General features: G+C 72.1%; 54 protein-coding genes and 1 riboswitch (2 of these 55 running past the window's edge). Of the genes, 44 read left to right on the plus strand and 10 right to left on the minus strand.

Translation table 11 applies throughout. From position 1 onward, the window contains the following. The 7 genes from ACIPPS_RS26180 to nusB all read left to right on the plus strand — a co-directional run. Nucleotides 1-194, plus strand: the 3' end of a protein-coding gene (locus ACIPPS_RS26180) for a shikimate kinase (RefSeq protein WP_401436854.1). The gene continues 292 nt to the left of window position 1, outside the view; only the last 194 of its 486 coding nucleotides appear in the window; its start codon lies off the left edge, out of view; its stop codon occupies nt 192-194. Continuing rightward, nucleotides 191-1,285, plus strand: a complete 1,095-nt coding sequence (gene aroB, locus ACIPPS_RS26185; protein ID WP_401436595.1) for a 3-dehydroquinate synthase — start codon at nt 191-193, stop codon at nt 1,283-1,285. The genes ACIPPS_RS26180 and aroB overlap by 4 nt, the downstream gene beginning before the upstream one ends. Nucleotides 1,286-1,290: 5 nt before the next feature. Further along, on the plus strand, nt 1,291-1,728 hold the full coding sequence (aroQ, locus tag ACIPPS_RS26190; protein ID WP_393500242.1) for a type II 3-dehydroquinate dehydratase: 438 nt from the start codon (nt 1,291-1,293) through the stop codon (nt 1,726-1,728). A 220-nt stretch (nt 1,729-1,948) separates the two neighbouring features. Then, on the plus strand, nt 1,949-2,866 hold the full coding sequence (locus ACIPPS_RS26195; RefSeq protein ID WP_401436597.1) for an AAA family ATPase: 918 nt from the start codon (nt 1,949-1,951) through the stop codon (nt 2,864-2,866). A gap of 109 nt (nt 2,867-2,975) precedes the next feature. Then, entirely contained in the window at nt 2,976-4,082 is a 1,107-nt protein-coding gene (locus tag ACIPPS_RS26200) for an aminopeptidase P family protein (RefSeq protein ID WP_401436599.1), read from the plus strand. 49 nt (nt 4,083-4,131) lie between these two features. Continuing rightward, entirely contained in the window at nt 4,132-4,698 is a 567-nt protein-coding gene (gene efp, locus ACIPPS_RS26205; RefSeq protein ID WP_401436602.1) for an elongation factor P, read from the plus strand. Between the two features lie 2 nt (nt 4,699-4,700). Beyond that, nucleotides 4,701-5,132 (plus strand): transcription antitermination factor NusB, encoded by a 432-nt coding sequence (gene nusB / locus ACIPPS_RS26210; RefSeq protein WP_401436605.1) that lies wholly within the window; start codon nt 4,701-4,703, stop codon nt 5,130-5,132. Between the two features lie 155 nt (nt 5,133-5,287). Here nusB and bldD read toward each other — a convergent pair whose 3' ends face one another. Then, nucleotides 5,288-5,788 carry a transcriptional regulator BldD gene (gene bldD, locus ACIPPS_RS26215; RefSeq protein ID WP_030214967.1) on the minus strand — a complete coding sequence of 167 codons (501 nt, stop codon included), beginning with the start codon at nt 5,786-5,788 and terminating at the stop codon, nt 5,288-5,290. A 254-nt stretch (nt 5,789-6,042) separates the two neighbouring features. Between bldD and pyrR the strand changes: the two genes are divergently transcribed. The 14 genes from pyrR to ACIPPS_RS26285 all read left to right on the plus strand — a co-directional run bounded on the left by pyrR (nt 6,043) and on the right by ACIPPS_RS26285 (nt 22,674). Beyond that, the gene (pyrR, locus tag ACIPPS_RS26220; protein ID WP_401436607.1) at nt 6,043-6,606 is read left to right on the plus strand and encodes a bifunctional pyr operon transcriptional regulator/uracil phosphoribosyltransferase PyrR; all 564 of its coding nucleotides are present in this window, start codon (nt 6,043-6,045) and stop codon (nt 6,604-6,606) included. 111 nt (nt 6,607-6,717) lie between these two features. Continuing rightward, nucleotides 6,718-7,743: an aspartate carbamoyltransferase catalytic subunit gene (locus ACIPPS_RS26225; protein ID WP_401436610.1), complete on the plus strand. Its 1,026-nt coding sequence runs from the start codon at nt 6,718-6,720 to the stop codon at nt 7,741-7,743. A gap of 2 nt (nt 7,744-7,745) precedes the next feature. After that, nucleotides 7,746-9,032, plus strand: a complete 1,287-nt coding sequence (locus ACIPPS_RS26230; protein ID WP_401436612.1) for a dihydroorotase — start codon at nt 7,746-7,748, stop codon at nt 9,030-9,032. Further along, nucleotides 9,029-9,589 carry a hypothetical protein gene (locus ACIPPS_RS26235; protein ID WP_401436615.1) on the plus strand — a complete coding sequence of 187 codons (561 nt, stop codon included), beginning with the start codon at nt 9,029-9,031 and terminating at the stop codon, nt 9,587-9,589. Before ACIPPS_RS26230 ends, ACIPPS_RS26235 begins: the two co-directional genes overlap by 4 nt. Further along, complete coding sequence (gene carA / locus ACIPPS_RS26240; protein ID WP_401436618.1) at nt 9,586-10,728, plus strand: glutamine-hydrolyzing carbamoyl-phosphate synthase small subunit; 1,143 nt, start codon at nt 9,586-9,588, stop codon at nt 10,726-10,728. The genes ACIPPS_RS26235 and carA overlap by 4 nt, the downstream gene beginning before the upstream one ends. Then, nucleotides 10,721-14,029, plus strand: a complete 3,309-nt coding sequence (gene carB / locus ACIPPS_RS26245) for a carbamoyl-phosphate synthase large subunit (protein ID WP_401436620.1) — start codon at nt 10,721-10,723, stop codon at nt 14,027-14,029. Before carA ends, carB begins: the two co-directional genes overlap by 8 nt. A gap of 55 nt (nt 14,030-14,084) precedes the next feature. Continuing rightward, on the plus strand, nt 14,085-15,212 hold the full coding sequence (locus ACIPPS_RS26250; RefSeq protein ID WP_401436623.1) for a quinone-dependent dihydroorotate dehydrogenase: 1,128 nt from the start codon (nt 14,085-14,087) through the stop codon (nt 15,210-15,212). Continuing rightward, the gene (gene pyrF, locus ACIPPS_RS26255) at nt 15,209-16,045 is read left to right on the plus strand and encodes an orotidine-5'-phosphate decarboxylase (protein WP_401436625.1); all 837 of its coding nucleotides are present in this window, start codon (nt 15,209-15,211) and stop codon (nt 16,043-16,045) included. The genes ACIPPS_RS26250 and pyrF overlap by 4 nt, the downstream gene beginning before the upstream one ends. A gap of 287 nt (nt 16,046-16,332) precedes the next feature. Beyond that, nucleotides 16,333-16,656 carry an integration host factor gene (locus ACIPPS_RS26260; RefSeq protein WP_026246651.1) on the plus strand — a complete coding sequence of 108 codons (324 nt, stop codon included), beginning with the start codon at nt 16,333-16,335 and terminating at the stop codon, nt 16,654-16,656. A 49-nt stretch (nt 16,657-16,705) separates the two neighbouring features. Further along, nucleotides 16,706-17,269, plus strand: a complete 564-nt coding sequence (gene gmk, locus ACIPPS_RS26265; protein WP_401436628.1) for a guanylate kinase — start codon at nt 16,706-16,708, stop codon at nt 17,267-17,269. A gap of 70 nt (nt 17,270-17,339) precedes the next feature. Continuing rightward, the gene (gene rpoZ / locus ACIPPS_RS26270) at nt 17,340-17,612 is read left to right on the plus strand and encodes a DNA-directed RNA polymerase subunit omega (RefSeq protein WP_005319902.1); all 273 of its coding nucleotides are present in this window, start codon (nt 17,340-17,342) and stop codon (nt 17,610-17,612) included. 62 nt (nt 17,613-17,674) lie between these two features. After that, nucleotides 17,675-18,985, plus strand: coding sequence for a bifunctional phosphopantothenoylcysteine decarboxylase/phosphopantothenate--cysteine ligase CoaBC (gene coaBC / locus ACIPPS_RS26275; RefSeq protein ID WP_401436631.1), 1,311 nt, complete (start codon nt 17,675-17,677; stop codon nt 18,983-18,985). A 212-nt stretch (nt 18,986-19,197) separates the two neighbouring features. Continuing rightward, on the plus strand, nt 19,198-20,406 hold the full coding sequence (gene metK, locus ACIPPS_RS26280; RefSeq protein ID WP_401436633.1) for a methionine adenosyltransferase: 1,209 nt from the start codon (nt 19,198-19,200) through the stop codon (nt 20,404-20,406). 123 nt (nt 20,407-20,529) lie between these two features. After that, on the plus strand, nt 20,530-22,674 hold the full coding sequence (locus ACIPPS_RS26285; protein WP_401436636.1) for a primosomal protein N': 2,145 nt from the start codon (nt 20,530-20,532) through the stop codon (nt 22,672-22,674). Nucleotides 22,675-22,983: 309 nt separating this feature from the next. On the opposite strand, the gene ACIPPS_RS26290 is transcribed toward ACIPPS_RS26285, so the two are convergent. After that, nucleotides 22,984-23,502, minus strand: coding sequence for a hypothetical protein (locus ACIPPS_RS26290; RefSeq protein ID WP_401436638.1), 519 nt, complete (start codon nt 23,500-23,502; stop codon nt 22,984-22,986). Nucleotides 23,503-23,761: 259 nt separating this feature from the next. Between ACIPPS_RS26290 and fmt the strand changes: the two genes are divergently transcribed. From fmt to ACIPPS_RS26330, 8 genes are all read left to right on the plus strand, one after another. Further along, nucleotides 23,762-24,694 (plus strand): methionyl-tRNA formyltransferase, encoded by a 933-nt coding sequence (fmt, locus tag ACIPPS_RS26295; RefSeq protein ID WP_401436641.1) that lies wholly within the window; start codon nt 23,762-23,764, stop codon nt 24,692-24,694. Between the two features lie 94 nt (nt 24,695-24,788). After that, nucleotides 24,789-25,226, plus strand: a complete 438-nt coding sequence (locus ACIPPS_RS26300; protein WP_401436644.1) for a hypothetical protein — start codon at nt 24,789-24,791, stop codon at nt 25,224-25,226. A gap of 138 nt (nt 25,227-25,364) precedes the next feature. Beyond that, entirely contained in the window at nt 25,365-26,786 is a 1,422-nt protein-coding gene (locus ACIPPS_RS26305; RefSeq protein WP_401436646.1) for an RsmB/NOP family class I SAM-dependent RNA methyltransferase, read from the plus strand. A gap of 119 nt (nt 26,787-26,905) precedes the next feature. After that, nucleotides 26,906-27,589: a ribulose-phosphate 3-epimerase gene (gene rpe, locus ACIPPS_RS26310; RefSeq protein WP_401436649.1), complete on the plus strand. Its 684-nt coding sequence runs from the start codon at nt 26,906-26,908 to the stop codon at nt 27,587-27,589. Nucleotides 27,590-27,744: 155 nt separating this feature from the next. Further along, the gene (locus tag ACIPPS_RS26315) at nt 27,745-28,794 is read left to right on the plus strand and encodes a sugar-binding transcriptional regulator (protein ID WP_401436652.1); all 1,050 of its coding nucleotides are present in this window, start codon (nt 27,745-27,747) and stop codon (nt 28,792-28,794) included. Nucleotides 28,795-28,871: 77 nt separating this feature from the next. Further along, nucleotides 28,872-29,303 carry a ribonuclease domain-containing protein gene (locus ACIPPS_RS26320; RefSeq protein ID WP_401436655.1) on the plus strand — a complete coding sequence of 144 codons (432 nt, stop codon included), beginning with the start codon at nt 28,872-28,874 and terminating at the stop codon, nt 29,301-29,303. Then, nucleotides 29,290-29,646, plus strand: coding sequence for a barstar family protein (locus tag ACIPPS_RS26325; RefSeq protein ID WP_401436658.1), 357 nt, complete (start codon nt 29,290-29,292; stop codon nt 29,644-29,646). The genes ACIPPS_RS26320 and ACIPPS_RS26325 overlap by 14 nt, the downstream gene beginning before the upstream one ends. A gap of 105 nt (nt 29,647-29,751) precedes the next feature. Continuing rightward, entirely contained in the window at nt 29,752-31,194 is a 1,443-nt protein-coding gene (locus ACIPPS_RS26330) for a GuaB1 family IMP dehydrogenase-related protein (RefSeq protein ID WP_401436661.1), read from the plus strand. A gap of 79 nt (nt 31,195-31,273) precedes the next feature. On the opposite strand, the gene ACIPPS_RS26335 is transcribed toward ACIPPS_RS26330, so the two are convergent. Next, nucleotides 31,274-32,287 (minus strand): GDSL-type esterase/lipase family protein, encoded by a 1,014-nt coding sequence (locus ACIPPS_RS26335; RefSeq protein ID WP_401436664.1) that lies wholly within the window; start codon nt 32,285-32,287, stop codon nt 31,274-31,276. Nucleotides 32,288-32,642: 355 nt separating this feature from the next. Here ACIPPS_RS26335 and ACIPPS_RS26340 point away from each other — a divergent pair, with 355 nt between their 5' ends. Together ACIPPS_RS26340 and ACIPPS_RS26345 are read left to right on the plus strand one after the other, a co-directional pair. Continuing rightward, complete coding sequence (locus ACIPPS_RS26340; protein WP_401436666.1) at nt 32,643-34,127, plus strand: amino acid permease; 1,485 nt, start codon at nt 32,643-32,645, stop codon at nt 34,125-34,127. A gap of 10 nt (nt 34,128-34,137) precedes the next feature. Further along, nucleotides 34,138-34,593: an Lrp/AsnC family transcriptional regulator gene (locus ACIPPS_RS26345; RefSeq protein ID WP_030204433.1), complete on the plus strand. Its 456-nt coding sequence runs from the start codon at nt 34,138-34,140 to the stop codon at nt 34,591-34,593. 54 nt (nt 34,594-34,647) lie between these two features. On the opposite strand, the gene ACIPPS_RS26350 is transcribed toward ACIPPS_RS26345, so the two are convergent. Next, on the minus strand, nt 34,648-35,193 hold the full coding sequence (locus ACIPPS_RS26350) for a Repetin (protein WP_401436669.1): 546 nt from the start codon (nt 35,191-35,193) through the stop codon (nt 34,648-34,650). A 285-nt stretch (nt 35,194-35,478) separates the two neighbouring features. Between ACIPPS_RS26350 and ACIPPS_RS26355 the strand changes: the two genes are divergently transcribed. Beyond that, nucleotides 35,479-36,285 carry a carbon-nitrogen hydrolase family protein gene (locus ACIPPS_RS26355; RefSeq protein WP_401436672.1) on the plus strand — a complete coding sequence of 269 codons (807 nt, stop codon included), beginning with the start codon at nt 35,479-35,481 and terminating at the stop codon, nt 36,283-36,285. Between the two features lie 58 nt (nt 36,286-36,343). Next, nucleotides 36,344-38,041: a flavin monoamine oxidase family protein gene (locus ACIPPS_RS26360; protein ID WP_401436674.1), complete on the plus strand. Its 1,698-nt coding sequence runs from the start codon at nt 36,344-36,346 to the stop codon at nt 38,039-38,041. 101 nt (nt 38,042-38,142) lie between these two features. Here ACIPPS_RS26360 and ACIPPS_RS26365 read toward each other — a convergent pair whose 3' ends face one another. From ACIPPS_RS26365 to ACIPPS_RS26375, 3 genes are all read right to left on the minus strand, one after another. Continuing rightward, nucleotides 38,143-38,841, minus strand: coding sequence for a DUF5995 family protein (locus ACIPPS_RS26365; RefSeq protein ID WP_401436677.1), 699 nt, complete (start codon nt 38,839-38,841; stop codon nt 38,143-38,145). A gap of 75 nt (nt 38,842-38,916) precedes the next feature. Further along, nucleotides 38,917-40,416, minus strand: coding sequence for a uracil-xanthine permease family protein (locus ACIPPS_RS26370; RefSeq protein WP_401436679.1), 1,500 nt, complete (start codon nt 40,414-40,416; stop codon nt 38,917-38,919). Nucleotides 40,417-40,598: 182 nt separating this feature from the next. Then, nucleotides 40,599-41,828, minus strand: coding sequence for an MFS transporter (locus tag ACIPPS_RS26375; protein ID WP_401436682.1), 1,230 nt, complete (start codon nt 41,826-41,828; stop codon nt 40,599-40,601). A gap of 100 nt (nt 41,829-41,928) precedes the next feature. On the opposite strand from ACIPPS_RS26375, the gene ACIPPS_RS26380 reads away from it, so the two are divergent. Then, nucleotides 41,929-43,053 carry an ROK family transcriptional regulator gene (locus ACIPPS_RS26380; RefSeq protein WP_401436684.1) on the plus strand — a complete coding sequence of 375 codons (1,125 nt, stop codon included), beginning with the start codon at nt 41,929-41,931 and terminating at the stop codon, nt 43,051-43,053. A gap of 105 nt (nt 43,054-43,158) precedes the next feature. Here the strand turns inward: ACIPPS_RS26380 and ACIPPS_RS26385 are convergent, their stop codons facing one another. Then, the gene (locus ACIPPS_RS26385; protein ID WP_401436687.1) at nt 43,159-43,911 is read right to left on the minus strand and encodes an SDR family oxidoreductase; all 753 of its coding nucleotides are present in this window, start codon (nt 43,909-43,911) and stop codon (nt 43,159-43,161) included. Between the two features lie 150 nt (nt 43,912-44,061). Next, on the minus strand, nt 44,062-46,443 hold the full coding sequence (locus ACIPPS_RS26390) for a chitinase C-terminal domain-containing protein (protein ID WP_401436689.1): 2,382 nt from the start codon (nt 46,441-46,443) through the stop codon (nt 44,062-44,064). 242 nt (nt 46,444-46,685) lie between these two features. Beyond that, nucleotides 46,686-46,815: riboswitch (FMN riboswitch) on the plus strand. A gap of 161 nt (nt 46,816-46,976) precedes the next feature. On the opposite strand from ACIPPS_RS26390, the gene ribD reads away from it, so the two are divergent. From ribD to ACIPPS_RS26440, 10 genes are all read left to right on the plus strand, one after another. Beyond that, on the plus strand, nt 46,977-48,065 hold the full coding sequence (gene ribD, locus ACIPPS_RS26395) for a bifunctional diaminohydroxyphosphoribosylaminopyrimidine deaminase/5-amino-6-(5-phosphoribosylamino)uracil reductase RibD (RefSeq protein WP_401436691.1): 1,089 nt from the start codon (nt 46,977-46,979) through the stop codon (nt 48,063-48,065). Between the two features lie 2 nt (nt 48,066-48,067). After that, nucleotides 48,068-48,676, plus strand: coding sequence for a riboflavin synthase (locus ACIPPS_RS26400; protein WP_401436693.1), 609 nt, complete (start codon nt 48,068-48,070; stop codon nt 48,674-48,676). A 56-nt stretch (nt 48,677-48,732) separates the two neighbouring features. Further along, nucleotides 48,733-49,314 (plus strand): nicotinamide riboside transporter PnuC, encoded by a 582-nt coding sequence (locus ACIPPS_RS26405; RefSeq protein WP_401436856.1) that lies wholly within the window; start codon nt 48,733-48,735, stop codon nt 49,312-49,314. Continuing rightward, nucleotides 49,311-50,600 (plus strand): bifunctional 3,4-dihydroxy-2-butanone-4-phosphate synthase/GTP cyclohydrolase II, encoded by a 1,290-nt coding sequence (locus tag ACIPPS_RS26410; RefSeq protein WP_401436696.1) that lies wholly within the window; start codon nt 49,311-49,313, stop codon nt 50,598-50,600. The genes ACIPPS_RS26405 and ACIPPS_RS26410 overlap by 4 nt, the downstream gene beginning before the upstream one ends. A gap of 71 nt (nt 50,601-50,671) precedes the next feature. Next, complete coding sequence (gene ribH / locus ACIPPS_RS26415) at nt 50,672-51,157, plus strand: 6,7-dimethyl-8-ribityllumazine synthase (protein ID WP_401436698.1); 486 nt, start codon at nt 50,672-50,674, stop codon at nt 51,155-51,157. A 35-nt stretch (nt 51,158-51,192) separates the two neighbouring features. Beyond that, complete coding sequence (locus ACIPPS_RS26420; protein WP_053643769.1) at nt 51,193-51,465, plus strand: phosphoribosyl-ATP diphosphatase; 273 nt, start codon at nt 51,193-51,195, stop codon at nt 51,463-51,465. Between the two features lie 121 nt (nt 51,466-51,586). Further along, entirely contained in the window at nt 51,587-52,435 is an 849-nt protein-coding gene (gene hisG, locus ACIPPS_RS26425) for an ATP phosphoribosyltransferase (protein ID WP_401436701.1), read from the plus strand. Nucleotides 52,436-52,468: 33 nt separating this feature from the next. Beyond that, complete coding sequence (locus ACIPPS_RS26430; RefSeq protein ID WP_401436703.1) at nt 52,469-52,921, plus strand: PH domain-containing protein; 453 nt, start codon at nt 52,469-52,471, stop codon at nt 52,919-52,921. A 216-nt stretch (nt 52,922-53,137) separates the two neighbouring features. Then, the gene (locus ACIPPS_RS26435; protein ID WP_401436705.1) at nt 53,138-54,478 is read left to right on the plus strand and encodes a hemolysin family protein; all 1,341 of its coding nucleotides are present in this window, start codon (nt 53,138-53,140) and stop codon (nt 54,476-54,478) included. Then, nucleotides 54,475-55,521, plus strand: coding sequence for a hemolysin family protein (locus ACIPPS_RS26440; RefSeq protein WP_401436707.1), 1,047 nt, complete (start codon nt 54,475-54,477; stop codon nt 55,519-55,521). The genes ACIPPS_RS26435 and ACIPPS_RS26440 overlap by 4 nt, the downstream gene beginning before the upstream one ends. An 84-nt stretch (nt 55,522-55,605) precedes the next feature. Here the strand turns inward: ACIPPS_RS26440 and ACIPPS_RS26445 are convergent, their stop codons facing one another. After that, a protein-coding gene (locus tag ACIPPS_RS26445; RefSeq protein WP_401436708.1) for an AAA family ATPase crosses the window boundary here: on the minus strand, nt 55,606-56,608 show its 3' portion. It continues 890 nt past the right edge of the window; only the last 1,003 of its 1,893 coding nucleotides appear in the window; the start codon falls outside the window, past its right edge; the stop codon is at nt 55,606-55,608.

Genomic DNA, 56,608 nt, shown 5'->3' on the forward strand with positions numbered 1-56,608 from the left:
TGCGACGCGTCGGCCTAAACACCGCGCGGCCGCTGCTCGCCGTCAACCCGCGCCGCCAGTGGCGCGAGATGATGGAAGCGCGCCGCCACCTCTACACCGAAGTCGCACGGGTGGTCGTGGCCACCGAGGGGCGCACGCCCGAAGAGGTCGCCGACGCGGTCCTCGACGCTCTGGAGTTGAAGAAGGACGTATGACGGACCAGGAAGTGACCCGAATCCAGGTCGGCGGTTCGGCGGGCACGGATCCGTACGAGGTACTGGTCGGGCGGCAGCTGCTGGGTGAGCTGCCGACCCTGATCGGGACCAGGGCCAAGCGCGTCGCCGTGATCCACCCCGAGGCGCTCGCGGAGACCGGGGAGGCGCTGCGGGCCGACCTCGCCGAGCAGGGCTTCGAGGCCGTCGCCATCCAGGTGCCGAACGCCGAGGAGGCCAAGACCGTCGAGGTCGCCGCGTACTGCTGGAAGGCGCTCGGCCAGACCGGCTTCACCCGCACCGACGTCATCGTCGGCGTGGGCGGGGGCGCGACCACCGACCTGGCCGGGTTCGTGGCCGCGACCTGGCTGCGCGGCGTCCGCTGGATCGCCGTACCGACCACGGTCCTCGCCATGGTCGACGCGGCCGTCGGTGGGAAGACCGGGATCAACACCGCCGAGGGCAAGAACCTCGTCGGCGCCTTCCATCCGCCCGCCGGGGTGCTGTGCGACCTCGCGGCGCTGGACTCGCTGCCGGTCCACGACTACGTCAGCGGTCTCGCCGAGATCATCAAGGCCGGCTTCATCGTCGACCCGGTGATCCTGGACCTGATCGAGGCCGACCCGCAGGCCGCCCGTACGCCGGCCGGTCCGCACACCGCGGAGCTGCTGGTGCGCTCGATCCGGGTCAAGGCCGAGGTCGTCTCCGGTGACCTGAAGGAGTCGGGCCGCCGGGAGATCCTGAACTACGGCCACACCCTGGCGCACGCCATCGAGAAGAACGAGCGGTACAAGTGGCGGCACGGCGCCGCCGTCTCCGTCGGCATGGTCTTCGCCGCCGAACTGGGCCGGCTGGCCGGCCGCCTCGACGACGCGACCGCCGACCGGCACCGCACGGTTCTGGAGTCGGTCGGTCTGCCGCTGACCTACCGGGGCGACCAGTGGCCCAAGCTGCTGGAGACCATGAAGGTCGACAAGAAGTCGCGGGGCGACCTGCTCCGCTTCATCGTCCTGGACGGTCTCGGCAAGCCCACCGTCCTCGAAGGCCCCGACCCCGCCGTCCTCGTCGCCGCCTACGGCGAGGTGTCCGCGTGAGCGATCTGCGCCACGTCCTCGTCCTGAACGGCCCGAACCTCGGCCGCCTCGGCTCCCGCGAGCCCGACATCTACGGCGCCACGTCGTACAAGGGCCTGGTGGAGTCCTGCCGGAGCCTCGGCGAGGAGCTCGGCTTCGACGTCGAGGTCAGGGAGACCAACGACGAGGGCGAGATGATCCGCTGGCTGCACGAGGCGGCCGACGGATCGGTGCCGGTCGTCATGAACCCCGGCGCGTTCACCCACTACTCCTACGGGATGCGCGACGCGGCCGCCCAGCGGACCGCCCCGCTGATCGAGGTGCACATCTCGAACCCGTACACCCGGGAGGAGTTCCGGCACACCTCCGTCGTCGCCGCCGTGGCGACCGGGACCGTGGCGGGCTTCGGCATCGGCTCCTACCGGCTCGCCCTGCGGGCGCTCGCCGAGGAACTCGCCGACTGACGACGCCCGGAGCCCACGAACGACGCCCGGAGCCCTCGAACGACGCCCGGAGCCCTCGGACGACGTCCGGAGCCGACTGCCGACGTCCGAGCCCACGGACGACATCCGGACACCGTGCCCCGCAGGGGCACTCCCGACCGCCCCCGGCCGTTCCCCCTGCGGGGGCCGGGGGCGGTAACGTACCCGGAAGTATCGGCCGTACGAGACGGAGTGGCACCGGATGCAGCACGCGATGGGGGCTCCGTTGCCGCCGCCCGACCCCTCGGGCTGGACGCCCGCCGCCGGCCGACCTCCCGTACCCCCCGCGCCACCCATGGCGCAGGGCGGCCACCAGGCGCCGCACCCGCACCCGCACCCTCATTCCCCCTCGCACCCCGGCCCGCCGGGCGCGCCCCCGGTCGCCCCGCCGGACCCCGGCGCGGCCGCTCCGTACTCCTCGCCGCCCGCCCCCGGCTGGGGCGGTCCGGGGATACCCGGGCACCCCGGCCCGTCCGTGCCCGCGCCGCAGGACACCACCGGACACGTGCCGCTGCCGCCCGTCGCGATCCCCACGCCACCGCAGGCCGAGCCCGGCACCGGCGCGGCGACACTGGCCGTGCTGCTGATCGGCCCCGCGGGCGCGGGCAAGACGACCGTCGCACGCCACTGGGCCGCGCGCCGCCGCGTGCCCACGGCGCACATCAGCCTGGACGACGTCCGCGAATGGGTCTGCTCCGGCTTCGCCGACCCCCAGTCGGGATGGAACGAGCACTCCGAGGCGCAGTATCGCCTCGCCCGCCGCACCTGCGGCTTCGCGGCCCGCAACTTCCTGGCCAACGGCATCTCCTGCATCCTCGACGACGCCGTCTTCCCCGACCGTCCCGTCGTCGGCCTCGGCGGCTGGAAGCGTCATGTGGGCCCGGGGCTGCTTCCGGTCGTTCTGCTGCCGGGTCTGGAGATCGTCCTGGAGCGGAACGCCGAACGCAGCGGGAACCGGCGGCTCTCGGACGAGGAGGTCGCCTCCATCCACGGCCGGATGGCCGGCTGGTACGGCTCCGGGCTGCCGATCATCGACAACTCGACGTACGACGTCGAGACCACCGCCCGCGTCCTCGACGAGGTGCTGGCCCGTTCGCTGGCGAGCCCGCCCGCGTGGTGAGGACGTGAGCGGCGGCGACCCGAGGCCGTCGTGGCCGGAAGGGGCCGCCGGTGGCCCGGTCGGCCGTGCTGAGCAGGCCAGGACGCCCGGCCCCTCGTAGGCTCGGAACATGTCAGAGGTGTTTGCGGACCGCCGAGCGAGGCTGCGTGACCGGTGCGCGGCGGCCGGCAGTACGGCGGCCCTGGTCTCCCGCCCCGCCAACGTCCGCTATCTCGCGGGCGGTTCGCCCGCCGGCGCGGTCCTCCTGATCGGGCCGGCCGAGGACGTGCTGCTCTGTCCCACCGCGCCCGGCGCGGACCCGGCCGACGGGCGGCTCGACGAACTGCTCCGGCAGGCGGTGCTGCCCGCGGCCGGCGGGGATCCCGCGGTCGCCGCCGTCGGCTTCGCCCGCAAGGCGGGTGCGGAGGCCCTCGCCGTCGAGGAGCACCATCTGACCGTGGCCCGGCACCGCGCGATGGGCTCGGTCGCGCCGCAGCTCCACCTCGCCGACCTCGGCGGCGCCGTCGAGCAGCTGAGGATCGTCAAGGACGAGGACGAGATCGCCTGCCTGCGGATCGCCGCCGAGATCGCCGACCAGGCCCTGGGGGAGCTCCTGGAGTCCATCCTGGTGGGCCGGACCGAGCGGCACCTCGCCCTGGAGCTGGAGCGCCGGCTCGTCGACCACGGCGCGGACGGCGCCGCGTTCCCCACCTCCGTCGGCACCGGCCCGAACTCCGGCCGCGTCGGCCACAAGCCCTCGGACCGCCGGGTCGAGGAGGGAGATTTCCTCTCCGTCTGTCTGGGCGCCAGCTACCGCGGCTACCGGTGCGAGATCGGCCGTACGTTCGTCATCGGGACCACCCCGGCGGACTGGCAGATCGAGCTGTACGACGTCGTCTTCGCCGCTCAGCGGGCCGGCCGGGAGGCGCTCGTGCCCGGCGCCGAGTACCGCGACGTGGACCGCGCCGCCCGCCAGATCCTCGACGCGGCGGGCCACGGCGAGGCCGTTCCGCCGGCCACCGGGCACGGTGTGGGCCTCGAAATCGACGAGGACCCGCAGCTCGCACCCGCGGCCATGGGTAAACTGGACGCTTGTGTGCCGGTCACCGTCGAACCGGGGGTCCACCTCCCGGGCCGGGGCGGGGTCCGGATCGATGACACGCTCGTCGTGCGCCAGGAGGCGGACGGCGGACCCGAGCTACTCACCATTACGACCAAGGAGCTGCTCGCGCTGTAAGGCGCGTACGCCTCCCTGGTCCCACGTCAGTCCAGGAGATTCCGCAACCGTGGCTTCCACGAACGACCTCAAGAACGGCATGGTGCTCAAGCTCGAAGGCGGCCAGCTCTGGTCCGTCGTCGAGTTCCAGCACGTCAAGCCCGGCAAGGGCCCGGCCTTCGTGCGCACCAAGCTGAAGAGCGTGATGTCCGGCAAGGTCGTCGACAAGACCTTCAACGCTGGCACGAAGGTCGAGACGGCCACCATCGACCGCCGCGACATGCAGTTCTCGTACATGGACGGCGACTACTTCGTCTTCATGGACATGCAGACCTACGACCAGCTGATGGTCGAGCGCAAGGCCGTCGGCGACGCCGCCAACTTCCTGATCGAGGGCTTCACCGCCTCGGTCGCGCAGCACGAGGGCTCGGTGCTCTACGTCGAGCTCCCGGCCGCCGTCGAGCTGACCATCGAGCACACCGACCCGGGCGTCCAGGGCGACCGCTCCACCGGCGGCACCAAGCCGGCGAAGCTGGAGACCGGTCACGAGATCCAGGTCCCGCTCTTCATCACCACCGGTGAGAAGATCAAGGTCGACACCCGCACGAGCGACTACCTCGGCCGGGTGAACAGCTAACCGTGGCTGCCCGCAGCAACGCCCGTAAGCGCGCCTTCCAGATCCTCTTCGAGGCCGACCAGCGCGGCGCCTCCGTGCAGCAGGTCCTCGCGGACTGGGTCCGGCACGCCCGGTCCGACGACCGCCAGCCGGCGGTCAGCGAGTTCACGATGCAGCTGGTCGAGGGGTACGCGGACCACGTGGACCGCATCGACGAGCTCATCGCGACCTACGCGGTGGACTGGGACCTGGACCGGATGCCGGTCGCCGACCGGAACATCGTGCGCCTCGGCGCGTACGAACTGATCTGGCTGGACGAGACCCCGGACGCCGTGGCGATCGACGAGGCCGTGCAGCTCGCCAAGGAGTTCTCCACGGACGAGTCGCCGACCTTCGTCAACGGCCTGCTGGCCCGCTTCAAGGACCTGAAGCCGCGCCTGCGCCGGGACGCCTGAGCGGCCCGCAGACACGCCGAAGGGGCCCGCAGCACATTCTGTGCCGTGGGCCCCTTCGGCGTCTCCAGGCACCCCCTGGAGGGCCGGAAACGGCCGAGGCGGGACGGTCCGAAGACCGTCCCGCCCCGGCGGCAACGTTTCTGCTGGGTTCTGGTTCAGCTGTCCTCGTGCGCGACCGCGCGGCGCGCGTCGGCGTCCAGGACGCCCCAGCTGATCAGCTGCTCGGTCAGGACCGAGGGCGACTGGTCGTAGATGACGGCGAGCGTGCGCAGGTCGTCCTGGCGGATCGACAGCACCTTGCCGTTGTAGTCGCCGCGCTGCGACTGGATCGTCGCCGCGTAGCGCTGGAGGGGGCCCGCCTTCTCCTGCGGGACGTGCGCCAGGCGCTCCAGGTCGAGGACGAGCTTCGGCGGCGGCTCGGCGGCCCCGCCCGGGGTCGTGCCGGGCAGGAGCTCCTGCACCGGGACGCCGTAGAAGTCCGCCAGCTCGGCGAGGCGCTGCACCGTCACGGCGCGGTCACCGCGCTCGTACGAGCCGACCACGACGGCCTTCCAGCGGCCCTGGGACTTCTCTTCCACACCGTGGAGGGAAAGGCCCTGCTGGGTGCGGATGGCACGGAGCTTGGCCCCGAGCTGCTTTGCGTATTCGCTGGACATATAGCTCCCCGGACGCTGGACGCTGTAGACAACGTGCGGCTCCGCCGCGTGGCTGGTAACTCACTGTGAGGTTACGCAGCGTTACTCTCCCCCGTCAAGCCGAATGGTCCATACCGCCCCCTCTCGGGGGACGGCGCCCGGAGTGGCGCCGGGGTGGTGAGCAGGGGAGTCGCCCGCCCCTGGTAGAGTCGATGGCGCAAATCCGACGTCCTTTAAGAACCGTCCCGTGAGGCGGAGAAGGAGGTCCGTTTCATATGGACACACAGCAGCACTCCGATGCGGCACGCCCGGTTCTCGAGGGCCCCGACATCGCGCGGGTCCTGACCCGCATCGCCCACGAGATCGTCGAGCGCGCCAAGGGCGCCGACGACGTGGTCCTCCTCGGCATCCCGACGCGCGGCGTCTTCCTCGCCCGCCGGCTGGCCGACAAGCTCGCCGAGATCACCGGCCGCAAGATCCCGGTCGGCTCCCTCGACATCACCATGTACCGCGACGACCTGCGGATGAAGCCGGCCCGCGCCCTCGGCCGCACCGAGATCCCCGCCGACGGCGTCGACGGCCGCCTGGTCGTCCTGGTCGACGACGTGCTCTTCTCCGGCCGCACCATCCGCGCCGCGCTCGACGCGCTCGGCGACATCGGCCGCCCGCGCGCCGTGCAGCTCGCGGTCCTCGTCGACCGCGGCCACCGCGAGCTGCCGATCCGCGCGGACTACGTCGGCAAGAACCTCCCCACGTCGCTGCGCGAGACGGTCAAGGTGCAGCTCGCCGAGGAGGACGGTCGCGACACCGTGCTGCTCGGTGGCAAGGCCACCGACTAGCCGGTCCGGCATCCCGACGGGTCCAGGGCACACCCCTGCGTGCCCGCGACCCGACGGGCCCCCGGGGACACCCCCAGGCCCCACACCTCCCGACCACGGAGCACACCCCCGATGATGCGTCACCTCATCTCGGCCGCCGACCTCACCCGCGACGACGCCGTCCTCATCCTCGACACCGCCGAGGAGATGGCCCGGGTGGCCGACCGTCCGATCAAGAAGCTGCCCACCCTGCGCGGCCGGACCATCTGCAACCTCTTCTTCGAGGACTCCACCCGCACCCGGATCTCCTTCGAGGCCGCCGAGAAGCGCCTCTCCGCCGACGTGATCAACTTCGCGGCCAAGGGCTCCAGCGTCTCCAAGGGCGAGTCGCTCAAGGACACCGCCCAGACCCTGGAGGCGATGGGCGTCGACGCCGTCGTCATCCGCCACGGCGCCTCCGGCGCCCCGTACCGGCTCGCCACCTCCGGCTGGATCGACGCCCCCGTCATCAACGCCGGCGACGGCACCCACCAGCACCCCACCCAGGCCCTGCTGGACGCCTTCACCATGCGCCGCCGGCTCGTCGGCCGCGACGCCGGCCTCGGCCAGGACCTCGCGGGCAAGCGCATCACGCTCGTCGGCGACGTCCTGCACAGCCGCGTCGCCCGCTCCAACGTCGACCTGCTGCACACCCTCGGCGCCGAGGTCACCCTGGTGGCCCCGCCGACCCTCGTCCCCGTCGGCGTCGAGACCTGGCCCTGCGACGTCAGCTACGACCTCGACAGCGTGCTGCCGAAGTCGGACGCGGTCATGATGCTGCGTGTGCAGCGCGAGCGGATGAACGCGGCCTTCTTCCCGACCGAGCGCGAGTACTCGCGCCGGTACGGGCTCGACGGCGAGCGGATGGCGCGGATGCCCGAGCACGCCATCGTGATGCACCCCGGCCCGATGGTGCGCGGCATGGAGATCACCGCCGAGGTCGCCGACTCCGACCGCTGCACGGTCGTCGAGCAGGTCGCCAACGGCGTCTCCGTCCGGATGGCCGTGCTGTACCTGCTGCTGGGCGGCAACGAGCCCGCCGTCGCCCCGCCCGTCGCCCACCGCAACCCCGCAGACGAGCGCCCCGCGCGCACCTCTGCCACCGAGGAGAGCAAGTAACCATGAGCAAGATCCTTATCCGCGGTGCCAAGGTGCTGGGCGGCGAGGCCCAGGACGTCCTGATCGACGGCGAGACCGTCGCCGAGGTGGGCACCGGCCTGTCGGCCGAGGGCGCGACCGTGATCGAGGCCGAGGGCCAGATCCTGCTGCCCGGCCTGGTCGACCTCCACACCCACCTGCGCGAGCCCGGCCGCGAGGACTCCGAGACCGTCCTCACCGGCACCCGCGCGGCCGCCTCCGGCGGCTACACCGCCGTGTTCGCCATGGCCAACACCTTCCCGGTCGCCGACACCGCCGGCGTCGTCGAGCAGGTCTACCGGCTCGGCAAGGAGTCCGGCTACTGCGACGTGCAGCCCATCGGCGCCGTCACCGTCGGCCTGGAGGGCAAGAAGCTCGCCGAGCTCGGCGCCATGCACGACTCCGCCGCCGGCGTCACTGTCTTCTCCGACGACGGCAAGTGCGTGGACGACGCCGTGATGATGCGCCGCGCCCTGGAGTACGTGAAGGCCTTCGGCGGCGTCGTCGCCCAGCACGCCCAGGAGCCCCGCCTCACCGAGGGCGCCCAGATGAACGAGGGCGTCGTCTCCGCCGAGCTGGGCCTCGGCGGCTGGCCCGCGGTGGCCGAGGAGTCGATCATCGCCCGCGACGTGCTGCTCGCCGAGCACGTCGGCTCCCGGGTCCACATCTGCCACCTGTCGACCGCCGGCTCCGTCGAGATCGTCCGCTGGGCCAAGTCCCGCGGCATCGACGTCACCGCCGAGGTCACCCCGCACCACCTGCTCCTGACCGACGAGATGGTGCGCTCGTACAACCCCGTCTACAAGGTCAACCCGCCGCTGCGCACCGAGCGTGACGTGATGGCGCTCCGCGAGGCCCTGGCCGACGGCACGATCGACATCGTCGCCACCGACCACGCCCCGCACCCGCACGAGGACAAGGACTGCGAGTGGGCCGCGGCCGCCATGGGCATGGTCGGCCTGGAGACCGCGCTCTCCGTCGTCCAGCAGACGATGGTCGAGACCGGACTGCTCGACTGGGCCGGCGTCGCCGACCGGATGTCCGTCGCGCCGGCGCGGATCGGGCAGGCCAAGGACCACGGCCGGCCCGTCTCGGCAGGTGAGCCCGCCAACCTGACCCTGGTCGATCCGGCATACCGTGGACTCGTGGACCCCGCGGGCTTCGCCTCCCGCAGCCGCAACACCCCGTACGAGGGCCGCGAACTGCCGGGACGCGTCACCCACACCTTCCTGCGGGGCCGGGCGACGGTCGTGGACGGGAAGCTGGCGTGACACTCATCGAATGGGCCGCGGAACAGAAGTCGGCGGAGGTGACCGACTGGGCCGGACGGCTCGGCTGGGTCGCCGGACTGCTGCTCTTCATCGCCTTCGTCTACTGGCTGATGCGCCAGGGATGGAAGTGGCGGGGCAGCCTCCAGTCGGACCTGCCCGAACTGCCGGACATGCCCGAGACCGCCGACGCGCCCACACTGGCCCTGAGCGGGCGCTACCACGGGTCGACCACGGCCGGGCAGTGGCTCGACCGGATCGTCGCCCACGGCCTCGGCACCCGCAGTCGCGTCGAGCTCACCCTCACGGACGCGGGGATCGCGGTCGTACGCCCCGGGGCGAACGACTTCTTCATCCCGGCCCAGGCCCTCCGCGAGGCCAGGCTCGACAAGGGCATCGCGGGCAAGGTCCTCGCCGAGGGCGGGCTGCTGATCGTCACGTGGGCGCACGGCGAGAAGCTCCTCGACTCCGGCTTCCGGTCCGACCGGGCGGCCGAACACGCCGCCTGGGTCGAGGCCCTGAACAGCATGATCAAGACGACGGAAGGCACCGCACGATGACGACCTCCACCAGGGGAACTGAAAAGGTTCCCGCCGTACTCGTCCTGGAGGACGGCCGCATCTTCCGCGGCCGTGCCTACGGGGCCGTGGGGGAGACCTTCGGCGAGGCCGTGTTCTCCACCGGCATGACCGGCTACCAGGAGACCCTCACCGACCCGTCGTACCACCGCCAGGTCGTCGTGATGACCGCCCCGCACGTGGGCAACACCGGCGTCAACGACGACGACCCCGAGTCCGGCCGCATCTGGGTCTCCGGCTACGTCGTCCGCGACCCCGCCCGGGTCTCCTCCAACTGGCGCGCCACGCGCTCGCTGGACGAGGAGCTCGCCGCCCAGGGCGTCGTCGGCATCTCCGGCATCGACACCCGCGCCCTCACCCGCCACCTGCGCGAGAGCGGCGCCATGCGCGTCGGCATCTTCTCCGGCAACTCGCTGCCCGACGAGGGCACCATGCTCGCCGAGGTCCGCCAGGCCCCCGAGATGAAGGGCGCCGACCTCTCCGCCGAGGTCGCCACCAAGGAGGCGTACGTCGTCCCCGCGATCGGGACCAGGAAGTTCACCGTCGCCGCCGTCGACCTCGGCATCAAGGGCATGACCCCGCACCGGATGGCCGAGCGCGGCATCGAGGTGCACGTGCTGCCCGCCACCGCCACCGTCGAGGACGTGTACGCGGTCCAGCCGGACGGCGTGTTCTTCTCCAACGGCCCGGGCGACCCGGCCACCGCCGACCACCCGGTCTCCGTCATGCGGGCCGTCCTGGAGCGCAGGACGCCGCTCTTCGGCATCTGCTTCGGCAACCAGATCCTCGGCCGCGCCCTCGGCTTCGGCACCTACAAGCTGAAGTACGGCCACCGGGGCATCAACCAGCCCGTGCAGGACCGGACGACCGGCAAGGTCGAGGTCACCGCGCACAACCACGGCTTCGCCGTCGACGCGCCCCTCGACCAGGCCTCCGAGACCCCCTACGGCCGCGCCGAGGTCTCGCACGTCTGCCTGAACGACAACGTCGTGGAAGGCCTCCAGCTGCTCGACCAGCCGGCCTTCTCCGTCCAGTACCACCCCGAGGCGGCCGCCGGCCCGCACGACGCCGCGTACCTCTTCGACCGCTTCGTATCCCTGATGGAGGCCGAGCGTGCCTAAGCGCACCGATATCCAGTCCGTCCTGGTCATCGGCTCCGGCCCGATCGTCATCGGCCAGGCCGCCGAGTTCGACTACTCCGGAACCCAGGCCTGCCGCATCCTCAAGGCCGAGGGCCTGCGGGTCATCCTGGTCAACTCCAACCCGGCCACGATCATGACCGACCCGGAGATCGCCGACGCCACGTACGTCGAGCCGATCACCCCCGAGTTCGTCGAGAAGATCATCGCCAAGGAGCGCCCCGACGCCCTCCTGCCCACCCTCGGCGGCCAGACCGCGCTGAACACCGCGATCTCCATGCACGAGCAGGGCGTCCTGGAGAAGTACGGCGTCGAGCTCATCGGCGCCAACGTCGAGGCCATCCACAAGGGCGAGGACCGCGACCTCTTCAAGGGCGTCGTCGAGGCCGTCAAGGCCAAGATCGGCTACGGCGAGTCCGCCCGCTCGGTCATCTGCCACACCATGGACGACGTCATCGCCGGTGTGGAGACCCTCGGCGGCTACCCCGTCGTCGTCCGCCCCTCCTTCACCATGGGCGGCGCCGGCTCCGGCTTCGCCCACGACGAGGACGAGCTGCGCCGCATCGCCGGCCAGGGCCTGACGCTCTCCCCGACCACCGAGGTGCTCCTGGAGGAGTCCATCCTCGGCTGGAAGGAGTACGAGCTGGAGCTGATGCGCGACAAGGCCGACAACGTCGTGGTCGTCTGCTCCATCGAGAACTTCGACCCGATGGGCGTCCACACCGGCGACTCCATCACCGTCGCCCCGTCGATGACCCTGACCGACCGCGAGTACCAGCGGCTGCGCGACATCGGCATCGCGATCATCCGCGAGGTCGGCGTCGACACCGGCGGCTGCAACATCCAGTTCGCGGTCAATCCGGACGACGGCCGGATCATCGTCATCGAGATGAACCCGCGCGTCTCCCGGTCCTCCGCCCTCGCCTCCAAGGCGACCGGCTTCCCGATCGCGAAGATCGCGGCCCGTCTCGCCGTCGGCTACACGCTGGACGAGATCCCGAACGACATCACGGAGAAGACCCCGGCGTCCTTCGAGCCCACGCTCGACTACGTCGTGGTCAAGGCCCCGCGCTTCGCCTTCGAGAAGTTCCCGCAGGCCGACTCCACCCTCACCACCACCATGAAGTCGGTCGGCGAGGCCATGGCCATCGGCCGCAACTTCACCGAGGCGCTGCAGAAGGCCCTGCGCTCGCTGGAGAAGAAGGGCTCGCAGTTCGCCTTCACCGGCGAGCCCGGCGACAAGGACGAGCTGCTGCGCGAGGCGGTCCGCCCGACCGACGGCCGCATCAACACCGTCATGCAGGCCATCCGCGCCGGGGCCACCCCGGAGGAGGTCTTCGAGGCGACCAAGATCGACCCCTGGTTCGTCGACCAGCTCTTCCTCATCAAGGAGATCGCCGACGAGCTCGCCGCCGCCGAGAAGCTGGAGCCCGAGCTGCTCGCCGAGGCCAAGCGCCACGGCTTCTCCGACGCCCAGATCGCCGACATCCGCGGCCTGCGCGAGGACGTCGTCCGCGAGGTCCGGCACGCGCTCGGCGTCCGCCCGGTCTACAAGACGGTCGACACCTGCGCCGCCGAGTTCGCCGCGAAGACCCCGTACTTCTACTCCTCGTACGACGAGGAGACCGAGGTCGCGCCGCGCACCAAGCCCGCCGTGATCATCCTGGGCTCCGGCCCGAACCGCATCGGCCAGGGCATCGAGTTCGACTACTCCTGCGTCCACGCCTCCTTCGCGCTCAGCGACGCCGGCTACGAGACCGTGATGGTCAACTGCAACCCGGAGACCGTCTCCACCGACTACGACACCTCCGACCGCCTGTACTTCGAGCCGCTGACGCTCGAGGACGTGCTGGAGATCGTCCACGCCGAGACGCTGGCCGGCCCCGTCGCCGGTGTCGTCGTCCAGCTCGGCGGCCAGACCCCGCTGGGTCTCTCCCAGGCCCTGAAGGACAACGGCGTGCCGGTCGTCGGCACCTCCCCGGAGGCCATCCACGCCGCCGAGGACCGCGGCGCCTTCGGCCAGGTCCTCGCCGAGGCGGGCCTCCCCGCCCCCAAGCACGGCACCGCGACCACCTTCGCCGGGGCCAAGGCCATCGCCGACGAGATCGGCTACCCCGTCCTCGTACGCCCCTCGTACGTGCTCGGCGGCCGCGGCATGGAGATCGTCTACGACGAGACCCGCCTGGAGTCGTACATCGCCGAGTCGACCGAGATCAGCCCCACCCGGCCGGTCCTGGTCGACCGCTTCCTCGACGACGCCATCGAGATCGACGTCGACGCCCTCTACGACGGCCAGGAGCTCTACCTCGGCGGCGTCATGGAGCACATCGAGGAGGCCGGTATCCACTCCGGCGACTCGGCCTGCGCCCTGCCCCCGATCACCCTCGGCGGCCACGACATCAAGCGCCTGCGCACCTCCACGGAGGCCATCGCCAAGGGCGTCGGCGTGCGCGGTCTGATCAACATCCAGTTCGCCATGGCCGGCGACATCCTCTACGTCCTGGAGGCCAACCCGCGCGCCTCCCGGACCGTCCCCTTCACCTCGAAGGCGACCGCCGTGCCGCTCGCGAAGGCCGCCGCCCGCATCTCGCTGGGCGCCACCATCGCCGAACTGCGCGCCGAGGGCCTGCTGCCGAAGAGCGGCGACGGCGGCACCCTGCCGCTCGACGCGCCGATCTCCGTCAAGGAGGCCGTGATGCCGTGGACCCGCTTCCGCGACATCCAGGGCCGCGGCGTGGACACCGTCCTCGGCCCGGAGATGCGCTCCACCGGCGAGGTCATGGGCATCGACTCCGTCTTCGGCACGGCCTACGCCAAGTCGCAGGCCGGCGCCTACGGCCCGCTGCCCACCAAGGGCCGCGCCTTCATCTCCGTCGCCAACCGCGACAAGCGCTCGATGATCTTCCCGGCGCGCGAGCTGGTCGCCCACGGCTTCGAGCTGATGGCCACCTCGGGCACGGCGGAGGTGCTGCGCCGCAACGGCATCAACGCCACCGTCGTACGCAAGCTCAGCGACGGCGAGGGCCCGAACGGCGAGAAGACGATCGTCCAGCTGATCCACGACGGCCAGGTCGACCTCATCGTCAACACCCCGTACGGCACCGGCGGCCGCCTCGACGGCTACGAGATCCGTACGGCGGCGGTGGCCCGCTCCGTCCCGTGCCTCACCACGGTCCAGGCGCTCGCCGCCGCCGTCCAGGGCATCGAGGCGCTCGGCCACGGCGACGTCGGCGTCCGCTCGCTCCAGGAACACGCGGAGCACCTGACCGCGGCCCGCGACTAGCAACCCACGAGGGGGACACCGGAAACGGTGTCCCCCTCGTGCTGAGGACACCCACATGTACACGTTCTTCTTCCGCCTGGTCTTCACGCGGATGGACCCGGAGCAGGCCCACCACCTGGCCTTCCGCTGGATCCGCCTGGCCGCCCGCGTCCCCGTGCTCCGCACCTTCGTCGCCGCCGTGCTCGCGCCCCGGTACAAGGAGCTGCGCACCGAGGCCCTCGGCCTGCGCATGCACGGCCCCTTCGGCCTCGCCGCCGGCTTCGACAAGAACGCCGTCGCCATCGACGGCATGGCGATGGTCGGCTTCGACCACGTCGAGATCGGTACGGTCACCGGCGAGGCCCAGCCCGGCAACCCCAAGAAGCGCCTCTTCCGGCTGGTCCCGGACCGCGCGCTCATCAACCGCATGGGCTTCAACAACGAGGGCTCCGCCGCCGTCGCCGAGCGGCTCCACGCGCGCGTGCCGGTCTTCCGGACCGTCGTCGGCGTCAACATCGGCAAGACCAAGGTCGTCCCGGAGGCCGAGGCCGCCGCCGACTACGTGAAGTCCACCGAGCGCCTCGCCCGGCACGCCGACTACCTGGTCGTCAACGTCTCCTCGCCGAACACCCCGGGCCTGCGCAACCTCCAGGCCACCGAGTCCCTGCGCCCGCTGCTCACGGCGGTACGTGAGGCGGCCGACCGGTCCGTCACCGACCGCCGGGTCCCGCTCCTGGTCAAGATCGCCCCCGACCTGGCCGACGAGGACGTCGACGCCGTCGCCGACCTGGCCCTGGAGCTCGGCCTCGACGGCATCATCGCCACCAACACCACCATCGCCCGCGAGGGCCTCGGCCTGACGTCCGACCCGGCCCTGGTCCAGGAGGCCGGCGGGCTCTCCGGCGCCCCCGTCAAGGAGCGCTCCCTCGCCGTGCTGAGGCGCCTCCACGCGCGCGTGGGCGACCGGCTCGTCCTCGTGGGCGTCGGCGGCATCGAGAACGCCGAGGACGCCTGGCAGCGCATCCTGGCCGGCGCCACGCTGGTCCAGGGCTACAGCGCCTTCGTCTACGAGGGCCCGTTCTACGCCCGCGCGATCCACAAGGGCCTCGCGGCGCGGCTCGCCGCCTCCCCGTACGCCACCCTCGCCGAGGCCGTCGGCGCCGCCAACCGCCCTGCCGACACCCGAAAGGCTGCCGACCAGTGACCCTTTCCTTCGGAACCCGTCTGCGCGCCGCCATGGACGAGCGGGGCCCCCTCTGCGTGGGCATCGACCCGCACGCCGCCCTGCTGGCCTCCTGGGGCCTGGACGACGACATCGCGGGCCTGGAGCGCTTCTCCCGTACGGTCGTCGAGGCCCTGGCGGACCAGGTCGCCGTCTTCAAGCCGCAGGCCGCCTTCTTCGAGCGCTTCGGCTCCAGGGGCCTCGCCGTCCTGGAGCGGACCGTCGCGGACGCGCGGGCGGCGGGCACGCTGGTCGTCATGGACGCCAAGCGCGGCGACATCGGCTCCACCATGGCCGCGTACGCCGAGGCGTTCCTGCGCAAGGACTCGCCGCTCTTCTCGGACGCGCTCACGGTCTCGCCGTACCTCGGCTACGGCTCCCTCAAGCCGGCCGTCGACCTGGCCCGGGAGAGCGGCGCCGGTCTCTTCGTCCTCGCGCTGACCTCCAACCCGGAGGGGGCCGAGGTCCAGCGGGCGGTCCGCGAGGACGGCCGGACCGTCGGCGCGACCATGCTGGCCCACCTCGCCGAGGAGAACGCGGGGGAGACCCCCATGGGCTCCTTCGGCGCGGTCGTCGGCGCCACGCTGGGCGACCTGTCCTCCTTCGACCTGGACATCAACGGACCGCTCCTGGCCCCCGGCCTCGGCGCCCAGGGCGCGAGCCCCGCCGACCTGCCCGCCGTCTTCGGCGCGGCGGTCCGCAACGTGGTCCCGAACGTCAGCCGGGGCGTCCTGAAGCACGGTCCGGACGCCGCCGCCCTGCGCGCCTCGGCGGAGCGCTACGCGACCGAAATCCGGGCGGCCGTCGCCGTCTGACCGCCCTGAGGACCCCCGCGGGACCAATCCGCAGGTGAGGGCCGTCTCACTCCTTGACAAGTTCCTTAGCCAAAACCCGGTCGAAATGCCGGAAAAGTCCTGGTCGGTCGATGCTGACCAGGACTTTTCGCTTGTTCTCGCTGACTGGAGAGGCATTGGCCGCTAGTCTCCGGGGCAGAGTCAGCGTTCAACGGCCCTTCCGCGTTGGTCGTTGCTCCAGTGGTGTGGGGCGAACAGGTTCCTCACCGGTCCGTATCCGACAGTTCGACATCCGAGGTGACGTAGGCGTGGCTCTTCCGCCCCTTACCCCTGAACAGCGCGCAGCCGCGCTCGAAAAGGCCGCCGCGGCTCGCCGGGAGCGGGCCGAGGTCAAGAATCGACTCAAGCACTCCGGCGCCTCCCTCCACGAGGTCATCAAGCAGGGCCAGGAGAACGACGTCATCGGCAAGATGAAGGTCTCCGCACTGCTGGAGTCCCTGCCCGGCGTGGGCAAGGTCCGCGCCAAGCAGATCATGGAGCGACTCGGCATCTCCGAGAGCCGGCGCGTGCGCGGGCTCGGCTCCAACCAGATCGCCTCCCTGGAGCGCGAGTTCGGCAGCACCGGCGCCTGAGACGGGACCGCCGTCCCAGGCACCCCCGTAAAGCTGGAATAATCGCTGCATGGCAGCAGAGGTACGTCCGCGGCTGACCGTGCTCTCCGGCCCCTCCGGGGTGGGTAAGAGCACGGTCGTCGCTCATATGCGCAAGGTCCACCCCGAGGTCTGGCTCTCGGTGTCGGCCACGACACGAAAGCCGCGCCCCGGCGAGAAGCACGGCGTCCAGTACTTCTTCGTCACGGACGACGAATTCGACAAGCTGGTCGCCAACGGGGAACTCCTCGAATGGGCCGAGTTCGCGGGCAACCGCTACGGCACGCCGCGTCAGGCCGTCCTGGAGCGGCTGGAGGCCGGCGAGCCGGTCCTCCTGGAGATCGACCTCCAGGGCGCCCGCCAGGTCAAGGACTCCATGAAGGACTCCCAGCTGGTCTTCCTCGCCCCGCCGAGCTGGGACGAACTGGTCCGCCGGCTCACCGGCCGCGGCACCGAGTCGCCCGAGGTCATCGAGCGCCGGCTGGAGGCCGCCAAGATCGAACTGGCCGCCGAGACCGAGTTCGACACCACCCTGGTCAACACCTCCGTCGAGGACGTGGCCCGTGAGCTGCTAGCCTTGATGAACGTTGTTTGATCTTTTTCTGATCACCTGGATCTGATCACCCCGATCAGCTCACCCAGAAGTTTCTTCGGAAGGCTAGAGCGTGTCCTCTTCCATCACCGCGCCCGAGGGCATCATCAACCCGCCGATCGACGAGCTGCTCGAGGCCACCGACTCGAAGTACAGCCTCGTGATCTACGCGGCCAAGCGCGCGCGCCAGATCAACGCGTACTACTCGCAGCTCGGAGAGGGCCTGCTCGAGTACGTCGGTCCGCTCGTCGACACCCACGTCCACGAGAAGCCGCTCTCGATCGCCCTGCGCGAGATCAACGCGGGTCTGCTGACCTCCGAGGCCATCGAGGGCCCGGCGCAGTAAGCACGTAACGTTCGTCACTTCAGGCCCGGCGGAACATCCGCCGGGCCTGTGGTGTCTCATGGATGCGTACGCGTCCGCGTACGCGTCGAGTGCGGGGAGTGGCAGTGGTGACCAAGCCGAAGGTCGTTCTGGGCGTCAGCGGCGGCATCGCCGCCTACAAGGCCTGTGAGCTGCTGCGGCGGCTGACCGAGTCGGGCCACGACGTACGGGTCGTACCGACGGACGCCGCCCTGAACTTCGTCGGCGCCGCCACCTGGTCCGCGCTCTCCGGCAACCCCGTCTCCACCGAGGTGTGGGAGACCGTCCACGAGGTCCCGCACGTACGGATCGGTCAGGGCGCCGACCTCGTCGTCGTCGCCCCCGCCACCGCCGACATGCTCGCCAAGGCCGCCCACGGCCTCGCCGACGACCTGCTGACGAACACCCTGCTCACCGCCCGCTGTCCGGTCGTCTTCGCCCCGGCGATGCACACCGAGATGTGGGAGCACCCCGCCACCCAGGAGAACGTCGCCACCCTGCGCCGTCGCGGCGCCGTCGTCATCGAGCCCGCCGTCGGCCGGCTGACCGGCGTCGACACCGGCAAGGGCCGGCTGCCGGACCCCGGCGAGATCTTCGAGGTCTGCCGACGGGTCCTGGCCCGGGGCGCCGTCGCCCCCGACCTCGCCGGCCGCCATGTCGTGGTCAGCGCGGGCGGCACCCGCGAGCCCCTCGACCCGGTCCGCTACCTCGGCAACCGGTCCTCCGGGAAGCAGGGCTACGCCCTGGCGAAGGCCGCCGCCGCCCGGGGCGCTCGGGTCACCGTCGTCGAGGCCAACACCGGCATGGCCGACCCGGCCGGGGTCGACGTGGTCCACGTCGGCACCGCCGTACAGCTGCGCGAGGCCGTCCTGAAGGCGGCCGCCGACGCGGACGCCGTGGTGATGGCGGCCGCCGTGGCGGACTTCCGCCCCGCCACGTACGCGACCGGCAAGATCAAGAAGCGCGACGACGTCGAGGCGCCGGTGGTGGAGCTGGTCCGCAACCCCGACATCCTCGCCGAGATCTCCGCCGACCGGGCCCTGCCGGGCCAGGTCGTCGTGGGCTTCGCCGCCGAGACGGACGACGTGCTCGTCCACGGCCGCGAGAAGCTCCGCCGCAAGGGCTGCGACCTGCTCGTGGTCAACGAGGTGGGCGAACACAAGACCTTCGGCTCCGAGGAGAACGAGGCCGTGGTCCTGGCGGCCGACGGCTCCGACACGCCCGTACCGTACGGGCCGAAGGAAGCCCTCGCCGAAACGGTCTGGGACCTCGTCACACCTCGTCTGCGGACTCTTCCCACGGAGAATTCGGGGAAATCTCACGCCGGGCCGGATTTCACCGTCCCGGCCGAGTGAACGCCCCGGGAATCCCGTCCTTCCGGGCGAGGGACATCGGTGCGGGCGGGACGGGCGGGGCCGGATCCGGCGAGCTCAGGGCTCCCACCTTGCGAGACACCTGGCCCAATGCCCGATGACGCCCGATAGACTGTTCTTGGTACGACGCGGGGCGCAGCCCCCTGCCGTCCGACATTGTTCAGCCAGCAGCCGCTGCAACCCCAGGGAGCATTGTGTCCCGTCGTCTGTTCACTTCGGAGTCCGTGACCGAAGGTCACCCCGACAAGATCGCTGACCAGATCAGCGACACCATTCTCGACGCGCTGCTGCGCGAGGACCCCACGTCCCGCGTCGCCGTCGAGACGCTGATCACCACCGGCCTCGTGCACGTCGCCGGTGAGGTCACCACGAAGGCGTGGGCCGACATCCCCACCCTCGTACGGAACAAGATCCTCGAGATCGGGTACGACTCCTCGAAGAAGGGCTTCGACGGCGCGTCCTGCGGCGTCTCGGTCTCCATCGGGTCGCAGTCCCCGGACATCGCGCAGGGCGTCGACACGGCGTACGAGAAGCGCGTCGAGGGCGACGAGGACGAGCTGGACAAGCAGGGCGCCGGCGACCAGGGCCTGATGTTCGGCTACGCGTCGGACGAGACCCCCGAGCTCATGCCGCTCCCGATCTACCTGGCGCACCGGCTCTCCCGCCGGCTGACCGAGGTCCGCAAGAACGGGACCATCCCGTATCTGCGCCCCGACGGCAAGACCCAGGTCACCATCGAGTACGACGGCGACAAGGCCGTCCGCCTCGACACCGTCGTGGTCTCCTCGCAGCACGCCTCCGACATCGACCTGGAGTCGCTGCTCGCGCCCGACATCCGCGAGTTCGTCGTCGAGCACGTGCTGAAGCAGCTCGTCGAGGACGGCATCAAGCTGGACACCGACGGCTACCGCCTGCTGGTCAACCCGACCGGCCGCTTCGAGATCGGCGGCCCGATGGGCGACGCCGGCCTCACCGGCCGCAAGATCATCATCGACACCTACGGCGGCATGGCTCGCCACGGTGGCGGCGCCTTCTCCGGCAAGGACCCGTCCAAGGTCGACCGCTCGGCCGCCTACGCCATGCGCTGGGTCGCCAAGAACGTCGTGGCCGCGGGCCTCGCCTCGCGCTGCGAGGTCCAGGTCGCGTACGCGATCGGCAAGGCGGAGCCCGTCGGCCTCTTCGTCGAGACCTTCGGCACCAACACGGTCGAGAACGAGAAGATCGAGAACGCCATCGGCGAGGTCTTCGACCTCCGCCCGGCCGCGATCATCCGCGACCTCGACCTGCTCCGCCCGATCTACTCCCAGACGGCGGCGTACGGCCACTTCGGCCGCGAGCTCCCCGACTTCACCTGGGAGCGCACGGACCGCGTGGACGCGCTGAAGAAGGCCGCGGGCCTCTAGCCCCCGCCTGCTCACCGCTCCATCTGCTCCACCTGCTGTTCCCTGGTGGAAAGCCCGGCACCCCTCGGGGGCGCCGGGCTTCCGCATGTCCGGCTGTCAGTGCGTTCTGGTAGGTATGAGGCTGTGAGCAGCGAGAACGAGACGCCCGAGGGTGCGGCCGGTGAGCCGCACGAGCAGCTCGCGCTCATTCGGGAGAGCGTGCGCAAGGCGAAGGTGCCCCGGGCCAAGCCCCGGACGTGGCGGGGGGCCGCGCTGGCCAAGGAGCTGCCGGTGGCCCGGGTGGTGGTCAACAAGGGCGTCCTCCACCTGGACCAGTTCTTCGACTACGCCGTGCCCGAGGAGCTGGACGCCGTCGCCCAGCCGGGGGTCCGGGTCCGGGTGCGGTTCGGTGCCGGGGCGCACCAGGTCAGGGACGGCCGACGCGAGGGCGGGCGGCTGATCGACGGCTTCCTCGTCGAGCGGCGCGCCGAGTCCGACTACAAGGGCGCGCTGGCCGCGCTCGCGGACGTCGTCTCGCCCGAGCCGGTGCTCAGCGCCGAGCTGCTGGGGCTCGCACGGGCGGTCGCCGACCGGTACGCGGGAAGCCTCGCCGACGTGCTCCAGCTGGCCGTGCCGCCCCGGAACGCCCGGGCCGAGGGGAAGGCCTCGCCGGAGCCGCTGCCGCCGCCCGAGGCGCCCGATGCGGGCAGCTGGACGCGGTACGCACGCGGCCCCGGCTTCCTGGACGCCCTGGCCCGGGGCGCGGCCCCCCGGGCGGTCTGGAACGCTCTGCCCGGCCCCCACTGGGCCGAGGAACTGGCCCGCGCGGTGGGCGCCACCCTCGCCTCCGGGCGCGGCGCGCTCGTCGTCGTCCCCGACGGGCGGGCGGCGGCGCGGGTCGACGCGGCGCTGACGGCACTCCTGGGGGCCGGACGGCACGCCCTGCTCACCGCCGAGGCCGGGCCGGAGAAGCGGTACGCCCAGTGGCTCGCGGTACGACGCGGCTCCGTGCGCGCGGTCGTGGGCACCCGGGCCGCGATGTTCGCGCCCGTCCAGGATCTCGGGCTCGTCGCGATCTGGGACGACGGAGACGGCAGCCACAGCGAGCTCCACGCCCCGCAGCCCCACGCGCGCGACGTCCTGCTGCTGCGCGCCGCGCACGACCACTGCGCCTTCCTGCTCGGCTCCACGAGCTGCACGGTCGAGGCCGCGCAGCTCGTGGAGTCCGGCTGGGCCGCCCCGCTGGCCGCCGGACGCGACCAGGTGCGGCTCGCCGCCCCGCTCGTACGGACCGTGGGGGACGGCGAGCTGGCCCGCGACGAGGCCGCCCGGGCCGCACGGCTGCCCTCACTGGCGTGGCAGGCCGTACGGGAGGGCCTGAAGACGGGCCCCGTCCTCGTGCAGGTGCCGCGCCGGGGCTACGTACCGAGGCTCGCGTGCGAGCGGTGCCGGACGCCCGCCCGCTGCCGGCACTGCGCGGGCCCGCTGGAGGCGCCCGAGCAGCAGGAGCTGCGGTGTGGCTGGTGCGGGCGGGGCGCGCCGGACTGGCACTGCGTGGAGTGCGGCGCGACACGGCTGCGGGCCCAGGTCGTGGGCGCGCGGCGGACGGCGGAGGAGCTGGGCCGGGCGTTCCCCGCGGTGCCGGTACGGACGTCGGGCCGGGACCACGTCCTGGACAGCGTGCCCGGCCGCCCCGCCCTCGTCGTGTCCACCCCGGGCGCCGAACCCGTCGCGGAGGGCGGCTACGCGGCGGCGCTGCTCCTCGACGGCTGGGCGATGCTCGGCCGCCCCGACCTGCGGGCGGGCGAGGAGGCGCTACGGCGCTGGATCGACGCGTCCTCGCTGGTGCGGGGCCAGGGGGAGGGCGGCACCGTCGTGATCGTCGCCGAGCCGACGCTGCGGCCGGTGCAGGCGCTGGTGCGGTGGGACCCGGTCGGCCACGCGCAGCGGGAGCTGGCGGAGCGGGCGGAGCTCGGCTTTCCGCCGGTGTCGCGGATGGCCGCGGTCTCCGGTCCGCCGGCGGCGGTCGAGACGTTCCTGTCCGCAGCGGAGCTGCCGGACGACGCGGAGGTGCTGGGCCCGGTGCCGCTGCCGGTCGCCCGGCCCGGCGGGCCCCGGCGGCCGGGTGACGCGCCGCCGGGGGAGCAGTGGGAGCGGGCCCTGATCCGCGTCCGACCGGGCCACGGCGCGGCCCTGGCCGCGTCCCTCAAGAAGACCCAGGCGTCCCGCCTGGCCCGAGGCGGCCCGGACCCGATCCGCATCCGCGTGGACCCTCCGGACATCGGCTGACGCCTGGGGCCCTGGTCGGCGCCGGTGAGGGGGCGGGACGCCGCGTGCGAGGACGTTCACCCGCCCGTGTGGGCCATCGTCCCGCTGGGCGGGACGGGTGGGCACACGGGACGGTGTCCTTGCCGGGCCCAGGCTCCCAGGCCCTCGCGTTCACCCCAGGCGCGGCGCCGTCGTGGGTTGTGCCCACCCGTTCCGCCGTGCGGAACACCTGCCCGCAACCGGGGGGCTGGACACGACCGACCACGGTTCTGGCGGGCGGGGCGTAGTGCGGGGCTCAGCCGTTGCGGGGGCCGGGAAGGCGGGCGGGGGTCAGCCGTTGCGGGGGCCCGGGAAGGCCGGCGGGCGGGGGTCCTCGCGGAGGGAGTGCGCCGCAGGGATCGGCTGCGGCGGCATCGTCCGGGCCGGCGGGACCACCGGAAGCGTGCGCGTCGTGCCCGGCTCCGGCGCGTGCTCCTGCTCCACCACGACGCCAGGCTGGGGCGCGCGCCGCGCGCCGTAACGGCGGTGCACGGCCTGCTTCGTGACCCCGAGCGCCGAGCCCACCGCGTCCCACGAGAACCCGAGCGAGCGGTCGAAGTCGACCGCCGCCGTCACCAGCGTCTCGACGCTGTCCCGCAGCTCCTGGGCGAGCCGGACGGTCGGGGCGGGCGCCCGCCCGTAGACGACGAAGCCCGTCGACGGGCCGGAGCGGCGCGGGCGGTAGACGTTGCCCAACTGGGCCGTGAGCGTGCGCAGTGCGTCCACCTGTCGCCGGACCCGCTCGATGTCCCGCACCAACAGGTGCAGACTCGCCCGGGCTTGGGCGTCGTGGGTTGCGTGGTCGGCCATGTGGAAGCCTCTCGAACCGTCGTGGAAGTGGGCCGGGCCACGACGAGGGCGGGCCCGATTCGGTCAATCTCTCTTGACCAACGCGCTACGCGGGGTTGGGTCACGCTGCGGGGGCGTACACGCATATGCGCGGGGCGCTCGCCGTCACGTACGCCCCCTCGCGCCCCGGCCCCTAGACTGGTGCGCTGCCCTCCCCCAAGCTCTCGGCTGCGCTCGAGCAGGGGGTACCCCCGTCGCCCCGAGATGCGAGGTTTTCCTAGTGAAGCTGGTCTTCGCAGGCACCCCCGAGGTCGCCGTGCCCGCCCTGGACGCCCTGCTCGCCTCTGGTCGGCACGAGGTGGCCGCCGTCGTCACCCGCCCCGACGCTCCCGCGGGGCGTGGCCGCCGGATGGTGGCGAGCCCCGTCGCCGAGCGGGCGGAGGAGGCCGGGATCGAGATCCTCAGGCCGACGAAGCCGCGCGACGAGGCGTTCCTCGCCCGACTGCGCGAGATCGCGCCGGACTGCTGCCCGGTCGTCGCGTACGGCGCGCTGCTGCCCAAGGCGGCTCTCGACATCCCCGCCCACGGCTGGGTCAACCTGCACTTCTCGCTGCTGCCGGCCTGGCGCGGCGCGGCGCCCGTGCAGCACGCCGTGATGGCGGGCGACGAGGTCACGGGCGCGTCGACGTTCCAGATCGAGGAGGGGCTCGACTCCGGCCCGGTCTACGGCGTGATCACCGAGGACGTCCGCCCCACCGACACCAGCGGTGACCTGCTCACCCGGCTGGCCTTCGCGGGCGCCGGGCTGCTCTCCGCGACCATGGACGGCATCGAGGACGGCACCCTGAAGGCCGTACCGCAGCCCGCCGACGGGATCACCCTCGCGCCCAAGATCCAGGTCGAGGACGCGCACGTGGACTGGAAGGCCCCCGCGCTCCGGGTGGACCGCGTCGTGCGCGGCTGCACGCCCGCCCCGGGCGCCTGGACCGTCTTCCGCGGCGAGCGCCTCAAGCTGATCCAGACGGCGCTGCTCGCGGACCGCACGGACCTCACTCCCGGCGAGCTCGCGGCCGGCAAGAACAACGTGTACGTCGGCACCGGCTCGCACGCCGTGGAACTGCTCTGGGTCCAGCCGCAGGGCAAGAAGCCGATGAAGGCCGCCGACTGGGCCCGAGGCGTCCGCATCACCCCGGGCGAGCGGGTCGGCTTCTAGGGGGGTTCGTGGAAGAGCCGGCCGAACGGGGTGTGAACTCTCCTGCCGCCGGTGGGCCCACCCCGGCTGCGCGAGCTCGGCTGGTGGCCCCCGGATGACGGCAGAGCCGCGGGAACCGCGGAAGCCGCGACACGGCGCGGTCAAGCTCCCGGACGGGCCCTGGTGGGACTGGGACGTCGTCGCCTGGAACGGCGGTGAACTCCGCCTGGGGGCCGGACACGACATCACCTACTCCCACGGCCTCGAACTGGTCTTCAGCGATCCTCTCTTCGTCATCTGTCCGACGGCGTTCCACGACCCCGTGTTCCGTGCCCCCACGTCGGACGAAGCGGAGATGATCATGCGTCAGGTGGGCGAGAGGCCACCGGTGCTGGTGGCTTTCGAGGCCGATGCGCACGGGCCCGAACGGTCCTCCTGCCTGATCGCCGCGGAAGGCCTGGACGTCGTCGAAGGCATCGTCGTGCGGCACTGGCGCGAAAGCCTGGCCGCCGGCCAGCGCTTCGCTCCGTGGGTGCGGCCTCCTGGCCGATGAGCACGGGGTGAACCGCGCCCGCGGCGCCGGCCAAGGAGTCCGCGCGGGTCGGAGGAGATCCCGCCGCTCCGTGCCTGCCGCCGCGTAGGGATTAGGCTGAACAGGTTCGACCTCGTCATTTCTCACGCGGAGCACCTTTTGAGCGAGCAGGCACGTCGCCGTCCCCCCAAGCCGTACCGGCGTCCCAAGAAGGATCCCGTTCGGATCCTGGCCTTCGAGGCGTTGCGGGCGGTCGACGAGCGGGACGCGTACGCGAATCTCGTGCTGCCCCCGCTGTTGAAGAAGGCCCGGGAGCAGGGGGACTTCGACGGGCGGGACGCGGCGCTCGCCACCGAGCTCGTCTACGGGACCCTGCGGCGGCAGGGGACGTACGACGCCATCGTCTCGGCCTGCATCGACCGGCCGCTGCGCGAGGTCGACCCGCCGGTGCTCGACGTGCTGTCGCTCGGCGCGCACCAGCTGCTCGGCACCCGCATCCCGACCCACGCCGCCGTCTCGGCCAGTGTGGAGCTCGCGCGGGTGGTGCTCGGCGACGGCCGGGCCAAGTTCGTGAACGCCGTGCTGCGGAAGATCTCGCAGCACGACCTCGACGCCTGGGTCGAGCAGGTCGCCCCGCCCTACGAGGACGACGCCGAGGACCACCTCGCCGTCGTCCACTCCCACCCCCGCTGGGTCGTCTCCGCGCTCTGGGACGCCCTCGGCGGCGGCCGGGCCGGTATCGAGGACCTCCTGGAGGCCGACAACGAGCGGCCCGAGGTCACGCTCGTGGCCCGCCCCGGGCGCGCCACCACCGACGAGCTGACCGGCGAGGACACCCTGCCCGGGCGCTGGTCGCCGTACGCGGTACGGATGTCCGAGGGCGGCGAGCCCGGCGCCGTCGAGGCCGTGAAGGAGGGCCGGGCCGGCGTCCAGGACGAGGGCAGCCAGCTGGTCGCCCTCGCCCTCGCCGCCGCGCCCCTGGAAGGTCGCGACGAGCGCTGGCTCGACGGCTGCGCGGGCCCCGGCGGCAAGGCGGCCCTCCTCGCCGCGCTCGCCGCCCAGCGCGGCGCCACCCTGCTCGCCTCCGAGAAGCAGCCCCACCGCGCCCGGCTCGTCGAGCGCGCGCTGGCCGGCAACCCCGGCCCGTACCAGGTCATCGCCGCCGACGGCACCCGCCCGCCGTGGCGGCCCGGCTCCTTCGACCGGGTCCTGATGGACGTGCCCTGCTCGGGCCTCGGCGCCCTGCGCCGCCGCCCCGAGGCCCGCTGGCGTCGCCGCCCGGAGGACCTGGACGGCTTCGCCCCGCTCCAGCGCGGTCTGCTGCGCGAGGCGCTCTCGGCGGTCCGCGTCGGAGGCGTCGTCGGGTACGCGACCTGCTCGCCGCACCTCGCCGAGACGCGCGTGGTCGTCGAGGACGTCCTCAAGGGCCACGGCGGTCCGGCGGTCGAGGCCGAGTGGATCGACGTCCGCCCGCTGATGCCCGGCGTCCCCGCGCTCGGCGACGGCCCGGACGTCCAGCTGTGGCCGCACCTGCACGGCACCGACGCGATGTACCTCGCGCTGCTCCGCCGTACCGCCTGAGCGGATTGGCCGGTTACGTCTGGTCCTTCCCGGCCCGGATCCGGGCCGGGAAGGACCAGATCCCGGTCCGAAACGGCTTCGCGGCAAAGAAGTGCCCAAGAGCATGGCAGGCTTGGCACATGGCGCAGATCAACCCCAGCATCCTGTCCGCAGACTTCGCCCGCCTCGCCGAGGAGGCGCGGGCCGTCGACGGTGCCGACTGGTTGCACGTCGATGTCATGGACAACCACTTCGTCCCCAACCTGACCCTCGGCGTGCCGATCGTCGAGTCGCTGGCCCGGGCCACGGGGACCCCCCTCGACTGCCACCTGATGATCGAGGACCCGGACCGCTGGGCACCGCAGTACGTGGAGGCCGGAGCCGGGTCCGTCACCTTCCACGTCGAGGCGGCGGCCGCCCCCGTGCGGCTCGCGCGCGAGATCCGGGCGAAGGGGGCGCGGGCGTCGATGGCGCTGAAGCCCGCGACGCCCATCGAGCCGTACGAGGACCTGCTCCCCGAGCTCGACATGCTGCTGATCATGACCGTCGAGCCGGGCTTCGGCGGCCAGGCCTTCCTCGACATCATGCTGCCCAAGATCCGCCGCACCCGTGAGCTGATCTCCAAGCACGGTCTCGACCTGTGGCTCCAGATCGACGGCGGTGTCTCCGAGTCGACCATCGAGCGGTGCGCCGAGGCCGGCGCCGACGTCTTCGTCGCCGGCTCGGCCGTCTACGGCGCCCAGGACCCGGCCGCGGCCGTCCGCTCGCTGCGTGCCCAGGCCGACGCCGCCACGGCCACGGCGGCGTGGGCGTGTGGCCACTGAACCTCCGGCAGATGAACGCGGTCCGTCGGAGCACCGACAGGACCGATCGGGACCCGCCGGATCTGACAGGATGAACGGCGAGTCCAGAGTGTGAACGACGGCAGTACGAAAACCCACACGACCAGCACCACGACGCGGCGCGTGAGCAGCGGTACGTGAACAGAGCTAAGGAGATCGCGGTGGCGGGAATCTCGGCGGGACGCTCAGCCCTGCGGATGGGACCCGCGGAGCTGGTGCAGGCGGCGGCGATGGCGCGTCGTTTCTACCTCGAGGGCAAGTCCAAGATCCAGATCGCCGAGGAGTTCGGCGTGAGCCGCTTCAAGGTGGCCCGGGTCCTGGAGACCGCGCTCGAACGCGACCTCGTACGGATCGAGATCCGCGTCCCGGCCGAGCTGGACGCCGAGCGCTCCGACGCGCTCCGCGCCCGCTACGGGCTCCGCCACGCCGTCGTCGTCGAGTCCCCGGCAGAGGGCGAGGACGAATCCCCCGACCCGGAGAACCTCGGCGAGGTCGCCGCCGACCTGCTCGGCGAACTGGTCAACGAGGGCGACGTCCTCGGCCTGGCCTGGGGCCGCTCGACCATCCACATGGCCGCCGCCCTCGACCGGCTGCCCCCGTGCACGGTCGTCCAGCTCACCGGCGTGTACGACGCCGGGACCGCCGAGCGCGGCTCGGTCGAGGCCGTCCGGCGGGCCGCCCAGGTCTCCGGCGGCGAAGCGCACCCCATCTACGCGCCGATGCTCCTCCCCGACCCCGCCACGGCGGCCGCGCTGCGCAACCAGACGGGCATCGCGCGCGCCTTCGAGTACTTCGACAAGGTCACCGTCGCCTGTGTCTCCATCGGCTCCTGGGAGCCGGGCATCTCCACCGTGCACGACATGCTCACGGACGAGGAGCGCGCCCACTACGCCTCCCTCGGCGTCGCCGCCGAGATGTCCGCGCACCTCTTCGACTCCGAGGGCCGCCGGGTCGGCCGCGACCTGGGCGAGCGCTGCATCACGGTCGAGGCGGACCGGCTGCGCCGGATCCCCGAGGTCGTGGCGATCGCCGGCGGCCAGCGCAAGGCGGCCGCGATCGGGGCGGTCCTGCGCTCCGGGCTCGTCACCAGCCTCGTGACCGACCGGGCGGCGGCCGACTACCTCCTCGCCGAGTCCGTCCCGGGCCCCCGCCCCGCACTGGAACGCGCGGACCCGGACGGCGTCTGACGGAACGGGACGGCGCAGGGCGACCCCCGTCCGCCGCCCCGCGCGCGGCGCGAGGACGACCGGCATACCGTCGGGGCATGTCGCTGCGGCCCCTGCGCGCCCTCCTCGCGCTCTTCCTCTGCGTCGGCGTCCTGGTCGGGGGCGTCGGCTGCTCGAACGCCGGGGGCGGCGCGGAACCCGCCCCCACCGGCGCGGAACCCGCCCCCACCGGCACCTCCGGCCTGGAGAGCGTCCGCGTCGCGGAGCTGCCGGGCGAGGCGCGGGCGACCCTCCGGCTCATCGAGCGCGGTGGGCCCTTCCCGTACGAGAAGGACGGCGCGACGTTCGGCAACTTCGAGCGCGTCCTGCCCCGGCACGAGCGCGGCTGGTACCGCGAGTACACCGTCCGCACCCCCGGCGAAGGCGACCGGGGCGCCCGGCGTCTCGTCACCGGCCGGGGCGGCGAGGTCTACTACACCGACGACCACTACGAGACCTTCCGGGAGGTCCTGCCCGATGAAGCTCGCTGAGGCGCTGCGCGACCCCGTCGTCCTCGATCTGCGCGGGGTCGTGGACAAGGTCGCCTTCATGGACCGCTGCGCCCGCGCCCTCGCGCTGCCGCGCTGGTTCGGCCGCAACTGGGACGCCCTCGCCGACTGCCTGACCGATCTCCCCGGCCCGGTGGCCCTCGTCGTCACGGGCTGGCAGGCTTATGCCACGGCCAGGCCGAGCGACTGGGAGACCGCCCAGGACGTCTTCGCCACGGCCGCCGAGACGAGCACCACGGGCCTCACCGTCCTCCTCGCCCTGGGGACCCCGCAGGGGACCGCCCTTGGAGGATCGGACGAGGAGGGTCCGGCAAGCCTCGGATGATTAGCCCGGGTCGGGAAACCGAACCGGCGTGGGACAATGAACTACGTGCTTTTTCCCCTGGCTGAAATGCCTAGGGGCCGATCCGAACGACTGGGATGTCAGCACGTGCGTTTCCTCAATGACGTCAAGCCGCCCTACGACCTGACGTACGACGATGTGTTCATGGTGCCGAGCCGCTCGGCGGTGGGTTCCCGCCAGGCCGTGGACCTCTCCTCGCCGGACGGTTCCGGTACGACGATCCCGCTGGTCGTCGCCAACATGACCGCGATCGCCGGCCGCCGTATGGCCGAGACCGTCGCCCGCCGGGGCGGACTGGTCGTCATTCCCCAGGACATCCCGATCGAGGTCGTCACCGACGTCATCGCGTGGGTCAAGAGCCGCCACCACGTCCTGGACACCCCCATCGTCCTGGCCCCCCACCAGACCGTCGCCGACGCGCTCTCGCTGTTGCCCAAGCGCGCGCACGACGCCGGCGTCGTCGTGGACGAGGACCGCCGTCCGGTCGGCGTCGTCACCGACGCGGACCTGTCGGGCGTGGACCGCTTCACGCAGCTCTCCGAGGTCATGTCGCGGGACCTGCTGCTCCTCGACGCCGACATCGACCCGCGCGACGCGTTCAACACGCTCGACCACGCCAACCGCCGCTACGCCCCGGCCGTGGACAAGGACGGCCGACTCGTCGGCATCCTGACCCGCAAGGGCGCCCTGCGCGCGACCCTGTACACCCCCGCGACCGACGCCCAGGGCAAGCTGCGCATAGCCGCCGCCGTCGGCATCAACGGCGACGTGGCGGGCAAGGCCAAGCAGCTCCTCGACGCCGGTGTGGACACCCTCGTCGTGGACACCGCGCACGGCCACCAGGAGTCGATGATCGCCGCGATCAAGGCCGTCAGGGGCCTCGACCCGCACGTCCCGATCGTCGCCGGCAACATCGTCGCCGCCGAGGGCGTCAAGGACCTCATCGACGCCGGCGCGGACATCATCAAGGTCGGCGTGGGCCCCGGCGCCATGTGCACCACGCGCATGATGACCGGTGTCGGCCGCCCGCAGTTCTCCGCCGTCCTGGAGTGCGCCGCCGAGGCGAAGAAGTACGGCAAGCACGTCTGGGCCGACGGCGGTGTCCGTCACCCGCGCGACGTCGCCATGGCGCTGGCCGCCGGCGCGTCCAACGTGATGATCGGCTCCTGGTTCGCGGGGACCTACGAGTCCCCGGGCGACCTCCAGCAGGACGCCAACGGCCGGCTCTACAAGGAGTCGTTCGGCATGGCGTCGGCCCGCGCCGTGCGCAACCGCACGAGCGAGGAGTCGGCGTACGACCGGGCACGCAAGGCGCTCTTCGAGGAGGGCATCTCGACCTCCCGGATGTTCCTCGACCCGACCCGTCCGGGCGTCGAGGACCTGATCGACTCGATCATCGCGGGTGTCCGCTCCTCCTGCACCTACGCCGGTGCCGGCTCGCTGGCCGAGTTCGAGGAGAACGCCGTGGTCGGCATCCAGAGCGCCGCCGGTTACGCCGAGGGCAAGCCGCTGCACGCCAGCTGGAGCTAGTCGCAGGGCAGCTGGACAGCCGGACGTCCGTCGTACGAAGGCCCCCACGAGCCCCGACTCGTGGGGGCCTTCGGCGTACTCAGTCGCCCGAGCCCGCCTCCCGTACGTACGGACCCAGCGCCTCCGTGACCGCCGCCGCCATCCGGGCGTGGCCCCGGTCGTTCGGGTGCAGGCCGTCCGCCAGGTCGTCCGGGTCGAGCAGCGGGCGGCCGGAGAGGACGAGGAGCCGCTCGTCGCCCTCCGCCGCCAGATCCCGGCCCGCCTCCTCCATGGCCGTGCGCAGGTCCGCCAGGGTGGCGCCCAGGGCGTTGCGGGTGGTCTCGGCCTCGGGGCGGAGCACGGGGGAGAGGACCAGCAGCGGGGCGTCCGGGTGGCCCCCGCGCACCAGACCCACGTAGGCCCGCACCGTCTCGTACAGCAGCCCGGCCGAACTGGGCGCCTTGGACCAGCAGTTGGTGCCGAACGCCAGGGTGACGAGCTCGCCCTGGAGGCTCGCGAGCTGTTCGGCGAGGGGCAGCTCGCCGCGCGCCCCGCCCGCGAACCCCAGGTTGACCGTGTCCAGACCCAGCGCCCGCCCCGCCGTCGCCGGCCAGGAGTGCGCGGGCCGGGTCGACCACCAGCCCTCGGTGATCGAGTCCCCGTGCACCAGCCAGCGCGGTTGCCTCGGGGCGGGGGAGAGCATGCCGTCACGCGCCCGCAGCCCGAGGATCACCGGCGCCTGACTCTCCGGCAGATGGACCACGAACGTCCCTCCTTCCGGCGGGAGTTCCAGTGTGACCGTCGCCTCCTCGGCCGGGGCCGTGAAGCTCTCGCCCACGCACCGCCCGCCGCGCCCGCCCCGCCAGAGCGCGAAGCAGTGCCGTAGGGCCCGCATCGCGTCCCCGCTGCCGGGCACCGCCGCGCGGTAGCGCAGCTCGACCGCGCGCGTGCCGGGGGCGGCCGTGAACTCCACCCGTACGCCGATCGGCAGCGCCGCCCGCTCGGCGGTGTCCCAGGGCAGCCGGGACAGGTCGGCGGGGTCGGCGCGGACGGCCCGGCCGCCGTCGAGCCAGGCCGTGCCGCGCAGGAAGGGTGTGGGTTCCAGCCAGCCCACCGAAGCCTCCGATCGAGGGGACGCAGGGGGCCCGCAGAGTCGTTCATCGCGCATCAGGAGTCAATGCGCACGCAGAGGGTGCTTCACACCCCCGTTCTCACCCCAATGTGCCGATTCATGCGGTGGGGCGCAATGTTTCCCCGTCTGGGCCCCCAGCGCGCAATGATCATCTGCGGGTGCGCAACAACCCTGCATTACGAGCGCGAAGCCTCGGGGCTTAGGCTCGTGCCTCGTACCAGGAGTGGCGGCGACCGCCTGCTCGGCGGTTCCCCCTTCCCTCGCGGGCCTCTGCGTCATGTCCGCGTACCGCCGTGGTCGTCGCATTTCGACAGGCAGCGATCAAGGAGCCTCCGCAGTGCTGGATCAAGGCACGGCCTCACCGGCCGTCGAGCCGTCCGTCCCCAAGACCTCCGGGCTCTCCGCCCTGACCCGGCGCAAGCCGGTAGAACGCCTGGTCGCCGAGGGTGGCCAGGGCGAGGGCGGCACGCTGCGGCGCACCCTCTCGATGTGGCAGCTGACCATGATCAGCATCGGTGCGACGCTCGGCACCGGCATCTTCGTGGTCCTCGGCGACACCGTCCCGAAGGCCGGCCCCGCGGTCACGATCGCCTTCGTCCTCGCCGGCCTCACCGCGCTCTTCTCCGCCCTCTCGTACGCCGAGCTGGCGGGTTCGATACCGGTCGCCGGCTCCTCCTATTCGTATGCGTACGCAACGATGGGTGAACTTGTCGCGTGGGTCTGCGGCTGGTGTCTGGTCCTGGAGTACGGCGTGTCCGTCGCCGCCGTGGCGGTCGGCTGGGGCGAGTACCTCAACGAACTGCTCGACGGCACGATCGGCGTCACCATCCCCGAGGTGCTGTCCTCGGCCCCCGGTGAGGGCGGCATCATCAACCTGCCGGGCCTGATCGTCGTCCTGCTCGCGATGGTCTTCCTGCTCGGCGGCGCCCGCGAGTCGGCCGTCGTCAACACCGTCATGGTCTTCGTGAAGATCGCCGCCCTGGTGCTCTTCTGCGCCATCGGCTTCATGGGCTTCAAGTCCGGCAACTACGCCGACTTCATGCCGCTGGGCATGGCGGGCGTCAGCGCCGCCGGAGCGAGCCTCTTCTTCTCGTACATCGGCTTCGACGCCGCCTCCACCGCAGGTGAGGAGGCGAAGGACCCGAAGCGCGACCTGCCCCGCGCGATCATGCTGTCGCTCCTCATCGTCACCGTCCTCTACGTCCTCGTCGCGGCCGTCGCCGTCGGCGCGTGGAACTGGAAGGACTTCGAGGGCTCCGAGGCCACCCTCGCCGCGATCATGAACGACGTCAGCGGCCAGGCCTTCTGGGGCACGCTGCTCGCCGCCGGCGCCGTCATCTCCATCGCCAGCGTCGTCCTGACCGTCCTCTACGGCCAGACCCGCGTCCTCTTCGCGATGTCCCGCGACGGCCTCGTGCCGAAGGTCTTCGCCAAGGTCAGCGGCAAGACCGGCACCCCGCGCGTGAACACCGTGATCGTCTCGCTCTTCTGCGGCGCCCTCGCCTCCGTCATCCCGCTGGGCAAGCTCGTCGACGCCACCAGCATCGGCACCCTGTTCGCCTTCGCCCTGGTCAACATCGCGGTCATCGTGCTGCGCCGCACCCGCCCGACCATGGACCGCACCTTCCGCGTGCCGCTCGGCTGGACCTTCCCGATCCTCGGCTTCCTGTTCTGCGTGTACAACATGTTCAGCCTGGACTCGATCACCTGGGTGGTCTTCGGTTGCTGGATGGCCGCGGGCCTCGTGTTCTACTTCCTGTACGGCATGCGCCGCTCCCGCCTGGCCACCGAGACGCCGGTGGCGACCGAGACAGAGAAGTGATCCACCCGTAGTGCGACTCAACGACCTCGACGAACGCATCGTCCACGCCCTCGCGGAGGACGCCCGCCGCTCGTACGCCGACATCGGCTCGCTCGTCGGACTGTCCGCGCCCGCTGTCAAGCGGCGGGTGGACCGGCTGCGGGCCGAGGGCGCCATCACCGGATTCACCGTACGGGTGGACCCGGCGGCGCTCGGCTGGGAGACCGAGGGCTTCGTCGAGATCTACTGTCGCCACAACACCTCGCCGAACGACATCCGGCGAGGTCTGGAGCGGTACCCCGAGGTGGTGTCCGCGTCGACCGTCACCGGCGACGCGGACGCCGTCGTGCAGGTCTTCGCCTCCGACATGCGCCACTTCGAGCGCGTCCTCGAGCGGATCGCGGGCGAGCCGTTCGTGGAGCGCACCAAGTCCGTCCTGGTGCTCTCGCCGCTGCTGCGCCGCTTCTCCTCCGGCTCGCCCGCCTAGGGGGTGTCGGGACGAAGGGCGGTGCGGGCCGTGGTTCCCGCACCGCCCCTCGGGCTATTCGGTCGGGTACTCCGGCTGCCAGGGCAGCACCTTGAAGTCGCCCGTTCCGGCCTTCGTCCTCTCGAACGGGGCCGGCGTGTGGCACGGAGGCACATCGCCCTGCTCGGGGTCCTGGGTCACCCAGTTGTAGCCCAGGCGGTCGTGCCTGCCCAGGTCGTGCACGGAGACTCCCACCCGGCGGTCCCGGAACACCCCCAGGTCGGTCTCGATGACCCTGCCCGTCACGGTGGCCACCTTGCCGCCCGTGACCAGACAGTCCACCTTCACCACGGCGTAGCCGCCCTTGCCGTCCCTGTAGTGGCTGAACCGGAAGGTGCCGGTCGCCGCCTCCGGGCTCATGTTGTCCTTCGACGCGAGATGGGCGTCGAAGGAGAACGTGATGTCGTCGCTCGCCACCCGGTAGATCTTCGCGCTGCCGGTCAGCGCGGCCGCCTCGCGGCTGCCGCCCCGGCCGTCCCCGGAGGCGACGGCGGAGCCCGCGGCCCCGGCCGTGATCAGCAGGGCGGCGGCCAGCGAGGCGATCTTCGTACGGTGGTTCATGGCGGTCCTTTCGGCAGGTCAACCGGACGACCACCACTCTTCCGCCGGCGCCGCCGCGGGGCGTCGCGCCACGGAAGGGTTCTCTCTCCGCCACGCGGCGGAGGGGGTCTGCGACCCGCGCCGGACCCCCGTCGGAGCCGTACGCAACGAATCGCCGTCGTCGTCGCAGATCGCGCAACGGTTCGACGGTCGGTCCGCAACGGTCGCGCCTTGTCCCGATCGAGCGCGAAACCGTACCGTTTTTGACGTCTTCCCCCCGCACTCCGATCCCCCCGAGGATGGCCCATGCCCGCGCTGCGCACCGCCCTGCTCCAGAGCTCCGGTGAGCTCGGCGACGTGGCCGCCAACCTCAAGATCCTCGACGAGGCCGCCGCCCGCGCGGCCGAGGCAGGCGCCGGGGTGCTGCTCGCCCCCGAGCTCTTCCTCACCGGGTACGCGATCGGCGCCGACATCGCGCGCCTGGCCGAACCGGCCGACGGCCCCTCCGCCCAGGCCGTCGCCGCCCTCGCCGCCCGTCACGGCCTCGCCATCGGTTACGGCTACCCGGAGCGGGACACCGAGCGGCACGGCGTCCTGTACAACGCCGCCCAGCTGATCGGCGCCGACGGCGCCACGCTCGCGCGCTACCGCAAGACCCACCTCTTCGGCGCCTTCGAGAGCCGCTGGTTCACCCCGGGCGAGGACCCCGTCGTCCAGGCCGAGCTCGGCGGCCTCACCGTCGGCCTGATGATCTGCTACGACGTCGAGTTCCCGGAGAACGTACGGGCGCAGGCGCTGGCCGGTACGGACCTCCTGCTCGTTCCGACCGCGCTCATGCACCCCGCCGAGGTCGTGCCGGAGTCCGTCGTCCCCGTGCGCGCCTTCGAGAACCAGCTCTACATCGCGTACGCCAACCGGGCCGGGCGCGAGGGTGACTTCGAGTTCGTCGGCCTCTCCACGCTCGCCGCACCCGACGGCACCGCCCGGGTCCGGGCCGGCCGCGGCGAGGACCTCGTCTTCGGCGACGTCGACCCGGCCCTCCTCGCGGCCTCCCGCAAGGACAACCCGTACCTCCGCGACCGGCGCCCCGGCCTCTACGGCTCCCTCGGCTGAGCCGTCGCCTCCCCCCCCGACCTCCCCGTTGTTCTTCCGTGCAAGGAGTCCGTACCCCATGACGTCCACGGTGCCCACGACCGCCGTCCCGCACAGCGACGGCCAGCCGCCGATCACCATGTTCGGTCCGGACTTCCCGTACGCCTACGACGACTTCCTGGCCCACCCGGCCGGTCTCGGTCAGATACCCGCGACCGAGCACGGCACCGAGGTCGCCGTCATCGGCGGCGGTCTCTCGGGCGTCATCGCCGCCTACGAGCTGATGAAGATGGGCCTCAAGCCCGTCGTCTACGAGGCCGACCAGATCGGCGGCCGGCTGCGCACCGTCGGCTTCGAGGGCACCGGCACCGAGGGCCTGACCGCCGAGATGGGCGCCATGCGCTTCCCGCCCTCCTCCACCGCCTTCCAGCACTACATCGACCTGGTGGGCCTGGAGACGCAGGCGTTCCCCAACCCGCTCGCCGAGTCCACCCCGTCGACCGTGGTCGACCTGAAGGGCGAGTCGCACTACGCGCAGACCGTCGACGACCTCCCGCAGGTCTACCGCGACGTGATGAACGCCTGGAACGCCTGCCTCGACGAGGGCGCCGACTTCTCCGACATGAACCAGGCCATGCGCGAGCGCGACGTCCCGCGCATCCGCGAGATCTGGTCGAAGCTCGTCGAGAAGCTCGACAACCAGACCTTCTACGGCTTCCTCTGCGAGTCGGAGTCGTTCAAGTCCTTCCGGCACCGCGAGATCTTCGGCCAGGTCGGCTTCGGCACGGGCGGCTGGGACACCGACTTCCCCAACTCGATCCTGGAGATCCTGCGGGTCGTCTACACCGAGGCCGACGATCACCACCGCGGCATCGTGGGCGGCTCGCAGCAGCTGCCGCTGCGCCTGTGGGAGCGCGAGCCGGAGAAGATCGTCCACTGGGCCCAGGGCACCTCCCTGATGTCCCTGCACGGGGGCGACCCGAAGCCGGCCGTGACCCGGCTGAACCGCACCGCCGGCAACCGGATCACGGTCACGGACGCCTCCGATGACATCCGTACGTACCAGGCGGCGATCTTCACCGCGCAGTCCTGGATGCTGCTCTCCAAGATCGCGTGCGACGACGCGCTCTTCCCGATCGACCACTGGACGGCGATCGAGCGCACCCACTACATGGAGAGCTCCAAGCTCTTCGTGCCGGTGGACCGGCCGTTCTGGCTGGACAAGGACGAGGAGACCGGGCGGGACGTCATGTCGATGACGCTGACCGACCGGATGACCCGCGGCACGTACCTGCTGGACGACGGCCCGGACAAGCCGGCCGTCATCTGCCTGTCGTACACCTGGTGCGACGACAGCCTGAAGTGGCTGCCGCTGTCCGCGAACGAGCGGATGGAGGTCATGCTGAAGTCGCTCGGCGAGATCTACCCGAAGGTCGACATCCGGAAGCACATCATCGGCAACCCGGTGACGGTCTCCTGGGAGAACGAGCCCTACTTCATGGGCGCCTTCAAGGCGAACCTGCCGGGCCACTACCGCTACCAGCGCCGCCTGTTCACGCACTTCATGCAGGACCGGCTGCCCGAGGACAAGCGGGGCATCTTCCTCGCGGGCGACGACATCTCCTGGACGGCCGGCTGGGCCGAGGGCGCCGTGCAGACCGCGCTCAACGCCGTGTGGGGCGTGATGCACCACTTCGGCGGCTCGACCGACGCCACCAACCCGGGCCCGGGCGACGTCTACGACGAGATCGCCCCGGTCGAGCTCCCGGAGGACTGACCCGACCGGCCGGCGGCCGAGGCGGGCCGCCTTCGGCCGGCTCTGTCGGCCTGTGCCGGCCCGGTCGGCTTGCCCGGACCGGTCGGCCTCGGCCGGCTCGGTCAGCCGCGCGGGGCCAGTGGGGTGAGCAGCATCCGCCCCACCAGACCCACCGACAGGTCGAGGCGTTCGGTGAACTCCTCGGCCAGCTCGGGCAGTTCGCGCAGCTGCCAGAGCGAGCGGGCGGCGAGCCACGCTCCGTCGCGGGCCCGGTCCAGGCTCCAGCAGCCCAGCAGATGGGTCAGCGGGTCCGTGATCTCCAGCAGGTCCGGGCCCGGCATCACCTCCTCGCGGATGCGCTCCTCCAGGAGGACGAGGATGTCGCCGACGCGCTCGAACTCGTCCTCCAGGTCGGCCGGCTCGCACTCCAGGGCCCGGCAGGTGTCGACCACGGCGAGGGCCAGGTCGTGGCCGATGTGCGCGTTGATCCCGGCCAGCGCGAACTGCAGCGGCCGTACGCCGGGATGGCGCCGGTAGTGGAAGAGCGGCCGCCAGCAGGCCGGGGCGGGGGAGCCGGTGGCCACCGCGTCGACGACCGAGAGGTAGCGCTCCGCGAAGCGCACGTCGAGGGTCGCGGCGGCCCGCCGGTCGGTGAACGTGCCGGAGTCGATGGCCCGGCCGATCTCCTCCGTCACGGTCAGATAGACCCGGTTGAAGACGGCGACGCCGTCGGCGGGATGCCAGCCCGAGCGGATGGTCCGCATCCGCTCCACCACCGGGTCGACGGCGGTGAACTGCCCGATCTGCGTGGTCTGCGCCATGAGCAGCAGCGTCCCAGGCGCCGGGCCCGGGAGGGAACTCCCTCGGCCCGGCTTCCCCAGAACGGGCGAATGTGGCTAGGACCGGGTGGTGGGCCCGCCGTTCTTGGTGTCGGGACCCCGGGAACCGCCATCGGTGCCGTTGCCCGCACCGCCACCCGTGCGGCCACCCGTACCGTCAGCCGTGCCGTTCGTGTCGTCGGTCGGGCCGCCCTCGTACGAGCTGGTGCCGGAGTCGAGCAGGGGCTCCTGCCGCTTCAGGTGCGCCGGGGCGAAGGCCCGCAGCACGTGGTAGCCGGTGATCACCACGATCGTGCCGAGCGCGATGCCGCCGAGCTCGAAGGTGTCGGTGAAGGTCAGCTTGACCCCGCCGACGCCGATGATGATGCCCGCCGCGGCCGGCACCAGGTTGAGCGGGTTGCGCAGGTCGACCTTGGCGTTGATCCAGATCTGGGCGCCGAGCAGGCCGATCATGCCGTAGAGGATCACCGTGATACCGCCGAGAACGCCGCCCGGGATCGCCGCCACGACCGCGCCGAACTTGGGGCAGAGGCCGAAGAGCAGCGCGAAGCCGGCCGCGGCCCAGTAGGCGGCGGTGGAGTAGACCCGGGTGGCCGCCATGACGCCGATGTTCTCGGAGTACGTGGTGTTCGGCGGGCCGCCCACGGCGGTCGACAGCATCGAGGCGGCGCCGTCGGCGGCGATGGCGGTGCCGAGCTTGTCGTCGAGCGGGTCGCCGGTCATCTCGCCGACGGCCTTGACGTGCCCGGCGTTCTCCGCGATCAGGGCGATGACGACGGGGAGCGCGACGAGGATCGCCGACCACTCGAAGCTGGGACCGTGGAAGGACGGCAGGCCGACCCAGTCGGCCTGGGAGACGCCGGAGAGGTCGAGCCGCCAGTGGTCGGTGACCTCACCGCCGGGACCCGTCGAGTGGATCTTGCCGAAGACCAGGTCGAAGATCCAGGAGATGGCGTAGCCGAAGATCAGGCCGAGGAAGATCGCGATGCGCGACCAGAAGCCGCGCAGGCAGACCACGGCGAGACCGGTGAAGAGCATCACGAGCAGCGCCGTCCACTGGTCCTGCGGCCAGTAGGTGGCGGCGGTCACCGGGGCGAGGTTGAAGCCGATCAGCATGACCACGGCGCCCGTGACGATCGGGGGCATCGCCGCGTGGATGATCCGCGCGCCGAACTTCCGTACCGCCAGACCCGCCAGGAACAGCACGCCGCCGACGACGAACACCGCACCGGTCACGGTCGCGCTGGTGCCGCCGGAGGCCCGGATGGCCGCGGCGACACCGACGAAGGAGAGCGAGCAGCCCAGGTAGCTGGGGACCGTGCCGCGCGTCGCGAGCAGGAAGATCACCGTCGCGACGCCGGACATCATGATGGCGAGGTTCGGGTCGAGCCCCATCAGGACGGGCGCCACGAAGGAGGCGCCGAACATCGCCACCACGTGCTGGGCGCCGAGGCCGGCCGTACGGGGCCAGGAGAGCCGTTCGTCCGGCCGGACGACGGCTCCTGGAGCGGGTGTTCGTCCGTCGCCGTGCAAGGTCCAGCGCACGCCGAGGTTCATGAGGTCGCTCCAGTTCTCCGGTGACGGTGGCCGAGTCATGGCCGAAAAAGATCAGACACATGGTAAGGCGCCGCTGGTCACCGGGGCCCCGACGGGAGGTCGGGGCGCTCCCGGACCGTGCCCGAGGAAGCCCGAAGAAGCCCGAAGAAGCCGGAGGAAGTCCTAGGAAGCCCTAGGAAGCCCTAGGAGACCTTCCCCGGGTTCGCCGCGCCGGCCGCGCCGCTGCTCACGGGCGGTGTGGTGCTCGTGGGCCGGGAGGCCTGGCGGAGCACGCCGGCGCCGATCACCAGGCCGAAGGTGAGCACGGTGACCAGCCCGAAGGAGAACACCAGCGAGGTGGCGTCCGCGATTCCGCCGATCGCGGAGGGGGCGATGAGGCCCGAGGTGTACGTGATGGTGGCGACGCCCGCGATGGCCTGGCTGGGGTTCGGGCCGCTGCGCCCGGCCGCCGCGAAGGCCAGCGGGACGACGACGGCGACCCCGAGGCCGATGAGTCCGAATCCGGCCATCGCCACGGCGGCGTGCGGGGCGAGGACCACGAGGAGACCGCCGGCGGTCGCCGCGACGCCACCGACCCGTACCGTCCGTACGGCGCCGAACCGGTCCACCACCCGGTCGCCGACCAGCCGGGCGACGGCCATCGTCAGGGCGAAGGCGGTGGTGGAGGCCGCCGCGACACCCGCCGACGAACCGAGCTCGTCCCGCAGGTAGACCGCCGACCAGTCCAGGCTGGCGCCCTCCGCGAAGACGCCGCAGAACCCGATCGCGCCGATGATCAGCGCGGACTTCGGGGGCAGCGAGAAGCGCGGTGGGGCCTCCTCGTCGGGGGCGCTCTGCAGATCGAGTACGCCCTGGCAGAAGACCAGGCCGAGCGCCGTCAGAACGAGGGCCGCGACCAGGTGGTGGAGCCGGGCGTCCCCGCCGAAGTGGGCGGCGACGGTCCCCGCCGCGGAGCCGATCAGCGCGCCGACGCTCCACATGCCGTGCAGGCTCGACATGATCGACTTGCCCAGCCGGCTCTCGGTCTCGACGCCGAGGGCGTTCATCGCCACGTCGGACATGCCGGCCGTGGCGCCGAAGACGAGGAGCGCCGCACAGAGCCCGTAGATGTGGGGGGCGAGCGACGGCAGGGTGAGGGCCATCGTCCAGAGCGCGAGCAGCCCGCGCAGCGCCGTGCGGGCGCCGAAGCGGTGGCTGATCGCGCCGGCCAGCGGCATCGCGAGCGAGGCGCCGATCGCGGGGAAGGCCAGGGCCAGGCCGAGTTGGCCCGCGCTGACGCCCGCGTGGTCCTGGATCCACGGGATCCGGGTGGCGAAGCTGCCGGTGACCGCGCCGTGGACGCAGAAGACGGCCGCGACGGCGAACCGGGCCCGCCGCAGTCGCTCGGTACTGAAGACGGTCTCGCCCGCCATGTGCCCTCCCTCGGTTGGTGGGCGGTAAACTATCAGGAACCCTGCCTGATAAATAGTGGGACGCCGCGAACCGTCGGCACGCGTCTGAGAGGATCCCGGCATGGCCGCATCCCCGAGCACCGCCCGAGCCATCAACGACCGGCTCGCCCTGCGACTGCTCCAGGACGAGGGGCCGTTGACGGCGACCCAGCTGAAGACACTGACCGGACTCTCCCGTCCCACCGTCGCCGACCTCGTCGAGCGACTCAAGGGCTCCGGGCTCGTCCGGGTCGTCGGGGAGTCCGGCGCGGAGCGGCGCGGCCCCAACGCCAAGCTGTACGGGATCGTCGCCGACCGCGCCCATCTCGCCGCGCTCGACGTGCGCACGGACTCCCTCTCGCTCACCGTCGCCGACTTCCTCGGCGCCACGCTCGCCGAGGCCTCCGCCCCGATCGGCGGGGAGGACGGGACCGGGCCCGCCGTCGAGAAGGCGGTCTCGCTCCTGGAGCGGACCGCGAAGTCGGCCGGGGTGGAGGGCCTGCACAGCGTCGCCGTCGGCGCGCCCGGTCTGATCGACCCGTCCACCGGCGAGCTGCGCGACTCCACCGGACTGCCCGAATGGCACCGGCGGCTGATCGCCACGCTCCAGGAACGCCTGCCCGCGACCGTGCTCGTGGAGAACGAGACCAACCTCGCGGCCGTCGCGGAGCAGCGGGTCGGAGCCGCCCGCGACCACGACACCTTCGTCCTGATCTGGCTCGGCCAGGGCGTCGGCGCGGCCGTCGTCCTGGACGGCCGGCTGCGCCGTGGCGCCTCGGGCGGAGCGGGCGAACTCGGCTTCCTGCCGGTGCCGGGCACCTCCGGGCTGCCCTCGGCCACCGGCTGCGACGGCGGTTTCCACGAACTGGCCTGCGCGGCGGCGGTGGACGCCCTCGCCGTGGAGTACGGGCTCGACCCGGCCGGTGCCCTCGGCTCCGGGCACGGCCCCTTCCTCGACGCCCTGGCCCGTCGCCTCGCCGTGGGCGCGGCGGCCGTCGCCTCGGTCCTGGACCCGGGCTGCGTGGTCCTCGGGGGCGAGACGGGACACCTGGGCGGACCGGGCCTCGCCGCCCGCGTGGAGGCCGAGCTCGCCGCGCTCTCCCCGCTCCGTACGGAGGTCCGCGCGACCGCCCTCGGCGACACGGCGGTGCTGCGCGGCGCCCTGCTGGCCGCCCGCGACGCGGCCCAGGACGCGCTCTTCCCGTAGACCGTCCACAGGGCCGGGGGCGGTTTCGACCACAGCCGGAGCCGGTCGGAGCAGGCGACTGCAGACCGGGGGGCGGTCCCGACCACAGGCCGGAGCCGGACTCGTCTACAGACCGGCGCCGGTCCCGAACCGGGCGTTCAGGAACTGCTCGAACGTCACGCGCCCCACCGCCTGCTCGGGCGCGAGGTGGCCGCCGTCGCGCAGACCCTGGTAGATCCTGCCCGGCAGGGGGACCTCCACGACGCGGCGCGCGATGCCGGTCGCCCTCCGGTAGGCGGTCGCCAGTTCGGCGAGCGTACGGACCTCGGGGCCGCCCATGTCCGCCACCCGCCCGGCGGGCGCGCCCGTCGCCAGCTCCGCGAGCCGCTCGGCGACCTCGGTGACCTCGATCGGCTGGTCCGGCACGTCCTTCGGGATCAGCATCACCGGCGGCTTCGCCAGGCCGGCCAGGAGCCGCAGGACCAGGTCGTGGAACTGCGTGGTCCGCAGGAGCGTCCAGCCGACGCCGGACTGCTCGATCATCCCCTCGGCGGCGTACTTCGCCTTGTAGTAGGGCAGCGGTACGCGGTCCACGCCGACGATCGAGATGTAGACCAGGTGCGGGATCCCCGCCCGGCGCGCGGCGTCGAGCAGATTCCGTAGGCCCTGGTCGTCGCCGCGCATGATGTTGGCGCAGTGGACGATCGTGTCCACGCCCCGCAGCGCCCGGTCCAGGAGCGGGCCGCCCTCGCGCAGGTCGACCGCGTACGGCGGGGCGTGCCGGCTGAGGACGCGCACCTCGTGTCCGGCCGTGCGCAGACGTTCGCAGACGGGGTGGCCGAGCGTCCCCGTGCCTCCGGTCACCAGGAAGGTCGTCATGCCTCCAGGGTGAACGCCTTCGCCGCGGCCCGCACGTGCGGGCCGCGGCGAAGGGGGGAGGGACCCGGCGACGGCAAGGGCCTGTGAATTCCGCCGCCGGGCGTTCTCGGGAGGGCTCAGGCCGTCAGCGCGCGCCGAGCCCTTCGGGGGTCAGCAGGCGCCGAGGTCCTTCCAGACGCCCCACTCGCCGGTCGTGCCCGGCGCCTCGTTCTGCGTCCACCACTGGGCCTTCCACTTGCGGCCGTTGTGGGAGACCTCGTTGCCCGCGTTGTAGACCGTGCCGGCCACGTACGCCGGCGCGGTGCAGGTGCCGCCCGGCGGCGTCGTCGGCGGCGTGGTCGGGGGCGTGGTCGGGGGCGTGGTGGGCGGGGTGGTGGGCGGCGTGGTCGGTGGCGTCGTGGGCGGGGTCGTCGTGCCCGGCTCCACCACCGTCGTACCGCGCGCCAGGTCGCCGGCGAGCGCGTACCGCGTGCCGTTGACGGTGACCGTCCAGTTCGACGGCGTGGACACCGGCAGGTAGTAGTTGAACGCCAGGTCCACCGAGGCGCCCGGGGCCAGCGTCTGCCAGGCCGGGAGCTTCAGCGACACCCGGTGGAAGTCGCCCTTCAGGCCTCCCACGTTGCCGCCCGTGTGGTCGCTGCTGATCACCTTCGTACCGAAGCCGGACTGGTCGGAGGCGTTGCCCGGAGCGGCGGTCGCGTAGTCGAACTGGAACTCCGTGCCGCCCGGCAGCGTGGTGGCGGTGTTGTTGGTGATCTTCAGCTTGGGCGTGAGCGGGTAGTTGGAGTCGCCCAGCTTGAACTCGGTGAACTCCGTGGCCACCTTCACGGCCTGGGCCGGCAGCGCCGCGTTGGACTTCTTCGCGCCGTACGGGGTGGCCGCCTTGAACTTGTCGTACATCAGCGAGGTGAGCGTGTCACCCATCTCGTACTGGCCCTTGGTGGCGTTCCAGTCGTAGTCGCCGGCCATCTCCCAGACCATCGTGCCGCCGATGCCCTTGGCGACCACGTAGTCGGCCTTGGCGGCCACCGACTGCTCGTCCTCGGTGGAGAGGAAGACCTTCTTCTGCGCGTTCCACAGCCACGGCGCGACCAGGGTCGAGTCGTACTTGCGGGCGTAGGTGCCGGTCAGCGTGGTGTTGGCGGGGAAGCCGTACCGCGTGACGTAGTCGCCGACGATCCCCTTCTCCAGGTTCTTGGCGTGCCACATCGGGTTGGAGCCCGCGGGCGACTCGGCGCCGTTGGTGTCCTTGTCGTGCCACAGGTTGTCGATGCCGACGGCGCCGTCACCGCACTTGGTCAGACCGGCGCCGGCCGGGCAGGTGGTCGCGGCCGCCTTGCCCCACAGTCCGTCGGTGCCGCCCTGCACGTTCTTGTGGCCGCGGGTGTAGTACGGCAGGCCGATGTTGATCCGGCCGGCCGGCATCGAGCCGCGGAAGTAGTGGTACGCCCAGTCGGTGTTGAGGTACCCGACACCGCCGTACTGCGCGGAGCCGTAGACGCCCGCGGCGGCCAGCTCGGCGTCCTTGCCGTCGTCGAAGAGCGAGGCGTTGGGGCCGACGTACTCGTTCCAGGCGCCGTGCAGGTCGTAGGACATGATGTTGACGTAGTCCAGATACTTCTGCATCTGGAAGGTCTCCATGCCGCGCAGCAGGTAGCCGGAGGAGGGCGCGGCGACGGTCAGCAGGTAGTGCTTGCCGTCGGCGGCGCCGGCCCGGTCGAGCTTCTCGCGCAGCGACTTCATCAGGGCGTCGTAGCCCTTGACCAGGCCCGCGCGGCGGGCGTTGGCGAGCTGCCAGTCGAGCGGGTTGCCCGCGTCCTTCATCGTCGTCGGGTACTCGTAGTCGATGTCGACGCCGTTGAACCCGTACTTCTTGATGAAGGAGACGGCCGAGTCGGCGAACGTGTCGATGCCGGCCTGGTTGACGGAACCGTCGGCGTTGGTGGCCATCGAGTAGAAGCCGCCGGAGTTCACCCGGGCGCCGTTGTCGTCGAAGTAGCCGCCGGTCTCCGCCCAGCCGCCGACCGAGATCAGCGTCTTGACGTTCGGGTGCTGCTTCTTGAACTTGTTGAGCAGGTTGAAGTGGCCCTTGTAGGCGAGGCCCGGGTCCATCTCCGCGCCCGCGACGCCGGGCCAGGTCATCCCGGTGGCCGCGTTGTTCGGCCCGTCCGCCCCGACCGACAGCTTGTTGTCGGAACCGACGTGTCCGAAGGCGTAGTTGATGTGGGTGATCTTCTCCCACGGGATGTTGTTGGCGAGGTAGGCGGGCTCGCCGTTCTTGCCGGTGCGCCAGCCGGTGAAGTAGCCGATGACACGGCGCTGGTGGTCGGCGCCCATCTTCTCGCGGCCCTCGGTGTCGTAGACCGAGCAGTACGGGACGTCGACGCCGGGAGTCTTGTACAGCCCGTCCGGGCGGCAGCTCTCGTTGTCGGCGGCGTACGAGACACCGCCGGCGAGGGAGCTGATCAACAGACCGGCGACGGCCGCGCCGGACGCGAGCAGCGACACCCTCGTCTTCGTGGGGGACAACACGATCGGTTCCTCCAGGGGAGGTCGAAAAACACAACGAACAAGGCGGTGGGTCGTGTTGGGCCCGTGGAGTGCGCACACCGGCGGGCCGTACCTCGGAGGTGACACGGAGATTAAGAGGACTAGACCAGTGCGTCAATAGGTCTGGACCAAAGAAGGGAAGAAGAGGGCCCTGTGAGCCAGCCCACAGAGCGCCCCCCGCATGGCCGACCACCGGCCGTGGCACACTGGCCCTGTATCAGCAGCAGCGCACTCCGGGGTCGGTGTAATTCCGAACCGGCGGTATAGTCCGCGACCCGTCCGCAGCCAGCGGCCGGTTGACCAGGTGAGATTCCTGGACCGACGGTGAAAGTCCGGATGGGAGGCAGTGCGCGGCGGGCGACCCTTCTCGGGGCGCTGTCGGCCGTATCGCCGCTGGTCGCCGTCCTCGGCGACCGGTGTGTCCGGCCTCGGCATCCCTGTGCGAAGCGTCGTACCCGCTCTCTGTCGTCATCGACAGGCCCCGGAGTCCGTGCCCGAAGAGGCAGGAGGACCCGGTGGCGAACCACGCCGACATCACCGCCATGCGACGCGCCGTCGCGCTCGCCGCCCGCGGTCTCGGCGCCACGAGCCCCAACCCGGTCGTCGGCTGCGTCCTCCTCGACGCCTCCGGAGTGCCGGTCGGCGAGGGCCACCACCAGCGGGCCGGCGGGCCGCACGCCGAGATCCACGCCCTGCGCGCGGCCGGCGACCTCGCCCACGGCGCGACGGCCTACGTCACCCTCGAACCCTGCAACCACACCGGCCGCACCGGCCCCTGCGCCCAGGCGCTGATCGAGGCCGGCGTCCGGCGTGTCGTGTACGCGGTCGGCGACCCGAACCCGCAGGCCACAGGCGGTGCGGACACCCTGCGCGCCGCCGGGATCGAGGTCGAGGGCGGGCTCCTCGCGGACGAGGCCGAGGCCGGCAACATCGCCTGGCTCACCTCCGTACGCCTCCACCGCCCCTTCGTCCGGTGGAAGTACGCCGCCACCCTCGACGGCCGGATCGCCGCGGCCGACGGCACCTCCCGCTGGATCACCTCCGCCGAGTCCCGCGCCGACGTCCACCGCCTGCGCGCCGAGGCCGACGCCGTCGTCGTCGGCTCCGGCACCGCCCGCACCGACGACCCGCACCTCGCGGTACGCGGCGTCGAGGGCGCCGTCCAGCCGCTGCGGGTCGTCGTCGACACCGAGGCGAGCGCCGTGAAGCCGGGCGCCCGGGTCCTCGACGACGCGGCGCGCACCGTGATCGCCGTGGCCGAGGACCTCCTGGTGGAGGAGACCGTCCACTTCCCCGAGACCTGGCGGCTCTCCCGCGCCCCCGGCGGCGGCCTCGACATCCCCGAACTCCTCGCGGCGCTCCACCAGCAGGGCGTCCGCTCCGTCCTCCTCGAAGGCGGGCCGACCCTGGCCGGCGCCTTCGTCCGCGCGGGCGCCGTCGACCAGATCGTCGGCTACCTCGCCCCGGTCCTCCTCGGCGCGGGCCCGCACGCCCTCGCCGACGCCGGAATCACCACCCTCACCGAAGCGTTGCGGCTCGACGTCACCGAGACCGCCCGCATCGGACCCGACCTGCGTATCACCGCGACCCTCAAGGGAGCCTGACCGTGTTCACCGGAATCGTCGAAGAACTGGGCGAGGTCACCGCCGTCGAGAAGCTGGCCGACGCCTCCCGCTTCCGCCTGCGCGGTCCCCTGGTCACGGAAGGCGCCAAGCACGGCGACTCCATCGCCGTCAACGGTGTCTGTCTCACGGTCGTGGAGCACGGCGACGGCGAGTTCACCGCCGACGTGATGGCCGAGACCCTCCACCGCTCCTCCCTCGGCGCGCTCGACATCGGCTCCCGGGTCAACCTGGAGCGCCCCATGGCGGTCGGCGAGCGCCTCGGCGGCCACATCGTCCAGGGCCATGTCGACGGCACGGGCACCGTCCTCGACCGGACCCCGTCCGAGAACTGGGAGATCGTCAAGATCGCCCTGCCCGCGCACCTCGCGCGGTACGTCGTCGAGAAGGGCTCCATCACCGTCGACGGCGTCAGCCTGACCGTCGTCGAGGCCGCCGACGACTGGTTCACCGTCAGCCTCATCCCCACCACGCTCGCGCTGACCACGCTCGGCATCAAGAAGAGCGGCGACCCGGTCAACCTCGAAGTGGACGTCATCGCCAAGTACGTCGAGCGGCTGCTCGGCCCCACGCCGAAGGGGAACGTCAAGTGAACTGGCTCAACTCCGAGGCGTTCACCGTCCTCGACCAGCACATCCTGTGGTCCGACATGATCGGCAACACCATCGGCCTGGTCGCCCTCGCGCTCGGCTGGCGGCGCTCCATCCTCACCTGGCCCGCGCAGCTGCTCTCCGGCGTCATCCTCGTCGGCGCCTACGCCTCCGCCCACCTCAGCGGCGGCGTCGGCAAGCAGCTCCTCGTCATCGGCGTCGCCGCCTGGGGCTGGTGGCAGTGGAACCGCGGCCGGCAGCAGGCCCAGGACGGCTCCATCGCCGTCCGCTTCGCGAGCTGGAAGGAGCGCGGCTACCTGCTGGCCGGCGCCGTCCTCGGCACCCTGGCGGTCGGCGGCCTGTTCACGCTCTACCCGTCGCTCTCCTGGAGCCCGTGGGCCGACGCGTACATCTTCGTCGGCACGCTCGTCGCGATGGTCGCCCAGGCCCGCGGCCTGGTCGAGTTCTGGTTCGCCTGGCTCCTCGTGGACCTCGTGGGCGTCCCCCTCGCCTTCAACAGCGGCCTCGCCTTCTCCGGCCTGGTCTACGTCATCTACTTCGCCCTCGTCATCTGGGGCATGCGCGACTGGTGGCTCCGGACGCGCACCGCTCCCGCGGCTCTGGAAGGAGCACACGCATGAGCCACCCCGTCAGCGCCCTTCCGCCCTGGGACGCCACCGACCTCTCCCTCGACCCCGTCGAGCAGGCCATCCGTGACATCGCCGCCGGCCGGCCCGTCGTCGTCGTGGACGACGAGGACCGCGAGAACGAGGGCGACCTCGTCATCGCCGCCGAGATGGCGACCCCCGAGGTCGTCGCCTTCATGATGAGCGAGTGCCGCGGCCTGATCTGCGCGCCCATGGAGGGCGACGAGCTGGAGCGACTCCAGCTCCCGCAGATGGTCGAGCACAACACCGAGTCGATGCGGACGGCCTTCACCGTCTCCGTCGACGCGGCGCCCGCCCACGGCGTCACCACCGGCATCTCCGCCGCCGACCGCGCCACCACCCTGCGGATGCTGGCGAGCGGCGCCCACGAGCCGTCCGACTTCGTCCGCCCCGGCCACATCTTCCCGCTGCGCGCCAAGCCCGGCGGCGTCCTGGCCCGCAACGGCCACACCGAGGCCGCCGTCGACCTCGCCCGCCTGGCGGGACTGCGCCCGGCCGGCGCCATCGTGGAGATCGCGGGCGAGGACGGGGTCATGCTGCGGCTGCCCGAGCTCGTCCCGTTCGCCCGCAAGCACGGCCTCACGATCATCTCGATCGAGGACCTCGTCGCCTACCGCCGCTCCGCCGAGCCGACCGTACGGCGCGAGGCCGAGGTCCGGCTGCCGACGGCCCACGGCGACTTCACCGCCTACGGCTACCGCTCCACCGTCGACGGCGTCGAGCACGTCGCCCTCGTCCACGGCGAGATCGGCGACGGCGAGGACGTCCTCGTCCGGGTCCACTCCGAGTGCCTGACCGGCGACATCTTCCACTCGCTGCGCTGCGACTGCGGCCCCCAGCTCCAGGCCTCCATGGACCGAGTCACCGAGGCCGGCCGCGGCGTCGTGGTCTACCTGCGCGGCCACGAGGGGCGCGGCATCGGCCTGCTGTCCAAGCTGCGCGCGTACGAGCTCCAGGAACGAGGCCGCGACACCCTCGACGCCAACCTGGAGCTGGGGCTGCCCGCCGACGCCCGCGACTACGCGGCCGGCGCCCAGATCCTCGGCGACCTCGGCGTCCGCAGCCTGCGCCTGATGACCAACAACCCCGACAAGATCGACGCCCTCGTCCGGCACGGCCTCCGGGTCGAGGGCCGCGAGCCCATGCCGGTCCAGGCGGGCGAGCACAACCTCCGCTACCTGCGCACCAAGCGGGACCGGATGGGCCACGACCTGCCCTGGCTGGACGCGAGCTCCGCGTCCACCTGCGCGAACCAGTAACCCCAGCACGTCCAGTAACCCCCAGCACGTCCAGCAACCCCAGCACCTCCCCGTACCGAGCAAGGAGCGACATGAGCGGCAAGGGCGCACCCGTCCTCAGCGTGAAGAACTGCGGCGACCTGCGGGTGGCCGTCATCGCGGCCCAGTGGCACGAGAAGATCATGGACGGCCTCGTGGACGGCGCGCTGCGCGCCCTGCACGAGCTCGGCATCGACGAGCCCACCCTGCTGCGCGTCCCCGGCAGCTTCGAGCTGCCGGTGGTGGCGAAGGTCCTCGCCGGGCGCGGCTACGATGCCATCGTGGCGCTCGGCGTCGTCATCCGCGGCGGAACGCCGCACTTCGAGTACGTGTGCCAGGGCGTCACCCACGGCCTCACCCAGGTCTCGATCGACACCGGCGTACCCGTCGGATTCGGCGTCCTGACCGTGGACGACGAGGAGCAGGCCCTGGACCGGGCGGGCCTCGAAGGATCCCGCGAGGACAAGGGCCACGAGGCCGTCACCGCCGCCGTCGCCACCGCGACCACGCTGCGCACGGTCAGCGAACCCTGGCGCTAGGTACGTGACCCTTACCCCGTACTCTTAGGACCATCATGGCGAACAAAACCTTCGAAGAGCTCTTCGCCGAGCTCAAGCTCAAGGCCGAGAACGGCGACCCGGCCACCTCCCGCACCGCGGAACTGGTGGACAAGGGCGTCCATGCCATCGGCAAGAAGGTCGTCGAGGAGGCCGCCGAGGTCTGGATGGCCGCCGAGTACGAGGGCAAGGAAGCCGCCGCCGAGGAGATCTCGCAGCTGCTGTACCACGTCCAGGTGATGATGGTCGCCCGCGGGATCTCGCTCGACGACGTCTACGCCCATCTCTGACAGGCCGCCTCCTGCACCCGGCCTCCGGCACACCGCCTCGGGCCCGTCTCCGCCGAGCGCGCCCTGCCCGAACGCACCGCACACCCTCCCCGAAAACTCCCAGGCAAAGGAAGCTCTCCCCATGCTGCGCATCGCCGTCCCCAACAAGGGTTCACTGTCCGGACCTGCGTCGGCGATGCTCCATGAGGCCGGCTACCGCCAGCGCAAGGAGTCCAAGGAGCTCGTGGTCATCGACCCCGAGAACGAGGTCGAGTTCTTCTACCTGCGCCCCAAGGACATCGCGATCTACGTGGCCTCCGGCAAGCTGGACATCGGCATCACCGGCCGTGACCTGCTGCTCGACTCCGGGGCCAACGCCGAGGAGATCCTGCCGCTGAACTTCGGCCGGTCGACCTTCCGCTACGCCACCAGGCCCGGCACCGCGAAGGGCCCCGCCGACTTCAACGGCATGACGATCGCCACCTCCTACGAGGGCATCGTCGCCAAGCACCTCGCCGACCAGGGCATCGACGCCTCCGTCGTCCACCTCGACGGCGCCGTCGAGACCGCCATCAAGCTCGGCGTCGCCCAGATCATCGCGGACGTCGTCGAGACCGGCACCAGCCTGCGCAACGCCGGCCTTGAGGTCATCGGCGACCCGATCCTCACCTCCGAGGCCGTCGTGATCCGGCAGTCCGGGGCCGGCACCGAGGACGCCCGGGTCCAGACCTTCCTGCGCCGCCTCCAGGGCGTCCTGGTGGCCCGTAGCTACGTGATGATGGACTACGACTGCCGCGCCGAGCACCTGGAAGAGGCCGTCGCCCTCACCCCGGGCCTGGAGTCGCCGACCATCTCGCCCCTGCACAACGAGGGCTGGGTCGCCGTCCGCGCCATGGTCCCGGCCAAGGACGCGCAGCGGATCATGGACGACCTGTACGAACTGGGTGCCCGCGCCATCCTGACGACGGCCATCCACGCCTGTCGTCTCTGACCGCCCGGCACACCGACGTACCGAGGAACCGCGATGTCCGACGCCCCGACGCCCACCCTCCCGGTCACCTTCCGGCCGGGCCGCACCCGCGCGGTCCTGCTGACGATCGGGACGGTGATGTTCGCCGTCATCACCGCCGTCACGCTGATGCTGGAGCGGCTCAGCCCGGGGGAGCGGGTCAGCTTCATCTTCACGGCGGCGCTGTTCCTCGGCATCCTCGTGATGCTGAGCCGCCCCAAGGTCGTCGCCGACGACAGCGGGGTCACGGTCGTGAACATCACCCGGACCCGCCGGCTCGCCTGGGCGGAGATCCTCCAGGTCAATCTGCGCCCCGGCGACCCCTGGGTCTTCCTGGACCTGAGCGACGGCACGAGCATGCCGGTGCTCGGCATCCAGCCCGGCATCGCCAAGGAGCAGGCCATCCGGGACGCCCGCGCGCTGCGGGCCCTGGCCGACAGCCGCGGCACCGGCCAGGACGCCGGCTGAACCCGACAGATCCCCCATACGGGGCCGACCCCCTGCCCCACGCGGGGTCCGCGTGACTACTCTGGAGGCGGTGGTGCCGAGCGGCACCACCGCCTCGCACGTGCAGGGCCGCCGCCGCGGCCCGCGAGGCACCCTGCGACCCGAGGAGTGACTCCCTCCGGCAATGGACGGATCGTCCGGTAGTACCTGCGCCGCCCCCTCCACGGAGGCGGCGGCATGATCATCCCTCTTCTCCTGCTCGCCGCGGCCTTCCTCCTGATCCTCGCCAACGGCTTCTTCGTGGCGGCCGAGTTCGGCCTGGTCACCGTCGAACGCCGTGAGGCCGAACGGGCCGCGGCCGCCGGCGACCGGCGCGCCCGCACCGTCGTCAAGGCGCTCGGCGAGCTGTCCTTCCAGCTCTCCGGCACCCAGCTCGGCATCACGATCACCTCCCTCGTCGTCGGCATGCTCGCGGAGCCCGCGCTCGCCCAGCTCCTCGACGGCCCGCTCACCTCCACCGGCCTGCCCGACGGCGCCGTCTCCGGGATCGCGGTCGCGATCGGGATGCTCCTCGCCTCCGCCGTGCAGATGGTGGTCGGCGAACTCGTCCCGAAGAACTGGGCGGTCTCCCGGCCGCTCCAGGTGGCCCGGTTCGTCGCCGGGCCGCAGCACCTCTTCGCGACGGTGTTCCGCCCGGTGATCACCCTGCTCAACCGGGTCGCCAACCGGCTCGTACGGCTGCTGGGAGTCGAGCCCACCGACGAGCTCGACTCCGTCCGCACCCCCGGCGAGCTGGTCGCCCTGGCCCGGCACTCGGCCCGGGCCGGCGCCCTGGAACAGGACACCGCCGACCTCTTCGTCCGGACCCTCACGCTGGGCGGACTGACCGCGCAGCAGGCCATGACCCCGCGGGTGAAGGTGAGCGCCCTCCAGTCGGACGCCACCGCGGCCGACGTCCTCAACCTCACCCGCGCGACCGGACTTTCGCGCTTCCCCGTCTACCGCGAGCGGATCGACGAGATCATCGGCATGGTCCACCTCAAGGACGCCCTCGCCGTCCGGCCCGAGGAGCGCCACCGCACCACCGTCGGCCGGATCGCCGTCCCGCCGTTGCTCGTCCCCGAGACCCTGCCCGCCCAGGCGCTCCTGGAGCGGCTGCGGCGCGAGCAGCCGATCGCCGTGGTCGTCGACGAGTACGGCGGCACGGCCGGGGTCGTGACCCTGGAGGACATCGTGGAGGAGCTCGTCGGCGAGGTCCGCGACGAGCACGACACCGCGGCCGACGCGCGGCCCGAGCTGGCCGCCGTCGCCGCCGAGGACGGCCACCCTGCCTGGGAGGCGGACGGCTCCTGCCGCGTGCACACCCTGCACCGGATAGGTCTCGACGTGCCCGACGGGCCGTACGAGACGGTCGCCGGGCTCGTCGCCGACCTCCTCGGCCGCATCCCGGCCCCCGGCGACCGGGCCGAACTCCCGGGCTGGCGGCTCCTGGTGCGCCAGGTCGACCGCTACCGCGCCGAGCGGGTCCGGATCGTCCGGACGAGCGATGTGGCCGCCGTGCCGGAGGCGGTCCGATGAGCCTGATCCCCCTGCTGTTCGCCGTCCTCCTGGTGGTGGCCAACGGCTTCTTCGTCGGCGCCGAGTTCGCGCTCGTCTCCGTACGCCGCAGCCAGATCGAGCCGCTCGCCGGCAAGCGGGCCCGGCAGGTCCTGTACGGCCTGGAGAACCTGCCGCAGATGATGGCGGCCGCCCAGTTCGGCATCACGGTCTGCTCGCTGACCCTGGGCGCGGTGGCCGAGCCGACCGTGGCGCACCTTCTGGAGCCGGTCTTCCACGCCGTCGGCGTACCGGCCGGGCTCGTCCACCCGCTGGGCTACGTGCTGGCGCTCGCCGCGGTCGTCTCCCTCCACCTCGTCATCGGCGAGATGGTGCCGAAGAACCTCGCGATGGCCGCCCCGGAGCGGACCGCGCTCCTGCTCGGACCCGGCCTCGTCGGCTTCGCCCGGGTCTGTCGGCCGGTCACCCGGGCGCTGGGCGCGTGCGCCAGGCTGGTGCTGCGGGCCTTCCGCGTCGAGCCCAAGGACGAGGTGGAGGCCGTGTTCACCAGCGCCCAGCTCGGTCGGCTCGTCGAGGACGCGGGCCAGGCGGGCCTGCTCGACCCGGTCGAGCAGGAGCGCCTGGAGGACGCCCTGGAGCTGGGCAGCCGCCCTGTCACGGACGTCCTGATCGTCCCGTCCGGGCTGGTGACGGTCACGCCGGCGGTCACTCCCCGGGAGATCGAGGAGCTGACCGTCCGCACCGGCTACTCACGCTTCCCGGTGTGCGCCGAGGGACGCGGGACGTTCATGGGCTTCGTGCACGTCAAGGACGTCCTGGAACTGGAGGAGCGGGAGCGGGCGGTGCCGCAGCACATCTGGCGCCCCATGGCCACGGTCCGCTCCGAGCTGCCGCTCGACGACGCGCTCACCGTGATGCGCCGCGCGGCGACGCACCTCGCCCAGGTGGTGGACGGGTCGGGCCGGGTGCTCGGCCTGGTCGCCCTGGAGGACGTCCTGGAGAAACTGGTGGGCGAGGTCCGCGACCCGGCGCACCGCGCCCCGGAGCAGGTACTGACGGCGTGATCCGGATCCGGGACCGGGACCGGGGCCGGAGCCGGGGCCGGAGGACCGGGGCCGGAGGACCGGGGTGCGCTGCGCCCGCCCCGGTCACACCGAAGGGCCCTGCGGCCCTCGACGGCCCGACAGCACCTCTCCGTACGCCTGCATCAGGTCGGCGAGGCGCAGCGTGGCCAGGTCGTCACGGGTGGGCGTGCCCGGGTATCCCGCGAGCCGGAGATCGCGGTACGCGCACGACTTCTCGTACAGCGTGCGCAGGAAGCGGCCGTTGCCCAGCTCGTCGATCCAGCCCTGCTCGACCACGTGCCCGCTGATCGAGCGCAACTCGTCGAGCGCCTCCTCGTCCCAGCGGTCCCGGTTCGTCGCCGCGAGGACCTCGCCGATGGCCGTGAGTTCGAGCGGGCGGTACGAGGGGAAGTCGACCCGGGTCGTGAAGCGGGAGGAGAGCCCCGGGTTGGTGGCGAGCAGCCGGTCCATGCCCTCCGGATAGCCCGCCAGGATCACCACCAGGTGGTCCCGGTTGTCCTCGGCGCGCTTGAGCAGGACCTGGAGCGCCTCGTCGCCGTACGCGTCGCCCTTGCTGTAGCCCGTGTTGGAGAGCGAGTACGCCTCGTCCACGAAGAGGACGCCGCCGATCGCCGAGTCGATCAGCTCGTTCGCCTTCACGGCGGTCTGGCCCAGGAACTCGCCCACCATGTCCGCCCGTTGGGCCTCGACCAGGTGGTCGCCGCCGAGGAGCCCGAGCGCGTAGAAGACCCGGCCGAGGATGCGGGCGACCGTGGTCTTCCCGGTGCCCGAGGGCCCGGAGAAGACAAAGTGACGTTTCGGCGGCTGGACGGGCAGGCCCTCCCCGGCGCGCAGCCGAGCCATCTCCAGCTGCGCCGACAAGGCCTTGACCTGCCGCTTCACCGGGTCCATCCCGACCATGCGCTCCAGCTCGGCGAGCGCCTCGGCGAGCAGGGCGGGGTCGGTGGGGCTGGCGGGGAAGCGCGGGGGCGCGGGCTGGGCGGGGGCCGCGGCCTTCTGGCGTACGACGTCGGGGGGCTCGGGCGGCCCCGCGGGGGCGGTCGGGGCCGGCGCCGGGGGTTCCGTG

The organism is Streptomyces sp. NPDC090127, assembly GCF_044746945.1.
Lineage (GTDB): Bacteria > Actinomycetota > Actinomycetes > Streptomycetales > Streptomycetaceae > Streptomyces.

Bases quoted from the DNA above. Each gene is read 5' to 3' on its own strand.
- pyrR (WP_401436607.1), top strand. From the start codon at position 6,043: ATGGACACACAGCAGCACTCCGATGCGGCACGCCCGGTTCTCGAGGGC.
- ACIPPS_RS26230 (WP_401436612.1), top strand. From the start codon at position 7,746: ATGAGCAAGATCCTTATCCGCGGTGCCAAGGTGCTGGGCGGCGAGGCC.
- ACIPPS_RS26350 (WP_401436669.1), bottom strand. From the start codon at position 35,193: ATGAACCACCGTACGAAGATCGCCTCGCTGGCCGCCGCCCTGCTGATC.
- ACIPPS_RS26195 (WP_401436597.1), top strand. From the start codon at position 1,949: ATGCAGCACGCGATGGGGGCTCCGTTGCCGCCGCCCGACCCCTCGGGC.
- ACIPPS_RS26355 (WP_401436672.1), top strand. From the start codon at position 35,479: ATGCCCGCGCTGCGCACCGCCCTGCTCCAGAGCTCCGGTGAGCTCGGC.
- aroB (WP_401436595.1), top strand. From the start codon at position 191: ATGACGGACCAGGAAGTGACCCGAATCCAGGTCGGCGGTTCGGCGGGC.
- ACIPPS_RS26320 (WP_401436655.1), top strand. From the start codon at position 28,872: ATGTCGCTGCGGCCCCTGCGCGCCCTCCTCGCGCTCTTCCTCTGCGTC.
- ribH (WP_401436698.1), top strand. From the start codon at position 50,672: ATGAGCGGCAAGGGCGCACCCGTCCTCAGCGTGAAGAACTGCGGCGAC.
- hisG (WP_401436701.1), top strand. From the start codon at position 51,587: ATGCTGCGCATCGCCGTCCCCAACAAGGGTTCACTGTCCGGACCTGCG.
- ACIPPS_RS26300 (WP_401436644.1), top strand. From the start codon at position 24,789: ATGACGGCAGAGCCGCGGGAACCGCGGAAGCCGCGACACGGCGCGGTC.
- ACIPPS_RS26385 (WP_401436687.1), bottom strand. From the start codon at position 43,911: ATGACGACCTTCCTGGTGACCGGAGGCACGGGGACGCTCGGCCACCCC.
- gmk (WP_401436628.1), top strand. From the start codon at position 16,706: ATGGCAGCAGAGGTACGTCCGCGGCTGACCGTGCTCTCCGGCCCCTCC.
- coaBC (WP_401436631.1), top strand. From the start codon at position 17,675: ATGCGTACGCGTCCGCGTACGCGTCGAGTGCGGGGAGTGGCAGTGGTG.
- ACIPPS_RS26200 (WP_401436599.1), top strand. From the start codon at position 2,976: ATGTCAGAGGTGTTTGCGGACCGCCGAGCGAGGCTGCGTGACCGGTGC.
- ACIPPS_RS26370 (WP_401436679.1), bottom strand. From the start codon at position 40,416: ATGAACCTCGGCGTGCGCTGGACCTTGCACGGCGACGGACGAACACCC.
- ACIPPS_RS26440 (WP_401436707.1), top strand. From the start codon at position 54,475: ATGAGCCTGATCCCCCTGCTGTTCGCCGTCCTCCTGGTGGTGGCCAAC.
- ACIPPS_RS26325 (WP_401436658.1), top strand. From the start codon at position 29,290: ATGAAGCTCGCTGAGGCGCTGCGCGACCCCGTCGTCCTCGATCTGCGC.
- ACIPPS_RS26365 (WP_401436677.1), bottom strand. From the start codon at position 38,841: ATGGCGCAGACCACGCAGATCGGGCAGTTCACCGCCGTCGACCCGGTG.
- ACIPPS_RS26410 (WP_401436696.1), top strand. From the start codon at position 49,311: ATGAGCCACCCCGTCAGCGCCCTTCCGCCCTGGGACGCCACCGACCTC.
- rpe (WP_401436649.1), top strand. From the start codon at position 26,906: ATGGCGCAGATCAACCCCAGCATCCTGTCCGCAGACTTCGCCCGCCTC.
- ACIPPS_RS26435 (WP_401436705.1), top strand. From the start codon at position 53,138: ATGATCATCCCTCTTCTCCTGCTCGCCGCGGCCTTCCTCCTGATCCTC.
- ACIPPS_RS26430 (WP_401436703.1), top strand. From the start codon at position 52,469: ATGTCCGACGCCCCGACGCCCACCCTCCCGGTCACCTTCCGGCCGGGC.
- ACIPPS_RS26420 (WP_053643769.1), top strand. From the start codon at position 51,193: ATGGCGAACAAAACCTTCGAAGAGCTCTTCGCCGAGCTCAAGCTCAAG.
- ACIPPS_RS26225 (WP_401436610.1), top strand. From the start codon at position 6,718: ATGATGCGTCACCTCATCTCGGCCGCCGACCTCACCCGCGACGACGCC.
- bldD (WP_030214967.1), bottom strand. From the start codon at position 5,788: ATGTCCAGCGAATACGCAAAGCAGCTCGGGGCCAAGCTCCGTGCCATC.
- ACIPPS_RS26360 (WP_401436674.1), top strand. From the start codon at position 36,344: ATGACGTCCACGGTGCCCACGACCGCCGTCCCGCACAGCGACGGCCAG.
- ACIPPS_RS26375 (WP_401436682.1), bottom strand. From the start codon at position 41,828: ATGGCGGGCGAGACCGTCTTCAGTACCGAGCGACTGCGGCGGGCCCGG.
- ACIPPS_RS26380 (WP_401436684.1), top strand. From the start codon at position 41,929: ATGGCCGCATCCCCGAGCACCGCCCGAGCCATCAACGACCGGCTCGCC.
- ACIPPS_RS26290 (WP_401436638.1), bottom strand. From the start codon at position 23,502: ATGGCCGACCACGCAACCCACGACGCCCAAGCCCGGGCGAGTCTGCAC.
- ACIPPS_RS26405 (WP_401436856.1), top strand. From the start codon at position 48,733: ATGATCGGCAACACCATCGGCCTGGTCGCCCTCGCGCTCGGCTGGCGG.
- ACIPPS_RS26250 (WP_401436623.1), top strand. From the start codon at position 14,085: ATGTACACGTTCTTCTTCCGCCTGGTCTTCACGCGGATGGACCCGGAG.
- carA (WP_401436618.1), top strand. From the start codon at position 9,586: ATGACGACCTCCACCAGGGGAACTGAAAAGGTTCCCGCCGTACTCGTC.